At 41.6% G+C, this 57,671-nt stretch carries 54 protein-coding genes and 1 other RNA gene (2 of these 55 running past the window's edge); 30 read left to right on the forward strand and 25 right to left on the reverse strand.

The window, feature by feature from the left end; translation table 11 throughout:
* The 4 genes from NQT65_RS14160 to NQT65_RS14175 form a co-directional block, all read left to right on the forward strand.
* Positions 1–1,204: the 3' portion of a cytochrome b gene (locus NQT65_RS14160; RefSeq protein ID WP_004589106.1), read on the forward strand. Its footprint begins 62 nt before the window's first position; the window shows 1,204 of its 1,266 coding nt (coding positions 63–1,266); its start codon lies off the left edge, out of view; its stop codon occupies positions 1,202–1,204.
* On the forward strand, positions 1,201–1,950 hold the full coding sequence (locus NQT65_RS14165) for a cytochrome c1 (protein ID WP_126008208.1): 750 nt from the start codon (positions 1,201–1,203) through the stop codon (positions 1,948–1,950). The genes NQT65_RS14160 and NQT65_RS14165 overlap by 4 nt, the downstream gene beginning before the upstream one ends.
* An 80-nt stretch (positions 1,951–2,030) precedes the next feature.
* Complete coding sequence (gene sspA, locus NQT65_RS14170; protein WP_004589108.1) at positions 2,031–2,657, forward strand: stringent starvation protein SspA; 627 nt, start codon at positions 2,031–2,033, stop codon at positions 2,655–2,657.
* The gene (locus NQT65_RS14175; protein ID WP_138684909.1) at positions 2,657–3,094 is read left to right on the forward strand and encodes a ClpXP protease specificity-enhancing factor; all 438 of its coding nucleotides are present in this window, start codon (positions 2,657–2,659) and stop codon (positions 3,092–3,094) included. Before sspA ends, NQT65_RS14175 begins: the two co-directional genes overlap by 1 nt.
* Positions 3,095–3,164: 70 nt before the next feature.
* On the opposite strand, the gene dolP is transcribed toward NQT65_RS14175, so the two are convergent.
* The 4 genes from dolP to NQT65_RS14195 form a co-directional block, all read right to left on the reverse strand.
* On the reverse strand, positions 3,165–3,731 hold the full coding sequence (gene dolP / locus NQT65_RS14180) for a division/outer membrane stress-associated lipid-binding lipoprotein (protein ID WP_004589110.1): 567 nt from the start codon (positions 3,729–3,731) through the stop codon (positions 3,165–3,167).
* Complete coding sequence (locus NQT65_RS14185) at positions 3,724–4,317, reverse strand: SIS domain-containing protein (RefSeq protein WP_004589111.1); 594 nt, start codon at positions 4,315–4,317, stop codon at positions 3,724–3,726. Before NQT65_RS14185 ends, dolP begins: the two co-directional genes overlap by 8 nt.
* 68 nt (positions 4,318–4,385) lie before the next feature.
* Positions 4,386–4,757 (reverse strand): YraN family protein, encoded by a 372-nt coding sequence (locus tag NQT65_RS14190; RefSeq protein ID WP_004589112.1) that lies wholly within the window; start codon positions 4,755–4,757, stop codon positions 4,386–4,388.
* Between the two features lie 12 nt (positions 4,758–4,769).
* Positions 4,770–6,653, reverse strand: a complete 1,884-nt coding sequence (locus NQT65_RS14195) for a penicillin-binding protein activator (protein WP_256851422.1) — start codon at positions 6,651–6,653, stop codon at positions 4,770–4,772.
* Between the two features lie 61 nt (positions 6,654–6,714).
* Between NQT65_RS14195 and rsmI the strand changes: the two genes are divergently transcribed.
* Positions 6,715–7,572 carry a 16S rRNA (cytidine(1402)-2'-O)-methyltransferase gene (gene rsmI, locus NQT65_RS14200; RefSeq protein ID WP_024033320.1) on the forward strand — a complete coding sequence of 286 codons (858 nt, stop codon included), beginning with the start codon at positions 6,715–6,717 and terminating at the stop codon, positions 7,570–7,572.
* Positions 7,573–7,614: 42 nt separating this feature from the next.
* An RNA gene (rnpB, locus tag NQT65_RS14205) (RNase P RNA component class A) lies at positions 7,615–7,994 on the forward strand.
* Positions 7,995–8,069: 75 nt separating this feature from the next.
* Here the strand turns inward: rnpB and NQT65_RS14210 are convergent.
* The 5 genes from NQT65_RS14210 to NQT65_RS14230 form a co-directional block, all read right to left on the reverse strand.
* Positions 8,070–9,482 (reverse strand): sigma-54-dependent transcriptional regulator, encoded by a 1,413-nt coding sequence (locus tag NQT65_RS14210; RefSeq protein WP_004589118.1) that lies wholly within the window; start codon positions 9,480–9,482, stop codon positions 8,070–8,072.
* Entirely contained in the window at positions 9,479–11,185 is a 1,707-nt protein-coding gene (locus NQT65_RS14215; RefSeq protein WP_256851423.1) for a transporter substrate-binding domain-containing protein, read from the reverse strand. Before NQT65_RS14215 ends, NQT65_RS14210 begins: the two co-directional genes overlap by 4 nt.
* Positions 11,186–11,676: 491 nt before the next feature.
* Positions 11,677–12,738 carry a putative porin gene (locus NQT65_RS14220; protein WP_121637960.1) on the reverse strand — a complete coding sequence of 354 codons (1,062 nt, stop codon included), beginning with the start codon at positions 12,736–12,738 and terminating at the stop codon, positions 11,677–11,679.
* A 33-nt stretch (positions 12,739–12,771) separates the two neighbouring features.
* Complete coding sequence (locus NQT65_RS14225) at positions 12,772–14,043, reverse strand: dicarboxylate/amino acid:cation symporter (RefSeq protein ID WP_004589122.1); 1,272 nt, start codon at positions 14,041–14,043, stop codon at positions 12,772–12,774.
* 521 nt (positions 14,044–14,564) lie between these two features.
* Positions 14,565–15,635, reverse strand: a complete 1,071-nt coding sequence (locus NQT65_RS14230) for a mechanosensitive ion channel family protein (RefSeq protein ID WP_052026279.1) — start codon at positions 15,633–15,635, stop codon at positions 14,565–14,567.
* A 131-nt stretch (positions 15,636–15,766) separates the two neighbouring features.
* Here NQT65_RS14230 and NQT65_RS14235 point away from each other — a divergent pair, with 131 nt between their 5' ends.
* Positions 15,767–16,729: a YihY/virulence factor BrkB family protein gene (locus NQT65_RS14235; RefSeq protein WP_248530526.1), complete on the forward strand. Its 963-nt coding sequence runs from the start codon at positions 15,767–15,769 to the stop codon at positions 16,727–16,729.
* On the opposite strand, the gene NQT65_RS14240 is transcribed toward NQT65_RS14235, so the two are convergent.
* Both NQT65_RS14240 and NQT65_RS14245 read right to left on the reverse strand, forming a co-directional pair.
* Positions 16,726–17,616, reverse strand: a complete 891-nt coding sequence (locus NQT65_RS14240; RefSeq protein ID WP_004589125.1) for a LysR family transcriptional regulator — start codon at positions 17,614–17,616, stop codon at positions 16,726–16,728. The two genes, NQT65_RS14235 and NQT65_RS14240, sit on opposite strands and share 4 nt — an antisense overlap.
* A gap of 73 nt (positions 17,617–17,689) precedes the next feature.
* Positions 17,690–20,710, reverse strand: coding sequence for a bifunctional diguanylate cyclase/phosphodiesterase (locus NQT65_RS14245; protein WP_256851424.1), 3,021 nt, complete (start codon positions 20,708–20,710; stop codon positions 17,690–17,692).
* Positions 20,711–21,055: 345 nt separating this feature from the next.
* Here NQT65_RS14245 and NQT65_RS14250 point away from each other — a divergent pair, with 345 nt between their 5' ends.
* The gene (locus tag NQT65_RS14250; RefSeq protein WP_256851425.1) at positions 21,056–21,898 is read left to right on the forward strand and encodes a pirin family protein; all 843 of its coding nucleotides are present in this window, start codon (positions 21,056–21,058) and stop codon (positions 21,896–21,898) included.
* A gap of 21 nt (positions 21,899–21,919) precedes the next feature.
* Complete coding sequence (locus tag NQT65_RS14255; protein WP_256851426.1) at positions 21,920–22,900, forward strand: glutathione S-transferase family protein; 981 nt, start codon at positions 21,920–21,922, stop codon at positions 22,898–22,900.
* A gap of 60 nt (positions 22,901–22,960) precedes the next feature.
* Here NQT65_RS14255 and NQT65_RS14260 read toward each other — a convergent pair whose 3' ends face one another.
* From NQT65_RS14260 to NQT65_RS14270, 3 genes are read right to left on the reverse strand one after another with little or no spacing between them, the layout of a single operon-like run.
* Positions 22,961–23,203, reverse strand: coding sequence for a hypothetical protein (locus tag NQT65_RS14260; protein WP_004589129.1), 243 nt, complete (start codon positions 23,201–23,203; stop codon positions 22,961–22,963).
* Between the two features lie 10 nt (positions 23,204–23,213).
* The gene (locus tag NQT65_RS14265) at positions 23,214–23,660 is read right to left on the reverse strand and encodes a threonine/serine exporter family protein (protein WP_004589130.1); all 447 of its coding nucleotides are present in this window, start codon (positions 23,658–23,660) and stop codon (positions 23,214–23,216) included.
* A gap of 6 nt (positions 23,661–23,666) precedes the next feature.
* On the reverse strand, positions 23,667–24,005 hold the full coding sequence (locus tag NQT65_RS14270) for a DUF883 domain-containing protein (RefSeq protein ID WP_256851427.1): 339 nt from the start codon (positions 24,003–24,005) through the stop codon (positions 23,667–23,669).
* Positions 24,006–24,507: 502 nt separating this feature from the next.
* Here NQT65_RS14270 and mraZ point away from each other — a divergent pair.
* The 16 genes from mraZ (at position 24,508) to lpxC (ending at position 42,256) form a co-directional block, all read left to right on the forward strand.
* A complete protein-coding gene (gene mraZ, locus NQT65_RS14275; RefSeq protein WP_126008190.1) occupies positions 24,508–24,966 on the forward strand; it encodes a division/cell wall cluster transcriptional repressor MraZ in 459 nt (152 codons plus the stop codon).
* Between the two features lie 28 nt (positions 24,967–24,994).
* Positions 24,995–25,933 carry a 16S rRNA (cytosine(1402)-N(4))-methyltransferase RsmH gene (rsmH, locus tag NQT65_RS14280; RefSeq protein ID WP_004589408.1) on the forward strand — a complete coding sequence of 313 codons (939 nt, stop codon included), beginning with the start codon at positions 24,995–24,997 and terminating at the stop codon, positions 25,931–25,933.
* Positions 25,930–26,256: a cell division protein FtsL gene (ftsL, locus tag NQT65_RS14285; protein WP_024033306.1), complete on the forward strand. Its 327-nt coding sequence runs from the start codon at positions 25,930–25,932 to the stop codon at positions 26,254–26,256. Before rsmH ends, ftsL begins: the two co-directional genes overlap by 4 nt.
* On the forward strand, positions 26,253–28,070 hold the full coding sequence (locus tag NQT65_RS14290) for a penicillin-binding transpeptidase domain-containing protein (protein ID WP_256851428.1): 1,818 nt from the start codon (positions 26,253–26,255) through the stop codon (positions 28,068–28,070). The genes ftsL and NQT65_RS14290 overlap by 4 nt, the downstream gene beginning before the upstream one ends.
* Positions 28,063–29,541 carry a UDP-N-acetylmuramoyl-L-alanyl-D-glutamate--2,6-diaminopimelate ligase gene (murE, locus tag NQT65_RS14295; protein WP_138684901.1) on the forward strand — a complete coding sequence of 493 codons (1,479 nt, stop codon included), beginning with the start codon at positions 28,063–28,065 and terminating at the stop codon, positions 29,539–29,541. Before NQT65_RS14290 ends, murE begins: the two co-directional genes overlap by 8 nt.
* A complete protein-coding gene (locus NQT65_RS14300) occupies positions 29,538–30,920 on the forward strand; it encodes a UDP-N-acetylmuramoyl-tripeptide--D-alanyl-D-alanine ligase (protein WP_121637954.1) in 1,383 nt (460 codons plus the stop codon). The genes murE and NQT65_RS14300 overlap by 4 nt, the downstream gene beginning before the upstream one ends.
* Entirely contained in the window at positions 30,920–32,002 is a 1,083-nt protein-coding gene (mraY, locus tag NQT65_RS14305) for a phospho-N-acetylmuramoyl-pentapeptide-transferase (protein WP_004589413.1), read from the forward strand. Before NQT65_RS14300 ends, mraY begins: the two co-directional genes overlap by 1 nt.
* Positions 32,003–33,337, forward strand: coding sequence for a UDP-N-acetylmuramoyl-L-alanine--D-glutamate ligase (gene murD, locus NQT65_RS14310; protein WP_256851429.1), 1,335 nt, complete (start codon positions 32,003–32,005; stop codon positions 33,335–33,337).
* Entirely contained in the window at positions 33,334–34,509 is a 1,176-nt protein-coding gene (ftsW, locus tag NQT65_RS14315) for a cell division protein FtsW (RefSeq protein ID WP_004589415.1), read from the forward strand. Before murD ends, ftsW begins: the two co-directional genes overlap by 4 nt.
* On the forward strand, positions 34,506–35,582 hold the full coding sequence (murG, locus tag NQT65_RS14320) for an undecaprenyldiphospho-muramoylpentapeptide beta-N-acetylglucosaminyltransferase (RefSeq protein WP_256846087.1): 1,077 nt from the start codon (positions 34,506–34,508) through the stop codon (positions 35,580–35,582). The genes ftsW and murG overlap by 4 nt, the downstream gene beginning before the upstream one ends.
* Before the next feature lie 42 nt (positions 35,583–35,624).
* Positions 35,625–37,034: a UDP-N-acetylmuramate--L-alanine ligase gene (murC, locus tag NQT65_RS14325; RefSeq protein ID WP_051063459.1), complete on the forward strand. Its 1,410-nt coding sequence runs from the start codon at positions 35,625–35,627 to the stop codon at positions 37,032–37,034.
* Positions 37,031–37,951 (forward strand): D-alanine--D-alanine ligase, encoded by a 921-nt coding sequence (locus tag NQT65_RS14330; protein WP_126008179.1) that lies wholly within the window; start codon positions 37,031–37,033, stop codon positions 37,949–37,951. The genes murC and NQT65_RS14330 overlap by 4 nt, the downstream gene beginning before the upstream one ends.
* 1 nt (position 37,952) lies before the next feature.
* A complete protein-coding gene (locus tag NQT65_RS14335; protein WP_126008177.1) occupies positions 37,953–38,738 on the forward strand; it encodes a cell division protein FtsQ/DivIB in 786 nt (261 codons plus the stop codon).
* Complete coding sequence (gene ftsA, locus NQT65_RS14340) at positions 38,735–39,967, forward strand: cell division protein FtsA (RefSeq protein ID WP_004589420.1); 1,233 nt, start codon at positions 38,735–38,737, stop codon at positions 39,965–39,967. Before NQT65_RS14335 ends, ftsA begins: the two co-directional genes overlap by 4 nt.
* Positions 39,968–39,990: 23 nt before the next feature.
* Positions 39,991–41,238, forward strand: coding sequence for a cell division protein FtsZ (gene ftsZ, locus NQT65_RS14345; protein WP_256851430.1), 1,248 nt, complete (start codon positions 39,991–39,993; stop codon positions 41,236–41,238).
* Positions 41,239–41,344: 106 nt separating this feature from the next.
* Positions 41,345–42,256 carry a UDP-3-O-acyl-N-acetylglucosamine deacetylase gene (lpxC, locus tag NQT65_RS14350; protein ID WP_004589422.1) on the forward strand — a complete coding sequence of 304 codons (912 nt, stop codon included), beginning with the start codon at positions 41,345–41,347 and terminating at the stop codon, positions 42,254–42,256.
* Between the two features lie 129 nt (positions 42,257–42,385).
* Here the strand turns inward: lpxC and yjjG are convergent, their stop codons facing one another.
* The 3 genes from yjjG to NQT65_RS14365 all read right to left on the reverse strand — a co-directional run bounded on the left by yjjG (position 42,386) and on the right by NQT65_RS14365 (position 44,565).
* Positions 42,386–43,060, reverse strand: a complete 675-nt coding sequence (gene yjjG, locus NQT65_RS14355; protein ID WP_054982322.1) for a pyrimidine 5'-nucleotidase — start codon at positions 43,058–43,060, stop codon at positions 42,386–42,388.
* Entirely contained in the window at positions 43,060–43,602 is a 543-nt protein-coding gene (gene yjjX, locus NQT65_RS14360; RefSeq protein WP_004589424.1) for an inosine/xanthosine triphosphatase, read from the reverse strand. Before yjjX ends, yjjG begins: the two co-directional genes overlap by 1 nt.
* 63 nt (positions 43,603–43,665) lie before the next feature.
* Positions 43,666–44,565: a phosphoribulokinase gene (locus NQT65_RS14365; RefSeq protein ID WP_004589425.1), complete on the reverse strand. Its 900-nt coding sequence runs from the start codon at positions 44,563–44,565 to the stop codon at positions 43,666–43,668.
* 116 nt (positions 44,566–44,681) lie between these two features.
* Here NQT65_RS14365 and NQT65_RS14370 point away from each other — a divergent pair, with 116 nt between their 5' ends.
* A complete protein-coding gene (locus NQT65_RS14370) occupies positions 44,682–45,554 on the forward strand; it encodes a TolB-like translocation protein (RefSeq protein ID WP_126008172.1) in 873 nt (290 codons plus the stop codon).
* A 63-nt stretch (positions 45,555–45,617) separates the two neighbouring features.
* Entirely contained in the window at positions 45,618–45,983 is a 366-nt protein-coding gene (locus tag NQT65_RS14375; protein WP_004589427.1) for a hypothetical protein, read from the forward strand.
* Positions 45,984–46,048: 65 nt separating this feature from the next.
* Here NQT65_RS14375 and NQT65_RS14380 read toward each other — a convergent pair whose 3' ends face one another.
* From NQT65_RS14380 to NQT65_RS14405, 6 genes are all read right to left on the reverse strand, one after another.
* Entirely contained in the window at positions 46,049–48,622 is a 2,574-nt protein-coding gene (locus tag NQT65_RS14380) for a M1 family metallopeptidase (RefSeq protein ID WP_256851431.1), read from the reverse strand.
* A 148-nt stretch (positions 48,623–48,770) separates the two neighbouring features.
* Positions 48,771–49,451 carry a site-specific integrase gene (locus NQT65_RS14385; protein WP_256851432.1) on the reverse strand — a complete coding sequence of 227 codons (681 nt, stop codon included), beginning with the start codon at positions 49,449–49,451 and terminating at the stop codon, positions 48,771–48,773.
* A 153-nt stretch (positions 49,452–49,604) separates the two neighbouring features.
* Positions 49,605–49,955, reverse strand: coding sequence for a DUF2750 domain-containing protein (locus NQT65_RS14390; RefSeq protein WP_004589430.1), 351 nt, complete (start codon positions 49,953–49,955; stop codon positions 49,605–49,607).
* Positions 49,956–49,972: 17 nt separating this feature from the next.
* Positions 49,973–50,551, reverse strand: a complete 579-nt coding sequence (locus tag NQT65_RS14395) for a glutathione S-transferase family protein (RefSeq protein ID WP_256851433.1) — start codon at positions 50,549–50,551, stop codon at positions 49,973–49,975.
* 55 nt (positions 50,552–50,606) lie between these two features.
* On the reverse strand, positions 50,607–50,888 hold the full coding sequence (locus tag NQT65_RS14400; RefSeq protein WP_004589432.1) for a peptidylprolyl isomerase: 282 nt from the start codon (positions 50,886–50,888) through the stop codon (positions 50,607–50,609).
* A gap of 79 nt (positions 50,889–50,967) precedes the next feature.
* Positions 50,968–51,540 carry a glutathione peroxidase gene (locus NQT65_RS14405; RefSeq protein ID WP_004589433.1) on the reverse strand — a complete coding sequence of 191 codons (573 nt, stop codon included), beginning with the start codon at positions 51,538–51,540 and terminating at the stop codon, positions 50,968–50,970.
* An 82-nt stretch (positions 51,541–51,622) separates the two neighbouring features.
* Between NQT65_RS14405 and NQT65_RS14410 the strand changes: the two genes are divergently transcribed.
* The 3 genes from NQT65_RS14410 to NQT65_RS14420 all read left to right on the forward strand — a co-directional run bounded on the left by NQT65_RS14410 (position 51,623) and on the right by NQT65_RS14420 (position 55,393).
* Positions 51,623–52,114, forward strand: a complete 492-nt coding sequence (locus NQT65_RS14410; RefSeq protein ID WP_126008166.1) for a GNAT family N-acetyltransferase — start codon at positions 51,623–51,625, stop codon at positions 52,112–52,114.
* A 110-nt stretch (positions 52,115–52,224) separates the two neighbouring features.
* Positions 52,225–54,216, forward strand: coding sequence for a sensor histidine kinase (locus tag NQT65_RS14415; protein ID WP_126008164.1), 1,992 nt, complete (start codon positions 52,225–52,227; stop codon positions 54,214–54,216).
* Positions 54,217–54,265: 49 nt separating this feature from the next.
* A complete protein-coding gene (locus NQT65_RS14420) occupies positions 54,266–55,393 on the forward strand; it encodes a response regulator (RefSeq protein WP_024033288.1) in 1,128 nt (375 codons plus the stop codon).
* Between the two features lie 30 nt (positions 55,394–55,423).
* On the opposite strand, the gene queG is transcribed toward NQT65_RS14420, so the two are convergent.
* Both queG and NQT65_RS14430 read right to left on the reverse strand, forming a co-directional pair.
* On the reverse strand, positions 55,424–56,563 hold the full coding sequence (queG, locus tag NQT65_RS14425) for a tRNA epoxyqueuosine(34) reductase QueG (RefSeq protein ID WP_276537867.1): 1,140 nt from the start codon (positions 56,561–56,563) through the stop codon (positions 55,424–55,426).
* 111 nt (positions 56,564–56,674) lie between these two features.
* Positions 56,675–57,671, reverse strand: partial view of a methyl-accepting chemotaxis protein gene (locus NQT65_RS14430; RefSeq protein ID WP_256851435.1) — the 3' portion only. Its footprint extends 221 nt past the window's final position; only the last 997 of its 1,218 coding nucleotides appear in the window; the start codon falls outside the window, past its right edge; its stop codon occupies positions 56,675–56,677.

The raw sequence follows: 57,671 nt of genomic DNA on the forward strand, positions 1-57,671 counted from the left end.
GCACATTGCACAGTATCCAGCACCTAAAAACTTTAACTTCTGGTACTTTTTTGGCTCACTAGCCATGTTAGTACTAGTAAACCAAATACTTACTGGTATTTGGTTAACGATGAACTTTGTTCCCTCTTCTGAAGGCGCTTTTGCATCAGTAGAGTACATCATGCGTGATGTTGAATACGGTTGGTTATTACGTTATTTACACTCAACGGGTGCATCTGCGTTTTTCATCGTTGTTTATATGCATATGTTCCGTGGCATGATCTACGGCTCTTACCAAAAACCACGTGAATTACTGTGGTTGTTCGGTATGTTTATTTTCTTAGCATTAATGGCTGAAGCCTTCATGGGTTACTTACTACCATGGGGTCAAATGTCGTTCTGGGGTGCGCAGGTAATCATTTCGTTATTCGGGGCTATTCCGGTAATTGGTGATGACTTAACACTTTGGATCCGTGGTGACTACGTAATATCGGGTGCAACGCTTAACCGCTTCTTTGCATTACACGTTATTGCACTACCATTGGTTATTGTAATTTTAGTGTTCTTACACATTGTTGCGCTGCACGAAGTGGGCTCTAACAACCCTGACGGTGTTGAAATAAAACGCAAAAAAGGCACTGTGGCTGAAGAAGATAAGTCTAAATTTAAATTCCATGAGTATTACACCGACAAAAAAGACATTGTTGATGCGATACCGTTCCACCCGTACTACACAGTAAAAGATATTGTGGGCGTGGTTGGTTTCTTAATCTTGTTTTGTTGGGTTGTATTCTTTATGCCTGCGATGAATGGTTTCTTCCTAGAAGCGCCAAACTTTGAAGCAGCAAACCCACTTAAAACGCCAGAGCATATTTTCCCTGTTTGGTACTTTACGCCATTCTATGCAATCTTACGTGCAATCCCTGATAAGCTTATCGGTGTTGCGGCAATGGGTGCGTCAATTGTGGTACTCGCATTGCTACCGTGGATTGACCGTGGTCGTGTTAAATCGGTTCGTTACCGTTGTGGTTTCCACAAATGGAACATTGCAGGTTTCGTTGTAACTTTCGTTCTTTTAGGTTGGGTGGGTGCAACTCCACAAACTGATATGAAAACGATAATTTCTCAAATCTGTACTGTGACTTACTTTATGTTCTTCGTACTGTTATTTATATACAGTAAGAATGAAAAAACTAAGCCATTGCCTGAGAGGTTAACGAAATGATGAAAAAGCTACTTATTGGTGTATTTGCTTTATCAGTAAACTTGCTGCCTAACATGGTTATGGCTGCGGGTCCTTCGGTTCCTCTTATGGAAGCGGGTAACGATATATCTGATCAGCCTTCTTTGCAGCGCGGCGCAAAGTTGTTCATGAACTACTGTCTTGGTTGTCACCAAATGCAGTATCAACGTTATGAACGTACTTTCCGTGATATTGGTATTCCAACCGAGCTTGGCAAAGAGCAATTGATTTTTGATGGTTCAAAAGTAGGTGGCCATATTCTTAACGCTATCGCAAAAGAAGATGCTGCTAAATGGTTTGGTGCGGCTCCGCCGGATCTAACCAATGTGGCGCGTGTGCGCGGCAGTGATTGGATTTACACTTACTTAAAATCGTTTTATAAAGATGAATCTCGTCCGTTTGGCGTAAATAATACGTTATTCCCATCGGTGGGTATGCCACATGTTCTTCAAGAACTACAAGGTTTACCAACACCTATCATTGAAGAAGTTGAACAACATGGTCAAACAGTGACTAAAGTTGTTGGTACTGAAACAGATGGTAAGGGCGAATTAAGCGTTGATGAATACGATCACGCGGTTCGTGATTTAACGAATTTCTTAGAGTATGTAGGTGAACCTACACGCCTTGAGTCAGAAGCGTTAGGTATTAAGGTAATTGGATTTTTAGTTATCCTGTTTATCTTGGCATTTATGCTTAAGAAAGAATACTGGAGAGATGTTCATTAATTTGAGCATTTTACAAGGTAATTTTGCAATAGGGGCTTAAGCCCCTATTGCTGTTTTAGTTATTTAATGGAGGTATAGGCATGGCCGTAGCTGCCAATAAGCGCCCTGTAATGACCCTTTTTTCTGGTGCTAACTGTATGTATAGCCACCAAGTACGTATTGTACTTGCAGAAAAAGGTGTAAGTGTAGATATTCATTTGGCTGAAAAGGATAACTTGCCAGAGGCACTTCACGAAATTAACCCTTACGGTACAGTACCCACACTGATTGACCGTGAGCTTGGCTTATATCAGGCAAACATCATCATGGAATACCTTGATGAACGTTTCCCTCATCCTCCACTAATGCCTGTGTATCCGGTAATGCGTGGTCGTAGCCGTTTAATGATGCACCGTATTGATACTGATTGGTACAGCCTTGCTGAAAAAATCATTAACAATACAGCAGATGCTGCACAAGCTCGTAAAGAGTTAACTGAAGCGTTACTTGCAATTGCACCAATCTTTAACGAAGCTCCATACTTTATGAGTGAAGAGTTTAGCTTAGTAGATTGTTATTTAGCACCACTATTATGGCGTTTACCAGAGTTTGGTATTGAGCTTAATGGCTCTGGCGCTAAAGAGCTAAAAGAGTACATGATCCGCTTATTTGAGCGTGAGTCATTCCAAGCTTCTTTAACTGAAGCAGAGCGTGAGATCCGTTTATAATGACGCCTAATCGTCCTTATTTACTACGTGCTTTTTTTGATTGGATCGTAGATAACGACTGCACACCACATTTAGTGGTTGATGCGCAGTACCCAGCAGTACAAGTGCCTACGCAGTTTGTACAAGATGGCCAAATAGTGCTTAATATTAGCCCTTCTGCCGTTACTGGGTTTTCGTTAGATATGGAACAACTAAGCTTTAATGCGCGCTTTGGCGGACAGCCAATGCAAGTATATGTGCCTTTAGGTGCGGTACTTGCTATTTATGCGCGTGAAAATGGCGAAGGAACAGTCTTTACTGCAGATGAGTTTTTAGAGGACGAAGACGATTTTGCACCTGACCTTGAAAGTGTGGAAACATCAGATGAAACTATTGATGAAACCCCGCCAGAAAAGCCAGAAAAGAAAAAAGGCTCACATTTACGCGTTATCAAGTAACGCTTAAATACAAAAAAACCGCTAATTAAGCGGTTTTTTTATGTGCCTTTTAAAAGGCTTTTTATGTATTTTATAAATATTCAAACACTTTAATAACGCGCTCTACACCCGATACATTGCGTGCAATGTTAACCGCTTGGTTAGACTCAGATTCAGATACTAATCCCATTAAAAATACTTCAGCGTTTTCGGTCACTACTTTAATATTATTACTCGGTATGTCTTTAGCTGTTAAAAGCTGCGCTTTTACTTTAGAGGTTAGCCACGAATCGTGTGTTTGTGTGGTAATACCAATATTTGAGCCAATTCTAATTTGGTTATGTATTTTACGTATACCTGAGAGCCCCTCAATGCTCTGCTGAGCTTGGTTTTTCATTTCTTGATTGGCAACCTGACCTACCAGTAAAACAATGCCATTAACGCTTATAGCGTCTACATTAGCGAACTTTTCTAGTCGTTCAACTTCACTAAGCGCAATGCTGGCTTTAATTTCTATATTATTGTCGTCTATTTGCGATCCAATGGTGCGGCGATCATTTGCTGCTGTTACTGCACCAGCTGTTCCTGCAACCACTGCGGCTGCACAGCCTTGCAGTAAAACAACAGTACCTAAAACAATAAGAGAGCGTTTAAACATAATTTTCATCCTGCGGGAAAAGAGTTAAATCAACCAGTTCACTTAAGCAATGTAAGTTAACTAAGTGAGATTCAATAATGCGGCTAGGGCGCTTAGAAGGCGTACGAATTTCTACATCATTAGGGCCTAATAAGCCAACGAGTTCTCCACCATCGTCACCTACCATCACTATGACCTTCATATCTTTAGTAAGTGCCGCTTCTACAGCAGAAATAATATGTTTTTCATTGCCATTAATTGCTAACGCAAGCAGTAAGTCGCCTTGTTGTGCAAAGGCACGTACTTGGCGAGCAAAAGTATCATGTTCATCTACTTGGCTACTTTGCCCTAAATTGATGTTTTCTTGAGATAGCGCAATAGCAGGTAAACAGGGGCGCTCTGTTTCGTAGTGATTAACTAATACGCCGGCCATGTGTTGCGCTAGCATATGGCAGTTTGCCGTGCCACAGCAAAGGAGTTTGTTACCATTAATTAAACTTTGTGCAATGGTAAATGCCGCAGACTCTAGTGCGCTTGGCAGTACTTCGCCTGCTGCTATTTGTACTTGAATGCTTTCTGTAAAAATTTCTTTAATTGTATCTTGCATAGACTACCAATAATTTATTCGTCATTTTTGTTTGTTGCTGGGCGTTTTACTAATCTGTTTGCGTGGTGTTAAAGTACGCTTTTGATCCAATTTATATTGCCAGAGCCTTCACCTGTAATGGCAACGTAGTCGACTCTTATAGGCTGATTAGTTAAGTTTTTTGCTGCCAAGTAGTGATAAATAGTGCGTTTTAATCGTGCTTGTTTTTGTGCGCCAAGGGCATAATTTGCACCGCCCCTAGCATTGTTTTTACGAAACTTAACTTCTACAAATACAAGCGTATCGCCGTGTTTCATAATCACATCAAGCTCACCAAAGGGGCAATAATAATTACGCTCAATAGGCGTAAGCCCTTCACGGGTTAAGTATTTTTCTGCTTGGCGTTCATAGTACTGGCCTTTTTCTCGGCTATTTTGCCACAGCTCTTTAAACCACGACATAGCCGCTCCAGATTAATCAAACGTAAGCGTATTGCTTTCGTTGGCTGATTGCATAAATAAAGGCACGGGCTGCTTTGTTTCTAGCTGTACGGCTTTTATGCGTCTATTTGTGTATTGTGCCCAATCAAGCGTACGCTCTATGTGTCCGCTTGTATTTACCGAAAGCTTCCCACTTAAACCTGTAAACTTATTACCGGGCATTACACTCAATTGCCTAATGTCGCTTAGCACCGACACGGCATCGTAAGCCATGGCAAATAGGCGTTGGCTTATATCGGCATTTTCAGGCCACAGCGTGTTGTATTGATTGCGTAAGTTATGTTGTTTAACTGTCGCATTAAGCATCCACGGAAGCTCTGTAAAGTAAAGCCCTTCTAAATCGCCTTTATCGGTGCGATCTATTTGTTTACTATGGCTTTTAGAGCTGGCATAAAGCGGGATCCGCTGTGCAAAAGTACTTACATTTACATCTAAATAAGGTTTTATCAGGCGTGTTTCTATAGCGTCGCCTAAAATGTAAATCGCATCAATATCGCTACGAGAGCGGGTTTCACTTTCTACTTCTTGTTTGAATAAAGACTTAACCGTTTTAATACGCTGCTTAGATTTATCAACCTCTAACAAGCTTGTAATTGTGTTTGGCATGTCTTTGTTATCGTTATAAAACCCAATTTGCGGTTTTGTTTCGCTATAGCGCTGCCACTGAATATTAAAGTAATCAACCAAACGCTGACCATTGGCATTATTAGGCGCTAATAACATAGGCTTTTGATAACCTTTAGCTAAAAAGTGCTCCAGCGCTTGCTGCACTTCATGCTCAGGGTTTAAAGCAAAAAAGTAATGTTGCAGCGAGAGTCGCTCACCATCAAATGTATTTAAGTGTAATGTTGGGGTATCAATAAGTGTTTTAGCTTGCGCAAGTTTATCTATATTCGCTTTTAATAATGGCCCAATCACAAAGTCTGGATTAAATTGACTCAGCTGCTCGCTTAGCACTTGGGTTGAAAGGTTCTCATCTATAAAAACAGTGTCGTTAATAGTTTGCTTATCAAGCCCTGCCAAAATGCCGGCTTTTAGGGCGTCACCTAAACGCTCATTTGCGCCTGATTGCGGTAAAAGTACAGCTAATCGCTCTATATTAACTGGTGCTAGGTCGGCTAGGGCTTCATCTTGCTCGGGTAAAATAGCTACGGCAGGGTGGCCAGGGTAGCGACGGCGCCAATTATTAATGGCTTGGTCAAGCTCTACACCGCTATTTGCATATACTTGGTGGTATAAAGCTAAGTTAGTCCAACCTTGCTGAATAACAGAGCCACGATTAAAGCGCTCCAGCGCATAAGAAGACAGCTTTGTTAAGTTATCCCACAGCGCACTTTGTAGAGCAGGGATCTCAATATTATTTTTATTCGCAGTTTCTGAGGCTCTAAAAAAATAAGGAGCGGCGCGCTTAGGAAAGTTTTGCGATGCATATATGCTAGCAGTTAAATATTGATGCCAAGCAAAGTGTTCAGGCTGTTTAAGTTGGCCATCGAGCGATTGCAAAATAACGAGCGCTTGGTCGTTTTTATTTTGCTGCTTTTGTGCATAAGCAATGTATAAGCGGTTTTGAATTTTATCTACACTTGGGGTTTGCTCAAGCTCATTACAAATGTTTTCAAGTAACGGCCAGCTTTGCTCCGAAATAGCCGCATCACGCGCACTATAAAGCAATTGAATTTTGTCTGCACCGGTACGATTAAGCGCTAATTTATAAATAGCATCGGCACTGGTTGCTTGATTTTGCAGCGCATTCGCACTGGTATTAATGCTATCGCTATTTTTAGTTGGTTTTTCGGTTGTGCTACAGGCCGATAACCCTGACAATATAATTAATAGACTAACAAGTTTAAGTCGCACAATGATTTCCCAATACGTTAACGCGATTTGCTTATATTACTGACTGACGCAGGAGACCTCAATGTTAAATGAGGAGAATTCACAGAAAATTGGCACTCTTTACATTGTTGCCACCCCAATTGGCAATTTTGACGACTTAAGCCAGCGTGCCATCGCGACATTATCGCAAGTTGACTTAATCGCTGCTGAAGACACGCGCCACACCGGTAAGCTACTAAGCCACTTTGGTATAAAGGCTAAAACCTTTGCATTACATGACCATAACGAAAAACAAAAAGCGCAGCAGATTATTGATTGGCTAAACGAAGGCAAAAATATCGCGCTAGTTTCAGATGCCGGCACGCCACTGATAAGCGACCCAGGTTATGCCGTTGTAAACCTGTGCCGCGAGCAAGGCGCGCATGTAACACCCGTGCCCGGTGCGTGTGCTGCTATTACTGCAGTGTGTTGCTCAGGCCTGCCAACAGATCGCTTTCAGTTTATTGGCTTTACACCGGCTAAAAGTAAAGCCCGCCAAGATTTTTTCATAGAAGCTGTAAACTCAAGCATTACCAGCATAATGTACGAAAGCACCCACCGTATTATGGCAAGCCTAGATGATTTAGAAGCAGCCTTAGGTAGTGAGCAACAAGTGGTATTTGCAAAAGAGCTTACCAAAACCTTTGAAACCTTTTTTAATGGTAGCGTAAGTGAGTTAAAGCAGTTTTTAACTGATGACCCAACCAAGCAACGCGGCGAAATAGTGCTCATGTTGCCAGGTAAACCCAAGCAAGTAGATGATATACCGCCAGAGGCGCGTAAAATGCTGGCGCTACTTGAAAGCGAAATGCCGATGAAAAAAGCCTGTGGTATTGTTGCTGAATACTTTGGAATGAAGAAAAACGCCCTGTATAAAACAATTATTGACGAAAAAGAGTAAATCTTTACTGCGTACAAGGCACAGCTCATGTATACTGCGCCCCGAGTTAGCCAAGATAATCGCTGCCTGTGACGAAAATGATCAGGGGGAGGAAAGTCCGGGCTCCACAGGGCAGAGTGCCAGCTAACGGCTGGGGGGCGTGAGCCCACGACAAGTGCAGCAGAGAGGAGACCGCCAACCCTCGGGTTGGTAAGGGTGAAAGGGTGCGGTAAGAGCGCACCGGGCCACTGGTAACAGTTGGTTGCAAGGTAAACTCCACTCGGAGCAAGACCAAATAGGGTTCTATCATTTTAAATAATGAACGCGTGGCCCACGTGAGAACCGGGTAGGTTGCTTGAGCCATAGAGCGATTTATGGCCTAGACGAATGATTATCACTTTCTTCGGAAAGGACAGAACCCGGCTTATAGGCTAACTCACTCATTCAACAAAAAAGCCCGCAGTTAACGCTGCGGGCTTTTTTGTGCCTAAAATTTGATGAAGTACTTTGTTGTTTTTTTAAGGCTCAGGCTGTCCTTTTTTAAGTCGCTTACTGAGTGCTGGCTGGGATATACCGAGTAGTTGCGCTGCCATTGATTGATTTGAGTTGCTACGTTTCATAGCTTCTGCCACCAGTAATTCTGCGGCTTGTTTTAAAGTGGGTAGCGTTGATGTTGACTCAAATAAGGGCTTTGCAAGCTGGGCTTGCATATCTAATTTGGGCACGGCGCTGCGTACGCTTTCAAACGCTTTCATAGACAGTGCGCCACTTTGGTGGGTGCTCATTGCATCAAAGGCCATGGCGCGCAGCTCTCTTATATTGCCCGGAAAAGCGTAGTTTTCGAGTAAAATTAATAATTCTTTTGGAATACTTGCCACCGGTTTATTAAATTCTTGTGCGGCAAGCGTTAAAAAGTGCTCGAGTAATAAGGCTATATCTTGCTTGCGCTCTCTAAGCGGCGGAATATTTACATGATGAATTTTTAAACGGTAGTATAAGTCGTTTCTAAATTCGCCATTTTCTTTTTTAGTGAGTAAATTTTGGTGGGTGGCTGCAATAATGCGCGCGTTGATGCGCTTTGGGGTATCGCTGCCTACTGGATAATATTCGCCTTCTTGCAAAAGCCTTAATAACTTTACTTGCGAGGCCAGGTTTAAATCGCCAATTTCGTCAAGAAATAGTATCCCGCCTGATGCGCGTTCTATCATGCCTTTGCGGGCTTGCTCAGCGCCTGTAAAAGCGCCTTTTTTATGGCCAAATAAGGTATCCGAAAATAAGTTATCGTCAAGGCCAGCTACGTTTACACACACAAGCTCGCCACTGCAGCTACTGGTTTCGTGAATGGCTCTGGCTATAAGCTCCTTTCCTACGCCGCTTTCTCCGGTAATTAGAATAGGTTGTTGGCTATTTGATATAGACTCAATGTAATTAAACACCGAATGCATTTGATGATCCACACTAATAATTTTAGAAAACGCAGGATGCAGGCTTGTTTGGTTTTCTAGCAGATAGCCGCGCATGGCTTGGTTTTCTAGGTTTAGCTCTTGAAAACGCACCACTTGCATTATGCTATTACTTAGGCGTTCTGGATCTTCTGTTTTTACATGATAACCATAAGCACCTAATTTTATACATTTTACAGCGGCTTCTACTTGGTTAATGCCACTGATGATCACCACCGAAATATGCGGAAAAAGCTCTGTAATTTGCGCTATAAGCTCATCGCCACTGATATGTGGCATGTTTAAATCAAGCAATACAACGCGAACATTTCCTTGGTTTAGTTTGGCAATTACATCGCGGCTATCATTACATTGTACAATGTTGTTAATGCCGCAGTAGCGCTCTATTGCAAACGATATGCTTCGTAAAAAGCTGTTGTCGTCATCACAAATGAGGACCTCAAAACTAGGATATAAATTAGTATTCATAGTTCACTCTCGTGTTGTAATAAGGGTAGTGATAGCTTTACTTTTGTGCCTTTACCGAGGGTTGATTTAAAGGTGAGTTGGCCTTGGTGATCTGCCACGATCCCCGCTGATACAGAAAGCCCTAAGCCGGTGCCGCCAGATTGTCGCTTGGTGGTATAAAAGGGGTCGGTGAGCTTAATTAAGTGCTGTTGATCAATACCTACGCCTTGATCTTCAATGCTCAGCACAACCTGATTGTGTTTAGTATGGAAATAGCTGGTGATAATAATTTTTTGCGATTTGTCTTCAAGCGCTTGGCAGGCATTTAAAATTAAATTTACGATTACTTGCTCGATGCGGCTGCCGCTGCCTTTAAACGCAGGCAGTGAGTTGGCTAAGTTAACCTCTAAGTGGTTTGTCGAGTTTTTAATTTGATTTGTGACTAAGCGAATAGAGCGGTTTGTTAGTAGGTTTAAATCTAGCTGCTCAGTTTTCTCGTGCGATGCTTCACCTTTTACGGCAAAGCTTTTTAAATCCTCTACTATGCCCTTTACCTTGTTACTGGCAATGTGCATATCGTCTAAAATTTCTGGCAGCATATGTTTAAAGCGCTGATAGCTTACACCGGCAACAAGAAAATCGCCTTGGCGTGATTGATGCTCATCTAGTATGTCTGTTGCATCTTCAAAGGCTTCTTTTATAAACGGAAAATTTAACGTTAAAATGCTACATGGGTTATTTATTTCGTGAGCTACTCCCGAAACCAACACCCCCAGTGAGGCCATTTTATCTGCATGAAGTAGCTGTAACTGCTGGGCTTGTAGCTCTTTGGTGCGGCTTTCTACTTTTTTGCGCAGGGCTTTGTTCCAAATTATCACCACGGTACTAATTAGTAGCAGCACCACTACACATATACCCGCTATTACGCCGGCTTTAGACCAAGGTGATACGTTTAACGGGCCAAACCATTTGTCGTAAATTTCTTGCTGGCGGCCGGTGTTTTTTAAAATAGCTAAGCCTTGAGTAAATTGCGATAACAGCGCTTCATCTGCGGTTTTAGTGGCATAGCCATAAAGCCGGTTTCTTTCTAGGCTAGAAATAGCAGTGATGTTTGATAGCCCCAATTTTTTACTTAAATATAAACCGGGTAAGTTTGAAACCACTGCAAAGTCATAGCGGCCAGAGGCAAGCAAACGCAGGGCATCGGCATGGGTTTCAACCGGTATAAGGGTAATGTTTAAGCCTGAGTGGTTAAGCATATCAAATGCTGAGCCATTGCTTTGTACAATAACGCGGTAGTTTTCAAGCTCGCTGTAGTGCGTTATTTTAGGACTATTGTCGCGCGCAAATATAGAGTGGTTAACAAACGTGTGCGGGCTAAAGTTATACAGATCGGTGCGCTCGGGTGTGGCGGCCATGCCTTGTAAAATATCCACATTTCCACGGTCAAACTCGGCTCTTATTTCGGACCAGGGCATTAGCTTTATTTTTATATTAAGCCCCATTACAGCGGCTATTTCTTGGCTAAGTTCTACGTTGTAACCTGTAAGCTCGCCATCTTCGTTAATAAACTCATAAGGGGGGTAGTTAAAATCTCCGCCCACTATAATTTGTTTTGGCTGCGATAAGTTAGCTTGTGCAATACAGTTTAGGCTATTGAAACCCAGTAGGCTTAGTAGCGCTATTTTTAATACATAAAACCAAGCGTTTTGTTTAATAAACAAGTGAGTAAACCTCTGCATTTTTTAGTTGTGGTAGTGCGTTAGTAAATTGTCTAAACAGTACAAATAAAATGGCGTTTATGTTCCTTTTACAGCCGCAAAAAGGTTGTTTTTAGTTGGCAGCAGGGGACTATAGTCTGTATTTTAATTTTATATAAATTAGGTACTAACGAATTTATCATGGTTTTAAGTCTTATCTATTTATACTTTAAACTAAATAAGAATAAATTAATTGTTAATTAAGGTTTTTTGTAAGGAAGTTATGTCTTTTTAAGGCTGTTTAATAAAATAAAAGCGATTTAATATCGGCTATTAAATCGCTTTTATTGGTTGGGCCTATTTAGAGGATGTTGACCTGTGTAGATTAACGTTTTCAAGCTAGGGCAGTCTAAGCAAGGCGCTTGGCTTTTAAGCGAGTAGGCTAATAATCGCTTTTGCTAAATACTAAACTCACTACTGTAATTTTAATCACGATTGGTCAACATGCCTTAGTACTAAAACTTCATGTTTAGGTTTACTTGAATGCGATCGCGGCCATTGTTGTTAGTGGGTATATCGTTATTAATATTATCCACGCTAAACCACCTTAAATCGGCATTTAGGTTCTCTGCAATTTTGTAATCTAGCTGTACACGTGTGCCTTTAATATTGGTATAAGAACCCGGAGTATTAGTTTGCGTAAACGCGCCGTTCATAGGTAATGCATAGGCTTCGGTACGTAGCACGTAAAAACGCAGGCCAAACTGTTTATTAATTTGATAACGAGCATGTACAGTAAACGCTGTATTTTCGCTGTCGGCTTCACTTGTGTAGTAATCGGCTGCAAAGCGCACTGCGCCATAACGTACATCAAGGTTATAGGTCATTACGTTGCCTGCTTGGTCATCATCAAGACCCGACTCAGCACTGGCATAGGCCGTATCTGAGGCGCTAACAAAAATTCCACCAATACCGGCTTTAACGTTAATGTTATTAAAACTTGTAGCATATACACCTTGTAGCTGTTGCCAGCTGGCATCGCGCTTGCCTTCGCCATTATCGACGTTTTCTTCAAGAATAATATGCCCCGCATTAACGCTAAACGTATTGTTACTCCAGTTAGCTTGTACACCTTCTAGCGCTATATCGTCACGAAAAAGCAGCTCTGATGAATGCATATAAACGGGTGCCGCTTTACCAATATATACTTGGGTGTTACTAAGCCCTGTGTACTTCATAAAGGCGCGGTCTAAACCAAAGTCATCGTTATCGCTGGTATCGGTGATACCAAAAGTTTGATGGGTTGAATCGTGTTGGCTTGAGGTTGTTCTAAAGCGCATTTGCGCTGACCAGTTATCGGTAGCCGCGTATTTAATACCAAATCGGGCACGTAAACGGGCGCGGCTTGTTGAGTCAATTGTATCGCCTTCGGTGCGCTCAAAGCGCATACGCATATCGCCAAATAGCTTAACGGCTTCAAGGCCATTTAAACCTTCAATTGTAATATCTGCGTGGGCTGGCTTAGCTAAGGCAATAACACCTAATGCAACGGGTAAATAGATAAGTTTACTAGTCATGGTTTGTTCTCTATAAAATTACTAAATCGAGGGTTATTGCTTAGCGGGTTGAGCCGCTGTGTTGTCTTGGTTGTAAAGGGTTTCGTCAAGCTCGCCTTCGCTTTTGCCAATTAATAAAGTAACCATTAAATCGCCAGTTACATTTATGGTAGTGCGCGCCATATCTAAAATTCGGTCAATACCGGCAACTATTGCAATGCCTTCAAGTGGTAGGCCAACGGTGGTCAGTACTAGCGAAAGCATAATAAGGCCTGCACCGGGTACACCAGCGGTGCCTACAGAGGCTAAAGTAGCTGTAGCTATAATGGTTAAGTAATCTGTTGTGGTGAGGTCAATACCAAAGGCTTGGGCAATAAACAGTGCTAATACGCCTTGGTATAAAGCGGTGCCATCCATGTTAATAGTGGCGCCTACTGGCAGTACAAAGCTTGATACAGTACGCGATACACCTAAGTTTTGGGTGGCGCATTTAATGCTGGCAGGTAAAGTACCTGAGCTACTTGTGGTGGTAAAAGCAATAATTTGCGCTTCAATAATACCTTTATAAAAACGTTGTGGATTAAGCTTGCCTAGTAAGCCTACAAAGCCGCCACCCAACACTAAAACGTGAATAATGCAGCCTAGGTACACTAAGCCAATTACTTTTATAAGTGGCAGTAATACATCCAGTCCGTACTTGCCAGATACCCAAGCCATTAATGCAAATACACCATATGGCGCCAGCTTCATTACAAGCTCCGTTAATTTGTACATTGCATCGGCTAGGCTTTCAAACATTTTGCTAGCGGGTTCGCCTTTTTCACCAATTAGGTTTAAAGCAATACCTAAGCTCAACGCAAACACAATAATTTGTAAAATATTACCTGAGGCTAATGAGCCCACTGGGTTTTTTGGTACTAAACCTACAATGGTGTCTACTAAGGTAGGGCTTGGTTTAGCATCGGCTACTGTGGTTGCAACCATATTTAAGCCTGCGCCAGGTTCAAACAACAACCCAAGGCCCAAACCAATCGAAATGGCTACTGCGGTGGTGGCTAAATAAAATACGATTGACTTAACACCAATACGCCCCATTTTAGTGGTGTCTTTCATTGAGGTAACACCAACAATTAATGAGCAAAATATAAGCGGTACAATTAACATTTTTATGGCGCTAATAAATAGCTGGCCAATTGGTTTTATATATTCAGCATTATTGCCTAACAGCATGCCGGCAATAATACCCGCTATCATACCTATGAGTATTTTTAGCCAGAGCGCCATTTTTTTAGGCTCGTTGTTATTAATACTTGTTGTACTGGTCATAGTGTTATTCCAATTATTTATAATATTTAGTGGGAGCTATTTAACTTTTGCTTAGGGCGTTAACGCGCATATTGCACCGGCACGTGCACAGGCCACACAAGGGGCTTGCAATTTTATGGACAAGCTTTCGTTAGCCTTTTTAGATAGGGGTTGTTTGTACACGTGCATAATTAAGCTCTAAAGTTGTTAGATTATTGTTATTGCATTAATAATGCCAAGCACGGTTTTGTTAATAACGTATTGAATGTTATTGATTTTATTGTTTTTGGTTGGCGGTTTGTTAATATAACTTTTTGAATAATTATTAATAATGAAAGGCGGGTTAAAGGCGGCTTAAATGATGGTTTATAAATAACTCATTTAAAATCAATGAGTTGACAGGTGTATAACTTTTATTATTGATATAACAAAAGTTATATTTAATGCATTAATTAATCATATTTTTTGATTTTTTAGGATTTAAAACATTATTAAGTTGTAAATTGCCTGTATGTGGTTTTATTTTTTCTTATACGTTTAGCTTAGATAATATTTTTACCCTGTTCAGGATCCCGTGATTTTTCGGCTTGATCACGAATTTCGTCGGTATCACTACTTACGTCATCAACCGTTTCATTTTGCTGCTGCAGCTGCTTAGAGCTTTGCTGAGCAGTTAAAGGTTGCTCAGCTTTGTTGGTGGGCTTTTGTGTATCACTCTCATCAGGTGCACTGAGTAAAATACGCTCGCGGGCATCATCTGGCATACTGATGTTTTGCGCTGTAAATTCGGTTACTAGCTCACGCATTAACTGCGAGGCCACTTTTAACGGACTATGTTGTTCGCTGTTAACCCAAAAAAACAGATTAAAGTTAATTGTTGAGCTGCCTAAATTATTGATCAGCACTTGTGCTGGTGGCTCAGTAATCACACCCGTTTGCTTGTTTGCAATTTCAAGGGCGAGTGTTTGGCAGTAACGAATATCGTTATCGTAACCTATGCCAATCACCACCTTGGCACGCATTTTTGGATTTGCAGTTAGGTTTTTAATGGTATTTTTATAAACCGTGGCGTTAGGTATTTGTATATGGTTGCCATCGTAATCAACTAAGGTGGTTGCGCGAGCGGTGACCTTTTTAACCACACCTAAGCGGCCATCGACTTCTATTACATCGTCTATTTTAAATGGCCGTTGGACACTCAACAGCAAACTAGCAATAAAGTTCTCTGCTATGTCTCTAAAGGCAAAGCCCAATATTAAGCCTATTAATCCGGTACCGCTCATAATGGCAATAGCAAATTCGGTAAGTCCTGCTAAACGTAAAAATAAATACACGCCCAGCAATAAAATTAAAATGCTAATCCCGCGTTTAGCCACTAAGTGCACAAGTTTACTGTCGGTCATATAAATGAGCGGTTTTACTAACAGCTTAGACAAAGGACTGGCGACAAAGTAGCTAATAGTTAAAAGTATAAAACCTAATAAAAGAGTGGGTAATATTTGCGCTGTTGCGTGAAGTAATTGCAAACTTTGGGCGTATAAATACTGCCAACTGAGCACGCTTTCTGGGGTGTTTAAGGCATTCACAGCCGTGGTGTTCACTGCAATTAGCATAGTTATAAGGCTGTTCATGGCGTATTACCTTGGTATTTTAAATAATCTAGCAAGCAGCAAGTTTAATACCAATGCCAAAAGCACAGCTTGGCAAACTTTTTGCTCGATAATAGGCTAAAAAGGAGCAAACAATGAGCAAACCTAAACGGGGACAACATGCCGAGCAGCCAGTGCACATTCCGGTTATTGGTTGGTGGGACATAGCCAAACGTATTTTTAAGCAAATGAGCCAAGACAACTTATCGCTGGTTGCAGCGGGCGTTGCGTTTTATGCCTTACTTGCTATTTTTCCTGCTATTGCTGCAATGGTTTCTGTGTATGCGTACTTTTCATCGCCCACCGATATTAGTGAACACCTGAGTAAAATAGTTACCTTATTACCGCAAAGCACGAGCGATTTAATTTTATCTCAGGTCTCGAGCTTGGCTCAAACCTCTAACGCCAGTTTAAGCTTAAGTGCAATTGGTACACTTATTCTTACTATTTGGAGTAGCTCTAAAGGCAGCCAAGCGCTTATTACTGCCTGTAACATTAGTTATCATGAATACGAAAAACGCTCTTTTCTTCATGCTCAGTTAGTACGTTTTTTATTTTCGGTAGGGGCTATTTTAGTGGCTATTTTTGCTTTGCTAATTATAGGTATTTTACCCATAGTACTTAATTTAGTGGGCTTAAAAGAAAGTATAGACTTACTAATAAAGTTAATATCGTGGCCATTACTCGCCTTTATGTTTAATTTTGCGTTGGTGCTTTTGTATCGCTATGCACCACACCGAAAACCAGCTAAATGGCGCTGGATCACACTTGGCTCGTGTATTGCGACTGTATTATGGATTTTAGCCTCAATTGGTTTTTCGTTTTATGTGTCTCACTTTGCAAGCTACAACGAAACGTATGGTTCGTTAGGCGGGGTAGTGATTATGCTAATGTGGCTCTATATAAGTGCCTATATTATTACGCTTGGGGCGGTAATAAATGCGGCAACCGAACAACAAACAGCGAAAGATAGTACCAAAGGCCCCGCTAAAGAACGCGGTAAACGCGGAGCCTATGTTGCTGATCACCTTGATGTAGATGAGCCGACAAACTCTTAGCCGGGCTCATTATTGCACAAGCTTATGAGATGCTGAGTAAATGCTTGGCCAACGGGGCCTAAACGGTCATTGTCGGTGCACATTAAATAAAGCTTTAAGGAGCGGGTTGTACCTTGCTCTAAATTAAGGGGCTTAAGTGTGTTGTTTTTAAGATAAGGTTTAATTTGTGCACTAGGCAGCCATGCATAACCAAAGTTTTGGCTAACCATATCAATAGAGTTACGTAAGTGACTTACTGTCCAGCGCATATCAGCCCCAAGCCAGCCGTCGTCGTGGCTGGTGTGGGTGGCCGAATCGCGAACAACTATTTGCCTGTGTAATTTAAGCTCTCTGTAGGTCAGTGGTTCAGTGCGCTGGTGTAAGGGGTGATCAGGGTGCGCAACGGCAATAAATTCTATATCGCACAAGCTATGGCAATTAATGCCATAAAGCGCAATAGAGGTAATTGCTAAGTCGACCACTGCATTGGTAAGTAATTCGTTTGCGCCATTAAGTACGCTTTCTATCAGTTCTATTTTTACCAATGGGTATTGCTCATTAATATGGCTTAGCGCTTGGTACAATAAATGCTGCGGAAACACTTCATCTACCGCTATTTTTAATGTGCTTTCAATACCTTCGCTTAATGTATTAGCAACCGATTCTATTTTGCTGGCTTCATCTATTAAAAATTCGGCGCGGCGCAATATAAGCTTACCGTTTTCGGTTAAATACGCTTTACGGCCTTTTACTTCAAGCAATTTTACTTGCAGTGCCGACTCTAACTTTTGCACTGCATGGTGCACGGTTGATTGGCTTTTAAATACCGCGCTGCTAGCACCGGCAAACCCACCATGCTCTACAACAGCTTTAAACATTCTCCATTGCTCGAGTGTTGCCTTTGCCATTTTAAACCTTGTTACTACTTACTATTGATTAAACTACCTGACCGTGTAGGCACTCTATTTATTGCGTAACTACTTATTTATTATTGGCAATAACCATTTTTTTGCTGCTCAGCAACGTCATAAACTCTTTTTTAGGCACTGGCTTTGAAAACAAATAACCTTGCCCGTAGTCGCATCCTGCTTTTAGTAGTAGCTGCATTTGTTGCTGCGTTTCAATTCCTTCAGCAATAACTTTTAGGCCAAGCTGGTGGGCCATTACAATAATGGCTTCACATAAAGCAAGCTCTTGGCTCCCTGCTTTAATATTATCAATAAAGCGTTTATCTATTTTTAGGTAATCGGTATCCATTTCTTGCAGGTACGCGAGCGATGAATAGCCGGTGCCAAAGTCATCTAGCGCTAATTGCACACCTGACTGGACTAATGTTTTTAAGCGACTTTGAGTTAGTGGCTCTGGGTTGACCATAAGGCCTTCTGTGATCTCGGCCACAATAGAGGAGGCGGGTAGTTTGGCTGCTTTTAAAATCTCACACCAATCGTCAATTCCGCTATCGATTGTTGATAACTGCACAGGAGAGACATTTATACTAATTTGAAATTGCTCCCCCATGGTGGTGTTTATTTCTTTTAGGGTGTGTATTGCTTGTGTAAATACAAATTGGCCCAGCGCATTTATTTGCCTAGTTTCCTCTGCAAGCGGTATAAACGTCGCCGGCGAGACTAACCCCTTTTTAGGGTGGTGCCAGCGAATAAGCCCTTCGGCTTTATGAATGTGCAAATCGTTTAATGCCACAATAGGCTGATAAAATAGCTCAAATTGTTCAAGCTCTATGGCGGAGCGTAAATCTTTTAATAGCTGCATACGCGCTTGTGCATGAATACGCATATCTTTTGAAAAAAACTCAAACCCATTACGGCCGTTATTTTTAGCTTTATACATGGCTTGGTCGGCAGCTTTTAATAGCAGCTCTGTACTTTGGCCATCGCTAGGTGCGCATGCAATGCCTATACTAGCGCTAATAAATAGCTCCTCGTCTTCAAGCTGTATACTTGATGAAAGGCTTTGCAGTATATTGCTGGCAATTTGGTTTATATGGCGACTGCTTTTAACATGGTCGTATACAATCACAAACTCATCACCGCCAATACGTGCGACAAAACTGGCGTTTATTGCAGCTTGAATTATCCGTTGAGAAACTAACTTAAGTAGATTATCGCCATAATGATGGCCTAACGTGTCATTAATATCTTTAAAGTGATCAATATCGAGCAGCATCACAACAAGTTCGCATTTGTCGCCTGTTACTTCATTAAAACGCTTATTTAAACGCTCTTTAAGCTCTAGCCTATTCGGTAAATCAGTTAAGTGATCGAAGTGAGTTTTTCGCCATATGGTTTCATCGGCTTGTTTTTTTTCTGTTAGGTCGGTAAAAATGGCCACCCGGCGAGTAGGCATGTTTTTATCATCGTAAACGGTATCTATGATCAGAAATTCGGTATAGGTGTCGCCATTTTTTTTACGATTAATTATCTCACCCTGCCAACGGCCAGTTTCTCTGAGCTCTGCCCACATTTTTTCATAAAATGCTTTTGAATGTTTGCCAGATGCTAAAATACGGCTGGTTTTACCTATCGCTTCTTCTTTGCTGTATTGGGTTGTTTCGCAAAACGCAGGGTTTACGTCATAAATAATGCCGTCGGGGTCTGTAATCATCATCCCTTCACTACTATTACTGTAAACAAGCGACGCTAAATGAAGTGCTTTTTCGTTGACCTTTTTTTGGCTTATATCTCTAAGAACAATAATGTATTCATTATTAGTGAGTGCATTGATTCTTGCCTCAAAAAAGTGCTCTTTAGATTTTTTAAACAATGTAAACTCAATGGTTTGTGAACCCTCTAAAGTACCTAAATGAGAAAGCAGTAACTCTGCGTTGGCCTCAGAGAGTACATCAACTAATTTTAAAGCTTTGCCTGTCTCAACATTTAGCACAGGGCTAATATAGCCGCCAATATAAAGGATTTTGCCTTGGGCATTTATACGTATGTAGGTATCGGGTAAAGCATTTAATAAGCTCATTAACTCGTTGTGCTTATTTTTTAATTTAGCCTCTGCAGATAGCCGGGTTTGTGCCATAACAGCAAAACGGTCATAAAGCGCGCGCAGCTCTGGGCTATTGGGCTTTTTAATATGTTTGGGCATAGTGCCATTTGCCAGTTCATCTGTGGCTTTGGTTAAATTAGCGATAGGCTTAAATATACTTTGTTTAATTAAGCGCCTAGCTAGCAGCACCAACAGGGCAATAGCCGATAAAAACGCAAAAATGGTTTTAGCAAAGCTTTCATTCACTTTATTAATAAAGTCTTCAACCGAAACGGCTATATAAATATCTAAATTATTATCATGGCCGTCTTTGTATATTACTGAGCGATGAAAAACCTGGTTTTCGCCTTCTGCATTTTTAAACACGGTTAACGAGCTTTTATCGTGAAGTAAATCTATGTCGGTAATTTTTTGGCCTAAATTACGTGGTTGATTAGGGTAGTTGGCCAGTATTAAGCCATTAGAGTCGGCAATAACGGCCTTGGCATTGTTAGGTAATTTTGCTTCGCTTAAGGCGATATTCCACCAATTCAATGCTATAACGGTAACCAGTGTGCCTTTTAATTGGTTATTACTATCTATAATTGGGTAGGCAAAATTGACACTTTGCGCTTGAATACTTCGGTCGTATTGAAAATACCCCACCGAAAAACTTTTATTACTAATGGCATTTTGAAAATAAGTACGATCGCTAATATTAATATTTTTACTACGACCATTTGTCACGCACTGTAGGTCGCCATTTTTATCAACAATACCTATATTTGCAATATTCTTATAAAGGGCTTTTATTTCGTAAAAGTAATTAGGGCAGGTTGTGGGGAGTGTTTCATTTTTTGCTGTTTTATCGGCTAAATAAATAGTAATACGTCTAACATCATCAACCATTGTTTTTTGATGTTGTGTCAATTGCTTAGCTATATTTACTATTCTTTCTTCACTTTTTTCAATGGCAGCATCACGCTCATACCATAGCGTAAATACCGTCACAGCGGCACCGGGAATGCTAAGTAGGATGAGTAACCTGTAAAGCTGGCTTTTAAGCGATGAAGTAAAAATAAGTTTTCCTTAAACTCTGCGTCCCTAAAAAGTGATTGTAGACATAAAAGCCAAAAATAACCATACAAAATATAGGGTTGCACTAAAAAGTTATTAGAAATTAGCTTAAGTCTGTGTTTTTAATCATGAAGCTTATTATGCTAAATAAACGAATTATCAAAATAAACACTAAATTTTCTAAAAAATAGAACGTTTTGCTCGATTTAAAGACATAGTCGTATTGTTTTATGAATGCTTTAATAAGCTCATTAATTAATCTACTACAGTATTTTAAATATGAACATAGCAAAAGTGTTAACTGCTTACGCCACCCAAGATGGTGATGGTGTAAACATAAGTCGGATACCTGGTTTTGATGGCAAATATCTCGACCCTTTTTTAATGATTGATGAGCTAAAGTCTAACAATGAAAGTGACTATATTGGCGGCTTTCCACCACACCCTCATCGCGGCATTGAAACCTTTACGTACATTATTAAAGGTGGCTTTGAACACCAAGATCAAATGGGCAACAAAAAAGCGATCCGATCTGGCGATGTACAATGGATGAGTACAGGTAGAGGCGTAATGCACAGTGAAATGCCACTAACAGATGCAAAAGAGGGGCTGCATGGCTTTCAAATTTGGATCAATATGCCCAGTGGCGAAAAAATGCGCGCGCCACGTTATCAAGATACTACACAAAATCCAGCGCCTGAAGTAACTAATAAGCATGGCGTGAGCTTTAAAGCTCTTGCGGGTAATTGGCAGTTTGAAGATTCTACGTTAACGTCGAGTTTGCAAAGCTTAGCGGCCAATGCTGCACTGGCCAATGTTACTCTCCCCGTCAATACACGCATGCAGTTAGCAGGGCTTAAACAACGTAAAGTGATGATTTATGTTCATACAGGTGAGCTTATTACAGGTGACGAGCAAACATTTAATGCTGGCAAGTTGCTTATATTAAGTGAAAACAGTGACATTGATATATCTTCACAAAAGGGGGCGGGGATACTTATTTTAGCGGGTAACCCACTTGAGCAACCTATTGCACATATGGGCCCATTTGTAATGACCACGCAAGAGGAAATTAAACAAGCGGTGCGTGATTATCAAAACGGCGAATTTGGCAACATTTAATAATTAATTGAGGAGGTTATTATGGGTTTATTAGTTGATGGTCAATGGCAAGACAAATGGTACGACACCGACTCGAATAATGGTAAATTTAAACGCGAAACAGCACAGCTTCGTAATTGGATCACAAAAGATGGCAGCCCTGGACCTACAGGGAGCGGCGGATTTAAAGCGCAAGCAAATCGCTACCACTTATATGTTGCCTTAGCGTGCCCGTGGGCGCATCGCACTCTTATATTCAGACAGCTAAAAGGCCTAAGCGATATTATTAGCGTATCGGTAGTCAGCCCAGATATGTTAGATAAGGGGTGGAGCTTTGATAAAGATAACCTTAGTAGCGGCGATGATTTATCTAATAGTGAATACTTACATCAAATTTATACTAAGCACGATGAAAATTACAGTGGGCGAGTAACTGTGCCTGTGCTTTGGGATAAGCAGCAAAATAAAATTGTTAGTAATGAATCTGCAGATATTATTCGTATGTTCAATACCGCATTTAATGAAATTACGAATAATACGGATGACTATTACCCACAATCACTACAAGCTGATATTGACGAAATTAACGACCTTGTTTATACCAATATTAATAATGGGGTATATAAAGCGGGTTTTGCAACCACACAAACAGCATACGAAGATGCATTTACTGCGTTATTTAAAGCACTTGATAAAGTAGAGGGCATACTAAGTAAAAATCGTTACCTGATGGGGGGCACATTAACTGAAGCGGATTGGCGTTTATTTACCACACTCATTCGGTTCGATAGCGTGTATGTAGGGCATTTTAAGTGTAATTTACGCACCATTGAAAGCTACCCAGCGCTGAGTAACTATGTACGTGAGTTATACCAAATAGAGGGAGTAGCCAGTACGGTTAACCTTGAGCATATTAAGCGACATTACTATTTTAGCCACACAATGATCAACCCAACGCAAATTATTCCAAAAGGGCCGGCGTTAAACTTTAGCCAAAACCATAATAGAGACGAGTTGAACTAAGAGGTATTAAAGTAAGCGGCAATTGCACTTTTAAAAAAGCTTTTATAAATGCAATTGCTGCTATGCAAATAACTTTACCAGCCAGCCGTATTTTCGCACAAAGCTGGTTTCGCTTTTGCCAGCTTGGACCGTTGCTCCGGCTAAAAAGGCTGATGCCAATCCTACCTTGGTGGCTGCAAAGCGCTTAAAGCGGTACTTTATTGCTGCATGGTGCTGGCGCTTTAATGCATGCTGTAAATCCATTTGCTTATTTAACGTGTCAACGTTCTCATTGGGTTCTTTAATTAGAAAATTAACGAGCATGGTTATTTCCTTATAGATTTAAAAGTTGCTTTAAACTTTTAATCGTTTTACTAAAGCCAATTTTATTGCTTAGGTATACGGTATTTCGCCAAAGCCAAATTAAACAAATTATTTGCGCGAGGGCAGCAGTAGCAAAGCTAAGCCAAACCGAGCCAAATAAATCATATACACCGTAGCCAATTGCACCTAGTAAGCCGGCCCACAACAAAATCAAACCACTGGCAAAACATCCTAAAAATATAGTGATCAACGCCATTGATCGTAACGACAGCTTCCACTCAGCCTTTGCAAGTTGGTGGGTAAGCTTTCCTTGCGTTTTATAATCCTCCTTGAGCTGGTCAGAGTATTCAATGATCTTTGCTATATGATCCTGCCAATCATCCTTTTGGCTAGGGTCATCAGTTGTTTGATTTTGAGCATTACCGTCCGTGGTTGCTGTTGTTTGTGAGCTACTCATTATTTATTACTTACGACGAAATAGTGACGTTACAAGCATACCCGCCGCAAAAGCAATACCCGCTGTTGCTAGCGGATTTTCTGAGGCAAAAGCACGCGTTTTTGCGCTGCACTCAGTTAGTTTTTCACGAGCAATAAGTTGTTTTTCGCTTAGTGCTTCTGCAGAGCTTGAAGCGCCTTTACGTACGCTCGACTCAGCAACTGATGCCTTGCTTGAAAGTGCATCTACTGCATCGTGTGCAACAGACGTTGCTTTTTCAGTCAACGGTGCCTCACTCTCTTTTTGTTTAAAATCAGGTTTCATGTTTGTTTCAGTATTCGGTTTTGTATTTGTTGCAGTAGCCATAATCAATCCTTAATAAATAAAATAAAAAAATTTAACTGGTGCTATAGCAGATGCAACGATTAAACCAACCATTAAAAATAATTTAACCACTTGATTTTATTGTTTTTATATATTTAAGGTAGGGTGCGGTAGATTAAATAAAAAGCAGCATGAAGTAAGTATTGCTGCTGTGCTAAGTAAATTTTACATGCCTATAAACTAGATTCATTTTTTTGTAATTATTCATTGATTATTCAGTAAGCAAATTATGTAAACCAAACGTTATTAGCAATGCTTTAAAAAAATTTTATCTACTACCTCCACTTTTTCCCACGTAATTCAATCGCTTTGCGTAAAGCCTTATTTTTTCTAGCTTAGCGAGACGTTAAAGCTGGTCAGCTTACTTGACAAAAAGGCTTGTCAAGCCCTAAACTGGAGCACTGTGGTAAAAAGTGGTTTTTAGTGGATCTAACTGGATCAAATTAATCGAAACTCGATTACACAATTTAAAAGTAGGCTTTTTATGTTTCGTGGCGCTAGTTCACTGAGCTTGGATGATAAAGGACGTTTTGCGGTACCGACTAAGTACCGAGACGCTTTGCTGTCTGAAGATCAAGGAACGGTAATATGTACCATTGCGCTAAACGAGCCGTGTTTATGGTTGTATCCTCTTGCACAGTGGCAAGAAATAGAAAGCCGCTTATCTAAAATCTCTAATATGAATCCACGCGCTCGCCGAATGCAACGTATGTTGTTAGGTAATGCCACAGAGTATCAACTTGATAAAAATGGTCGAATTTTGCTGGCGCCTTCATTGCGTAGCCACGCAGAACTTGGCAAAAAGATCATGCTAGTTGGTTTAATGAATAAATTTGAAATTTGGGATGAAGCGCGTTGGCACGAACAAATGCGCCAAGACACTGAGTTGGAAAGGCTCGGGGATTTTGAAGCAAACCAAGATTTAGATAGTTTCACACTCTAACGGCACTAAAAAAGGCAAACACAAGCTAATGACTGCGCAATTTGAACACGTATCCGTATTAATGGACGAAACCATCGATGCTCTTGCAATTAAGCCAGACGGCATATACATGGATGGTACTTTTGGACGTGGCGGACACTCAGGTCAAATACTTGCTCGACTTGGTGAGCAAGGGCGTTTACAGGCCATTGATCAAGACCCACAAGCAATAAAGTCGGCTGAAAAATTTGCCGATGACGCACGATTTGCTATAGCTCACACCCGCTTTTCTAACTTATACGATGTTGCAGAGCAAAACGATCTTTTAGGTAAAGTTGATGGCATTTTATTAGATATTGGCGTGTCCTCACCCCAGCTTGATGACGCAGAGCGTGGCTTTAGCTTTATGAAGGACGGCCCTCTTGATATGCGCATGGACCCAACAAGTGGGCGCAGTGCAGCGCAGTGGCTAGCCGAAGCTGAGCTTGAAGACATTACCCATGTAATTAAAACCTACGGTGAAGAAAAATTTGGTAAGCGTATTGCCCACAAAGTACTTGAGGTAAGAGAGCACACGCCAATTACCACAACCAAGCAACTTGCCGATTTAGTCGATGAAGCGGTGCCTGTTAAAGATAAATTTAAACACCCAGCCACACGTACATTTCAGGCAATCAGAATTTACATAAACAGTGAACTGGAAGAAATTCAAACCGCACTGCAAGCTGCTGTAAAAGTATTAAAGCCAGGTGGACGTTTAGTGGTTATTTCGTTTCATTCACTTGAAGACAGAATTGTGAAGCAATTTATTAGAAAACAGAGTAAGGGAGAAGCGATACCCAGAGGTCTGCCTTTAACCGACGCACAAATAAATAAAAACCTGACGTTAAAAGCAGTGGGTAAAGCTATTAAACCAAGTGCTGAAGAAATTGAGCGTAATCCACGCTCTCGCAGCTCAGTACTTAGGATTGCACAGAGGCTTGGATGAACACTAAAGCGAATCATCGCCAACCCAATTTATTTTTAGAAATATTAAAAGGCCTAGGAGCTAACAAGCTAACCTCGGCCTTGTTGGTTGTGATATTCGCTTCAAGCTTTGCAGTAGTGCAGGTTACGCACTCGGCTCGCGCGCAGCTAATTAAGCAAGATACGCTGCTACAAGAGCGAGATGAGCTCGACCTTGAATGGCGTTATTTACTTGTAGAAGAAGAGTTTTATTCGCAGCATGCGCGCATTGAGGAGGTTGCTACCACACAGCTTCAAATGAAGCGCCCTACCAGTCAGGATGAACAGGTAATAATAATACAATGAGAAATCGCGGCAAAAAACAGGTCAATAACTTAATCACATGGCGCTTTATGTTGGTGTGCACTGTGGTGTTTTTAGTGTTTGTAACACTGGTGTCGCGTGCTGCCTATTTACAAGTTATTGAGCCAGATAAAGCCCGTTCAGAAAGCGATAAACGCACCGTTCGTGTAGAAAAACTACATGTACAACGCGGTATGATCTTCGATCGTCAAGGCAAAGAGCTTGCTGTAAGTGTGCCTGTAGTCAGTGTGTATGCCGATCCTAAAGCATTGCATAAGTCACTTGTTGCTAAAGTTATAAAACAAGCCCGTAAAAACGGTGAAGATCATAAAACACTTGCAGAAAATGCCGCTGAGCTTGATAAGCGTACCTCTGTTTATTATGAAAATGATCTGCGTTGGCGTGAGCTGGCAGATGTATTACGTATCGATCCTAAAAAAATAAATTCGCGTTTATTAAATGATCCCACCCGTCGTTTTGTGTATTTAAAGCGCCAAGTTACACCGGCGGTTGCCAACTACATTAGCCAATTACGCTTACCTGGTATTCATTTGTTAGATGAGTCTAAACGTTATTACCCCGCGGGAGAGGTAACGGCTCACATTATTGGTTTTACAAATATTGATGGGAAAGGCATAGAAGGCATTGAAAAACTCTACGAAAATGCCTTAACAGGCGAAGAAGGCCGTCGCACTATTCGTAAAGATGCCCAAGGCCGCGAAGTTGAAGTATTAGATGAGCGTGAGCGTGTAGAGCCTGAAAATATTCAGCTGAGTATTGATCAACGCATTCAAGCAATTGCTTATAAAGCAGTAAAATCTGCTGTACTCACGTATAAAGCGACATCGGGGTCGGCCATGGTAGTTGATGTTAAAACCGGTGAAGTTTTGGCCATGGTAAATAGCCCATCATTTAATCCAAATAATTTGAACGATGCACAACCACATAAACGCCGTAACCGCGCAATTACCGATTTGTTTGAACCAGGCTCAACCGTTAAGCCACTAGCCATTTTAGCTGGGCTAGACTACGGCGTAATTAAAGCCGACGACACCATTGATACCTACCCAGGTTGGATGCGTTTAGGCGGCAGTTTAGTAAAAGATACCCGTAACCACGGTGAAATGACGCTTCGCGAAATTTTAAAGTATTCATCAAACATGGGCGTGGCGAAGGTAACGCAGCAAGTACCTAAAGATTACTTAGTTGGCTTATATCAAAAAGTGGGCTTTGGTAGCGATACCGGCACAGGCATGGTTGGCGAAAGTAGTGGTTTATTTTATCCAAACCGCCGCTGGTCTGATTTTGAAATTGCCACGTTATCGTTTGGTTATGCTATTTCGGTAAGTACGGCGCAAATGGCCCGTTTTTACACCATGTTAGGCGCCGGTGGGATTAATCGTCCGTTAACGATTTTAAAGCAAGACGGTGTGCCAGAAGGCGAGCGTATTTTTAAACAAAAAGACGTAGAAGCCGTTGTTCACATGATGGAAAGCGTGTTTGAAAAAGACGGTACAGCCCGAAACATAAAAGTAGATGGCTATCGCGCGGCAGGCAAAACCGGTACTTCTAAAAAGGCGGTTGCTGGTGGTTACGGTGATGAATACGTAGGTTATTTTGCAGGTGTAGCACCGGCAAGTAATCCACGCTTGGCTGTGGTAGTGATGATAAATGAGCCCGGTGGCGATGTGTACTATGGAGGTGCCACCGCAGGCCCTGCATTTGCAGAAATCGTCTCTAACGCATTAAGAATATTAAACGTAGCCCCTGATAAGGAAGAAGTGGCTTACGTAAAAGGTAAAGATAACGATGCGTGATTTAAAGGCTATTTTAAAATACATCGAGATAGATGCACCTTCGCAGCTAGTTAAAGATTTACGCCTTGATAGCCGGGATGTAACGCCAGGCGATGTATTTGTGGCTATAAAAGGCCATGCGCTTGATGGCGGACAGTTTATTGCCAAAGCAATTGAAAACGGCGCTACAGCCATTATTGCCGATAGACTGTGCGAATTCGATGTCACTTTTGAGCCACTGTATTTAGTAACCGAGCTTGATAAAAAACTCCCAGAACTAGCGAGTCAATTTTATGAAAACCCAAGCCAATCTCTCGATTTAATTGGTGTAACGGGCACTAATGGTAAATCTACAACAACGGCTATGATGGCGCATTTAGCGCAGTTTTGTAGTACCCCTTCGGCCATTATAGGCACATTAGGCTATGGCCACCCCGATACACTTACGCCACTTATTAATACCACGCCTTCGGCTGTTGACTTGCAGCACATATTGCATGACTTAAAACAGCAGCATAAAAAGCTTGTGGCGATGGAGGTTTCATCGCACGGGTTAGTGCAACAGCGTGTGGCACAATGCCAATTTAAAGCGGCGGTATTTACTAATTTATCGCGCGATCACCTTGATTACCATGGCGATATGGCAAGTTATGGCGACGCCAAACTTATGCTGTTTCGCGATTTTGACCCACAGTTAGTGGTGCTAAATCAAGACGATGGGCAAGCAGAGCAATGGCTTGAAAAATACAGTTTTAATAACCTTATTTGTTATGGTCGTAAAAATTTAGCACCTAAAAATGCACAGTATGTGTATTTTTCTGATGTTGAGTATTCTAAAAATGGTATTTCGGCGCAATTGAGCACAAGTTGGGGTGATATTAGCGTAACATCGCCTCTATTTGGTGAGTTTAACTTATATAATTTAACTGCGGCACTGGCAACATTGTTGGGGCTAGGTTATCCGCTTGAGCAGTTAGCCGCCGGATGCGCGCATTTGCACCCCGTTGCTGGGCGTATGCAAGCGTTTAGCGAAGTTAATTTACCCACGTGCGTTGTTGATTACGCCCATACGCCTGATGCACTTGCTCTGGCTTTACAAGCATTGCAAAAGCATGTGCCTGGTGGGGTTAGTTGTGTTTTTGGTTGTGGCGGCGACAGAGATAAAGGTAAGCGTGCCTTAATGGCGCAAGCGGCAGAGCAAAATGCAGATAAGGTTATTGTTACCAGCGACAATCCGCGTTCAGAAAACCCAGATGCTATTTTGGCAGATGTGGCAGCGGGTTTATCGCAGCCTGAAAAAGCCCATTTAGAGGCTGACAGAGCAAAAGCCATTCGCTATGCAATAGAAAATGCAAATGCGGATGACGTTATTTTAATTGCCGGCAAAGGCCACGAGGATTACCAAATTATTGGTGATCAACGTATCGACTTTTGCGATCGCAGTTATGTAAAAGAACAACTAAAAAAAGCAGTAAGAGGGATAACTCAATGATCCCAATGGACTTTGATTGGCTGGCAAATGTGCTAGCAACCGATTATCTAGGTGATAATCTCAATGTAGTAAATATTAATACCGATACCCGCAGCATTTGCGACGGTGAGGTGTTTTTAGCTTTAAAAGGGCCTAATTTTGATGGCCATAAATTTATTGCTGATGCTAAACAAAAAGGCGCTATTGGCGTTATTGTTCAGCATAAAGTAGATGTAGATATTGTGCAGTTTGTTGTTAGCGATACCCGTATTGCATTAGGTAATATAGGTGCGGCAGTTATGGCACAGGTTAACCCTAAAACCATTGCCATTACGGGCAGCGTGGGTAAAACAACGGTAAAAGAAATGTGCGCCGCTATTTTATCGGTGCACGGAGATGTGCTTGCTACAAAAGGTAATTTTAATAACGATATTGGCGTACCACTTACGCTATTACGTTTAGAGCCGCAGCACCGTTTTGCTGTTATAGAGCTTGGCGCTAATCATTTAGGCGAAATTGCTTACACTACCGCTATGGCAAAACCCGATGTAGCTGTGGTGTGTAATGTGGCCGCTGCGCATTTAGAAGGCTTTGGTAGTCTAATGGGAGTTGCTAAGGCAAAAGGTGAGATTTTTGATGGCCTAAAAGACGATGGCGTTGCCATTGTTAACTGCGATAGCGAATTTAGCCAATACTGGCTTGATAAATTAAAAGGGCGCACTGTTAAGTGTTTTTCAAGTACTGAAAAACTTGATATTTGGGCTGAAAATATCAGCCTAGATGAAAACGCTCGCGCAAGCTTTTTATTGTGTACACAAGATCAAAAAGTACCTGTAACGCTTGCTCTTCCTGGTAAGCACAATGTGAGTAACGCGCTTATTGCCGCGGCTTTAACCAGCGAGTTTGATGTATCACTTGAAGAGATAGCCACCGCACTTGCCACCATGGGCGATGTTAAGGGGCGTGTAAACTTAATAAAAGTAAGTGATTCACTGACCGTTATTGATGATACCTACAATGCAAATGTTAAGTCGGTAAAAGCAGCAATTGATTTATTGAGTGATATTCAAGGGCACCGTATTTTAGCACTGGGCGATATGGGAGAGCTTGGTGAACAAGCCAGAACTTATCATCAAGAAGTAGGCGAATACGCAAAACAACAAGGCATTGATGAGCTGTATACGCTGGGTGTGTTAAGTAAATACGCAAGCGATGTATTTGATAAGCCAAACCGTCATTTTTCTAACCGCGAAGAAATGCTCAAGCAAATTCAAACCAGTCTTAATAACACAAACAATAAAACCACGCTTGTGGTGAAAGGATCGCGCAGTTCTCGCATGGAATTATTAGTAACCGATTTAGTAAATGGCCAGCAACAAGCCATCAATGGAGTATCATAATGTTAGTTTGGCTGGCAGAGTATTTAACCCAATATTACAGTGGCTTTAATGTTTTTTCGTATTTAACCCTACGTGCCATTTTAGGCATATTAACAGCGTTAATGATGTCGCTTTATTTTGGCCCTAAGCTCATTCGTTCGTTACAAAAAATGCAAATTGGCCAAGTAGTGCGTGATGATGGGCCAGAATCTCACTTATCTAAAAAAGGCACTCCTACTATGGGAGGCTTACTTATTTTAGGCGCCATATTTACCAGCACCTTATTATGGGCTGACTTATCAAACAAATACGTATGGGCAACCTTATTTGTAATTGGCTCATTAGGTTTAGTGGGCTTTATAGATGACTACCGCAAAGTAATACGTAAAGACCCTAAAGGGCTAATTGCTAAATGGAAGTATTTTTGGCAATCGGTTATTGCTCTAGTGGTGGCAACTGCACTGTATGCAACGAGTACACAAGCGTCAGAAACCTCACTCGTGGTGCCATTTTTTAAAGATGTATTGCCACAACTAGGCTTGTTTTACATTGTAATTACTTACTTTGCATTAGTGGGTACTTCAAACGCGGTAAACCTGACTGATGGCTTAGATGGCCTGGCGATTGTGCCGACTATTTTAGTGGCTGCTGCACTGGCGATAATTGCTTATTTAACCGGGAACATTAACTTTTCGGCTTACTTACATATCCCGCATTTACCGCTTGCTAGTGAGCTGGTGGTTGTGTGTACCGCTATTGTTGGCGCTGGGTTAGGCTTTTTATGGTTTAACACATACCCAGCACAGGTGTTTATGGGAGATGTAGGGTCGCTGGCACTTGGCGGCGCGCTGGGCATTATTGCTATTTTAGTACGCCAAGAGCTACTGCTTATTATTATGGGCGGCGTGTTTGTAATGGAAGCTTTATCGGTAATTTTACAAGTGGGCTCATACAAATTACGCGGACAGCGCATTTTTAGAATGGCGCCGATTCATCATCATTACGAGCTAAAAGGTTGGCCAGAGCCACGTGTTATTGTGCGCTTTTGGATAATTTCAATTGTGCTAGTACTTGCTGGCCTTGCGACATTAAAGATTCGATAAATGCAGTATTTAAACGAGATAAAAAACAAACATATAACAGTGCTCGGACTCGGTGTAACCGGTCTGGGCATTGTGCGTTTTTTATTATCTCATGGTTTTGCACCAAAAGTCGTTGATAGCCGTGTTGCGCCACCAGGTATGGATTGGCTAAGCGAGCATGCTCCTGAGCTTAATACGCATTTTGGTGATTTAGCTAGCGCCGCGCTTTGTAAAACCGACATGATCATCATAAGCCCCGGGCTTAGCTTAAAAATTCCCGCAATTGCTCAAGCAATAGAGTCAGGCATTGAAGTAATTGGTGATGTAGAGCTGTTTGCTCGTATAAATACAAAACCGGTTGTTGCTGTTACAGGCTCTAATGGTAAATCAACCGTTGTTACCTTAGCCTACGAGGTATTAAAAGCAGCAGGTTATAAGGTGGCATTAGGTGGCAATATTGGCACTGCGGTATTGGATTTACTAAGTGATGATTTTGATGTGTATGTGCTGGAGCTTTCGAGTTTTCAGCTGGATACCTGCTCAAGCTTAAAACCAATAAGCGCAGCGGTATTAAATATATCTGAAGATCATTTAGATCGTTACGACAGCTACCAAGCCTATATCGACTCTAAACTAAGTATTTATAACAATGCTGAGCTTTTAGTAACCAACGCAGATGATATTCAAACTAAGCCTATTAGTCGCGCTTTAGCGCCGCAAATGAGCTTTGGCAGCGACCAAGGTGATTACCACTTAGCTGAGCGCAATAATGAGCTGCACTTTATAGTAAAAGGCGAGGCTTACTTACCTGTTAGCACGCTTGCGGTCGTTGGTAAGCACAATCACTTAAATACACTTGCGGTTATGGCGTTATTAAGCCCGTTTGATATTAGTAAAGAACAGTACGCAGCGGCGCTTTCTCAATTCAATGGTTTAGCGCACCGTTGCCAGTTTGTTGATGAGCAACATGGTGTTCAATACTTTAACGACTCTAAAGCCACCAATGTTGGCGCCACTATAGCGGCAATAGATAGTTTGGCCTCGGAGCACGAAAACCTGATTGTAATAGCCGGTGGTGATGCTAAAGGCGCTGATTTAAGTGCGTTAAAGCCATATATAAAAAGTCATGTAAAAGCGCTTGTATGCTTTGGTAAAGATGCAGCAGAGCTTGCTGCTTTAACGAGTAAATCGCACTTAGTAAAAACAATGCAAGAGGCGGTATCGCTCGCTAAAGTACTTAGCAAGCGCGGTGACATTGTATTACTTGCCCCTGCCTGTGCCAGCATTGATATGTATAACAACTACATGCAACGCGGTGATGACTTTGTGCAATGTGTAATGGAAGGGCAACTATGATTGCCTTTGCCGATTTAAAAGAAACACTCACCCCAAAACCCTCAGCACAGCTTTACGATGTGCCACTGCTTTATTGCATGTTAATGCTTATAGGGGTGGGTTTTATAATGGTGACCAGCGCCTCAATGCCCACAGCCGAAAGGCTGTTTGATAACTCATACCATATTACCATTCGCCACAGCATGTTTTTAGCGATGGCATTTGTTTTATTTTGGATTGCAGCCAGCGTGCCTATGGATTGGTGGAAACGCTCAAACCCGTATTTGTTGCTGCTTGGTATGGTGCTACTTATTGCCGTGTTAATAATAGGCCGCGAAGTCAACGGCGCTAAGCGTTGGATACCCATTGGGCCGGTTGGTTTTCAGGTGGCCGAAGCCGCTAAATTATACTTTTTCAGTTATATAGCAGGCTACTTAGTAAGAAAACGAGAAGAAGTACAAGAAAATATTAAAGGCTTTGCTAAGCCTATCGCTGTATTTGCGGTATATGCCTTACTTATTTTACTACAGCCCGATTTAGGAACCGTGGTGGTTATGTTTGTAACAACTGTGGGGCTGTTATTTTTGGCCGGCGCAAAGTTATGGCAGTTTTTTGTACTTATTTTAACGGGCGTAGGGCTTGTTGTATTACTGATTATTGTAGAGCCATACAGAATGGCGCGAGTGGTGGGCTTTTTAGACCCTTGGGAAGACCCATTTGGTAAAGGGTATCAGTTAGTGCAGTCGCTTATGGCCTACAGCCAAGGTGGCTGGTTTGGCCAAGGGTTAGGTAACAGCGTGCAAAAGTTACAGTATTTACCCGAGGCACATAACGATTTTATTTTTGCCGTTATAGGTGAAGAGCTAGGCCTAGTAGGTGTAGCAAGTATTTTATGTGTGTTGGCTGTGTTTGTATTTAGGGCGCTTTTAATAGGCCAACAAGCTTTAAAATGTGGCAAAGAATACGAAGGCTATTTTGCGTTTGCTATTGGCATTTGGTTTGCGTTTCAAACCATGGTTAATGTAGGCGCCAGCGCAGGGTTATTACCGACTAAAGGGTTAACCTTGCCGTTTATTTCGTATGGTGGTTCAAGTTTATTAATAATGACGATTGCCACCGGTATTTTATTGCGTGTTGATTTTGAAACTAAAATGGCAACCAAACAAGCCACCTCACGCGGAGGTAAGCGATGAGTAAAAAATTAGTAGTTGTGGCCGGTGGTACAGGCGGGCATATATTCCCAGGTATTGCTGTAGCCGATTATTTAAAAGAGCAAGGCTGGCAAGTAAGCTGGATAGGCACGCCAGACAGAATGGAAGCGGATGTTGTACCAAAGCATAACATTGAGATTGATTTTATTAATGTAAAGGGCGTACGCGGTAATGGCTTAAAGCGTCTTATTAAAGCCCCATTCATGGTACTTAATGCAATATTGCAGGCGCGTAAGGTATTGAAATCTCAGCAACCTGATGTAGTGCTTGCTATGGGCGGCTATGTAACCGGGCCAACCGGCATTGCCGCTAAAAGTTTAGGCATTCCACTGGTGATTCATGAGCAAAATGCAGTAGCAGGAATGAGCAACAAGTGGTTGGCAAAATTTGCTAACAGAGTACTTGCTGCGTTTCCAAGCGCCTTTGCACCAGGGCAAGCCGAATTAGTCGGTAACCCAGTACGTGCAAGCGTTGCTAATGTAGCTAAACGTGATGTTTCAAGCCCTATTAATATTTTAGTGGTGGGTGGCTCGCTAGGCGCACAAGTGCTTAACCAAACACTGCCAGAGGCGTTTAACTTACTTGCTAAAACAGCGCCAATTAAAGTGTGGCACCAAACAGGTAAAGGCCATATTGAGGGTGTGAAAAGCGCGTATGCGAAAAACAACATTGCAGATGAAGACCTAAAAGTTGCTGAATTTATAGATGATATGGACGCCGCCTACGCGTGGGCCGATATTGTTATTTGCCGTGCTGGTGCACTGACTGTTAGTGAAATTGCCGCCGCGGGTAAAATGGCTGTGTTTGTGCCATTTCCACATGCGGTAGACGATCATCAAACCGCCAACGCAAAATATTTAGTAACCGCAAATGGCGCGCTTTTAATGCCTCAGCCGCAGTTTAATAAAGATTCAATAGTTGAGCTATTAAACCCGTATTTGGCAAAGCCTATATTAATTAAACAAATGGCCAGCAATGCTAAGCAGCAAGCCATTTTAGATGCCACAGCAAGCGTTGCCTCGCACTGTGAGCAAGTAACAAATAAGAGAAAATAAGTGAAAGATAAGTCAATACAAGAACAACAAACTCGACCTGCTATGCGTCGAATAGAAACCATCCATTTTATTGGTATTGGTGGTGCGGGTATGGGCGGCATTGCTGAAGTACTGGCTTTTGAAGGCTACCGCATTACAGGCTCAGATATAGCGCACAGCGCAATGACCGAACGCTTAATTAAAGCCGGTGCAGAAGTATTTATAGGCCATCACGAAAACAACGTAAAAGATGCCAACGTAGTTGTTGTTTCAAGTGCTATTGATGAAACAAACCCTGAGATTATTGCTGCAAAAGCAGCGCGTATACCGGTAGTTCGCCGTGCAGAAATGCTTGCCGAATTAATGCGTTTTCGCCATGGCATTGCCATTGCGGGCACACATGGTAAAACCACAACAACCAGTTTAATTGCCAGCATTTATGCTCAGGCAGGGCTTGATCCTACTTTTATCATTGGCGGCTTATTAAATAGCGCGGGCAGTAACGCAAAAGTGGGCAAGAGCGACTTTTTAATTGCTGAGGCAGATGAAAGCGATGCATCGTTTTTGCATTTACAGCCTATGGTATCGGTGATTACCAATATTGAAGAAGATCACATGGAAACCTATGGCGGCAGTCTTGAGAAAATGAAAGACACTTATGTGGACTTTATTCATAACCTGCCATTTTATGGCTTAGCCGTAGTGTGCATAGACTCGCAAGTAGCAAGTGAGCTGATCCCGCGTTTTGGTCGCCCTGTGATCACGTATGGCGAGTCAAAAGATGCTGACTACCGCATGAGCGATTTTAGCCAATCAGCAAGTACTTGTACTTTTACAGTGACACATAAAAGCGGTGAAAGCTTAAGTGCAACGCTTAATATGCCAGGTAAGCACAACGCACTTAATGCCACGGCGGCAATTGCAGTGGCTAAAGATCAAAACATTGCTAACCACGCAATTTTAGAGGCGCTGCAAAAATTTGAAGGCATAGGACGACGCTTCCAGCATTATGGCAATTTTGAAAATGAGCGCGGCAATGTCATGCTGGTGGATGATTACGGACATCACCCATCAGAAGTTGCTGCCACCATTGCAGCGGTACGCGAAGGCTGGCCAGAAAAGCGTTTAGTTATGGTCTATCAACCGCACAGGTTTACCCGTACACGCGATTTATACGAAGACTTTGTAAAAGTATTAGCAGATGTAGATCAACTTTTATTACTTGATGTGTACAGTGCCGGCGAAGAGCCTATTGTTGGCGCAGACAGTAAAAGCCTGTGCCGCAGCTTACGTCAGCGCGGAAAAGAGCCTCTACATGTAGCAACGAGCGCAGAGCTTGCTGGTGTGCTGGCAGATAACTTACAAAATAACGACTTAGTTTTAACGCAAGGCGCTGGTAATATAGGACAATTGGTTAAAACATTAGCGGCAACAGGTATGTCGGTGGAAAAATTAAAGCAAGGTGAAGTATGACGCAAGAAAACGCGCAATTTGGTAAAGTAGCAGTACTGCTTGGGGGTAACTCAGCAGAGCGCGAAGTGTCACTACGTTCAGGGCAAGCGGTGCTTAATGCACTACAAAATGCCGGCGTTGATGCCATTGCTTTTGACCCGCAAAATCGCTCTTTGTGGGAGCTAAAAGAATTAAAGGTCGATCGTGTTTTTATTGCTTTGCATGGCCGTGGTGGCGAAGACGGTACAGTGCAAGGCGCACTTGAATTTATGAACTTGCCATACACGGGCAGCACTGTATTAGGCTCAGCCTTGGCAATGGATAAAGTACGTTGTAAGCATTTATTTAAATCTGCAGGACTAAGCACAGCGCCTTATGCAGTTGTTGATGCTAAAAAAGGCTTTGATGCAAAAGCTATTATGGATGAGTTTAAAAAAGTAATGGTTAAGCCATCGCACGAAGGCTCAAGCATAGGTATGGCGCAAGCAAGTACCGCTCAAGAGCTTGAAGATGCCCTTACACACGCTTTTAAGTTTGATAGCCAAGTGTTAGTAGAGCAGTGGATAACCGGACGCGAATTTACCGTGACTGTATTAGGCGATGAAGTACAGCCTGTGATTGAAATGACGACTCCAAATGGTTTTTACGATTACCAAGCTAAGTATCAATCAAATACAACACAGTATCATTGCCCAGCAGATTTATCGGCGCAAGATACACAGCACTTACAGGCTATCTCGTTAGAGGCGTTTGATTTAGTGGGGGCAAGCGGCTGGGGCCGTGTAGATGCCATGCAAGATGAGCAGGGGAATTTTTATTTATTAGAAGTAAATACAGTCCCTGGCATGACCGAAAAATCGCTGGTGCCCATGGCGGCAAAAGCAAACGGGGCAACATTTGAGCAATTAGTTGTTCGCATTTTGGGGCAAACGCTTTAATATGCATCCCCTTTTAGAAAAAGCTCAACAGTTAAAACAGCAACTTAACTTTAATTGGTCGCTAATTTTTGGTGTGAGCTTTTTTCTGGTGGTAGTGATTGGGCTCGTGCAAATAACTACCGGTGTATCTGATTGGCTAGTAGAGAACAAAGATGCACAAATAAAGCACTTAACAGTGCTAGGAAAGCCCAAATACACTGACGAAAAGGCCATAATAAAAGCAATAAAACAGGCCGATTTAAGCAGTTTTTTTGAGCTAGATGTAAAACGCGTACAGCAACTGGTAAAAGATTTACCTTGGGTTGCAACCGTATCGGTACGCAAGCAATGGCCCGATACAATACAAGTGTACGTAGTTGAACACGAAGCCGTAGCCCATTGGAATAGCGATTTACTGCTAAACCAAAGTGGCGATGCCTTTGAAGCAAGTAGCGATAAACTCGCCAATGATTTACCGCAACTTTACGGCCCAGAAGGCAGCGAAAAAGAAGCGTGGATTGCCTTTAAGCAATTTGACGAAATGCTAAAGGTAAATGCATTAACGTTAAAAAGCTTAGCCCTTTCGGAGCGTTTTTCGTGGCAGTTATGGTTAGATAATGGTGTGCGCTTAAATTTAGGGCGCAAAGACAAAGCAAAGCGAGTACAGCGGTTTATAGATGTGTACCCGCGCATGGAAAAGCGTGCAGATGCACAAATAGATGCAATAGATTTACGCTATGATACCGGCCTTGCAGTTAGCTATAAGCCTGTGCAAGAACAGCAATTACAAAATAAGAGTAAGGCATGACTAAGTCAGCAGAAAGAAACCTAGTGATTGGATTAGACGTTGGTACCTCAAAAGTGGTGGCCACGGTAGGTGAAATCACCGCAGATAACAAGCTCAGCATTGTTGGTGTGGGCAGCCAAGTATCTCATGGTATGGATAAAGGCGGCGTTAACGATTTAAACTTAGTGTCTGAGTCGATTCGCCGAGCAATAGATGAAGCCGAGTTAATGGCTGATTGTCGTATTAGCTCAGTGTACTTAGGGATTTCTGGCAAGCACATACAGTGTCAAAACGAAAGCGGCGTGGTTGCTATCAATAATACAGAAGTAACCGATGAAGACATTGAAAATGTAATTCATATAGCGCGCTCTGTGCCTATTTCGGCCGAGCGTAAAATGCTGCATGCATTACCGCAAGAATACAGCATTGATATGCAAGAGGGCATTAAAAACCCCCTTGGTATGAGCGGTGTACGTATGGAAGCACGTGCACACATTATTACCTGCTCAAACGACATGGCTAAAAACATTGAAAAATGTGTTGAGCGCTGTGGTTTAGAGGTTGATCAGCTTATATTTACCGCACTCGCATCGTGTTACTCGGTTTTAACCGATGACGAAAAAGAGCTTGGCGTAGCGGTACTTGATATTGGTGGTGGTACAATGGATATCACTATTTATATTAACGGGGCATTACGCCATTCTTCGGTTATCCCAGTGGCGGGTAATCAAGTAACCGGTGATATTGCAAAAATATTTCGTACACCTATATCACATGCTGAGTCACTCAAAGTACAATATGCATGTGCAAGTAGCCAAATGGCCAGCAACGAAGACACCATAGAAGTACCAAGTGTAGGCGGGCGACCAGCACGATTAATGTCGCGCCATACTTTATCTGAAGTGGTAGAGCCTCGTTTTAGAGAATTATTTGAATTAGCGATGGAAGAAATTCGTCGCTCAGGTTTAGAAGACCAAATTGCGGCAGGCCTCGTTATTACAGGCGGGACTGCTAAAATGACTGGCGCAATGGAAGTGGCTGAAGACATTTTCCAAATGCCAGTGAGAATAGGCAAACCAATCGGGATAGTTGGTTTGACAGACTACGTAGACGATCCTTCGTACGCAACCGCTGTAGGTTTGTTACAATACGGGCGCACTATGCAATCGATGAATGCACAAAAGTCGAAAGCAGAGGATAATAATAATTGGTGGAACCGCATTACTAAATGGTTCCAAGGCGAGTTTTAAAGTACTCAAGTCGGAGAGTAAACATGTTTGATATGATGGAACAACACAGCGAAGAAGCTGTAATTAAGGTAATTGGCGTGGGCGGTGGCGGCGGTAACGCTGTTGAGCACATGGTAAAACAACAAATAGAAGGCGTGCGCTTTATAGCCGCAAATACGGATGCGCAAGCATTACGTAATTCCGCTGCCGATATTACCGTACAACTAGGCACGCAAATAACCTCAGGGTTAGGTGCAGGTGCAAACCCAGAAGTAGGCCGCGAATCGGCTGAAGAAGATGCAGAAACAATTCGTGCCAGCCTTGAAGGCGCAGATATGGTATTTATTGCTGCCGGCATGGGTGGTGGTACAGGTACTGGTGCTGCACCAGTGGTTGCTAAAATTGCCAAAGAATTAGGTATTTTAACGGTTGCTGTAGTAACGCGCCCTTTTGACTTTGAAGGCAAAAAGCGCGCAGCAGCTGCTGAACAAGGCATTAATGAATTGTCAGAAATTGTAGACTCACTTATTACAATTCCGAACAATAAATTGCTTAAAGTTTTAGGTAAAGGGACTACACTGTTAGATGCCTTCGCTAAAGCAAACGATGTACTTTTTGGTGCGGTTCAAGGTATTGCGGAGCTAATTACACGTTCTGGTTTAATTAACGTGGATTTCGCCGACGTACGTACCGTAATGTCAGCAATGGGTACTGCCATGATGGGCACAGCCTCTGCATCAGGCCCAGATCGTGCTCAAGAAGCTGCAGAAGCGGCTATCTCAAGCCCATTACTAGAAGACGTTGATTTAACCGGCGCTAAAGGTATTTTGGTTAATATTACCGCGGGTATGGACATTGCGATTGAAGAATTTGAAATTGTGGGTAACCACGTTAAAGCGTTAGCGTCTGAAAATGCAACCGTAGTTGTAGGTGCAGTTATTGACCCAGAAATGAGCGACGAGTTACGTGTAACCGTTGTTGCTACGGGTTTAGGCGGCGATCGTCGTCCGCAGTTTGGTATTGTTGATAACGGCTTTAAAAAGGCATCAGGTTCTGATGTAGCAAGTTCATCAAACCAATCTAGCAGCATGTACGTACCAAGCTTTGCAAGCCAAGGTACAAGCACTGAAGAAACGACGCCAAGCACGCAAGTAGAAAGCAAAGAACAAGCGCCATCTACAAGCTCAAGCAACACGGCAAGTTCATCAACGCAAAACAGTAAAAAAGCGGATAAATCAGAAGGCGGAGATTATTTTGATATTCCGGCTTTTTTACGTAAGCAGGCTGATTAACATCTACTAATGCTTTTGTTTGAAATATATACAAATATTGAAAGGCAAAAGGATTTATGTTAAACTCCGCCGTCTAACTGTAACTGATTTAAAAGTGAGCGAACCTATGATTAAACAGCGTACGATTGCACAAGTAGTCAAAGCCATAGGAATTGGACTTCATAAAGGTGAGAAGGTCACAATAACTCTCCGACCTGCGAGCGCAAATACCGGGATTGTATTTCGTCGTGTCGACCTTGATCCGGTTGTTGATTTTGAAACAACACCTGAAGCCGTTGGTGATACGCAGCTGTGTACCTGTTTAATTAACAAAGATGGCGTTCGCTTATCAACGACTGAGCACCTAATTGCAGCGGTTGCTGCGATGGGTATCGATAATTTAATTGTTGAATTAGACAGCTCAGAAGTGCCGATTATGGATGGTAGTGCATTACCGTTCATTTATTTGTTACAAAAAGGCGGCATTGAAGAGCAAAATGTCGCGAAACGCTTCATTCGTATAAAAGAAAAAGTACGTATTGAAGAAGGCGATAAATGGGCCGAAGTAGAACCATATGATGGTTTTCATATCGACTTTGAAATTGCCTTTGATCACCCGGCCATTAATGAAAGCCGCCAGCGCATTGGTTTAGATATTACTGCGCAAAGCTTTACTGAAGAAATTAGCCGTGCACGTACCTTTGGTTTTATGAAAGACATAGAATACATGCATGCTAATAACCTAGCACTTGGTGGCAGCATGGACAGCGCAGTAGTACTTGATGACTTTAAAGTACTAAACCCAAATGGTTTGCGCTACAGCGATGAATTTGTAAAACACAAAATATTAGACTGTGTGGGCGACATGTTTATGACAGGTCATAACCTACTAGGTAAAGTAACGGCTTATAAATCGGGTCACGATTTAAATAATAAGTTACTTCGCAAAATTATGGCAACAGAATCAGCATGGGAGTGGGCAACATTTGAAACGCCTGTTACGATGCCTGCACCCGGCCTTGAATTAGCGACGGCCTAATTTAGTATTTTTTAAAAATACACGCTCACAAACAGTTATAAAAAATGACGCTTAATAGCGTCATTTTTTTTGCCTTAAATTAGCGAGTTGCAACTAATTACTATTAATTTTTAATAATTAACGCGCAGCTTAAAGCGCTAAAATTGTTGGTAACTGTGCCAGTTCAGTTATGGTGTAGGTTGGGCTTATGCCTGCTGGTAACTGCTCGCCTGGGTGCTGTAGCCAACAGGTATCAATACCGGCATTATTGCCTCCTAAAATATCGCTAGAGGCAGTGTCGCCCACCATTAATATTTTGCTTTTGTCTGGGTTACCCATAAGCTCAAATGTGTGCTCAAAAATAGCCTTGTTAGGCTTAGCAATGCCTACCAGTTCCGAAATAACCAGCCAATCAAACATATTTTCAAGGCCGGTATGCGCTAGGCGCAGGGCTTGCAAACGGGCAAAGCCATTAGTAATAATACCCAATTGTGCATGCGGTTTTAGTGCATTTAGTAAATCGATTGCGCCGGGGAGTGGTTCACAAATTTGTGCCATAGCATCTAAAAATGCATCGTTTAGCTCTTTAGCGGGTACCCCTAATTTTACAGCCCACTCGTTAAAGCGGGTTACTTGTAAGTAATCGGCACTAATTTTTCCATCTTGATAATCTATCCACAGCTGCTTATTAGTTTTTTGGTAATGGATGTAATCAGCTTGAGTAAACTCAATGTTGTACGCTTTAAACATGCGGGTCATCCCCGCTAAAATATCAAACCTGAATAGTGTTTCGTCTGCATCAAACAGTACATAACTGTATTTCATTAATTTTCCTGATAAAGGCTAGGGTGTAAAAAAGGAGCCATAGCTAAGGTAAGCGCTTGGGTGTAGGTGCTTTGGCGAGTGGCATGATTGTTTGTGAGAAGCCCTATCGCGCCGCCTTTTTGCTTAACATTATGAGTGTTAAATGCTTTATCCATTACATCGCCAAGCTCTTCTCCGCTTAGCAGCGCGTTATATAACACTTGCGGTAACGGCAGGTTACTGCTGCGTCCTATCGCTTGCTCAGAGCCATTATTAATAACAACATAGGCAAAGGTTGCAGCACCATAGCTAAATTGCTCTGCACCGCCTTCCATTGCACAGTAGTAATCTGCTTGGTACATGTTTTTACAGTAAGTGACTCGGTTTTGTGCGCCTATACGGGTTTGTTCCTCGCCAATTGGTTGATCGGGAACATTTGAGGGAGCATCAACGCCTTGGCAATCAATTTCGTAACTAGGAAAGTACATTGCAAAAATATGTTTTGCAGCGTTAATTTTTACTGGGTTTTTAGAGCCCACAATAATTTTTAATGAGTGCGACACGTTTTCCCTCACTGTTAGCAAAAGCAGCAGTGTACGTCAGAAGTGTAAATCATAAAAGAGGGGCTAAATGGGTATATCTAAAGGGGCTAGGTTTTCAAGAGCACGCTTTTTAACAATAATGTCTTTAATAAGCGGGGTAAGCACCAGCTCCATTGCTAAACCCATTTTACCGCCTGGCACCACAAGGGTATTTATACGCGACATAAAGCTGCCTTCAATCATCTGTAAATAATACGGAAAATCAACGTCATCAATTCCTCTAAAGCGAATAACCACAAAGCTTTCATCTAGCGAAGGAATATCTTTTGCGCTAAATGGGTTTGACGTATCAACCGTTGGCACACGTTGAAAGTTAATATGGGTGCGCGAAAACTGCGGTGTGATGTGGTTAATGTAGTCATCCATACTGCGTACAATTGAGTCCATTACTTTTTCGCGAGAGTGGCCGCGGTCTTGCGTATCGCGGATCAATTTTTGGATCCATTCAAGGTTAATAATAGGCACCATGCCTATAAGTAGATCCACGTGCTTAGCTACATCATGATCCTGATCAACCACGCCACCGTGCAAGCCTTCGTAAAACATTAAATCAGTGTTTGTTTCAAGATCTTGCCAAGGGGTAAAGGTCCCCGGTAATTGATTGTATGGCACTGCTTCGTCAAAGGTATGCAAGTATCGGCGTAACTTGCCTTGGCCTGTTTCGCCGTAGGTACCAAATAAGGTTTCTAATGCGCCAAAGTCATTAGCTTCACGGCCAAAGTAACTTATATGTTTACCTTCTTGTTGTGCTTCGCGTACTTTTTTATCCATTTCTGGTCGCGTGTAACGATGAAAGCTATCTCCTTCGATAAAAGCCGCATCAATGTTGAGGCTACGAAAAATATGTTTAATTGCATTGGTGGTAGTGGTAGTTCCCGCACCCGACGAACCTGTAATAGCAATGATAGGATGTTTAGCTGACATGTATTTTCTCTTTTTTAGGACCAAGTTAGTTATAAAGAGTTGACTGACTTAGGTCAAGTGACGCCATCGGCAAATAACGTTATCATGAGGTGCTTAAAAATAAAACGAGAGAAAGCATGAAACTTATTAAACCATGGCTTGGGCTAGTCTCTTTAGCGGCGCTAAGCCTTGCTACAGCGCAGGCTAGCATGCCTAAAAGCCAAATATTACTTGCTGATTTAAATACACCCTACGGTATGCAAGTGAGTATAGTGAGCGACAAAAACAGCTATAACAACCAACCTTATTTAACAAACCAGGGTATTTATTTCACCCATGAAGTTATTTCAAGCGAGCAAAGTCAAACCGATATTGCCTATTATGACCTAGCAACCAAGCAAGTAAGCAACATAACAAATACGCCAGTGAGCGAATATTCGCCCACTGTTATGCCCTCAAAACAAAGTTTATCGGCCATTGTGGTAGAGCAAGATAGCAAACAAAAGCTATGGCAATACCCACTCGATACTGAGCAAGCACCAAGCCGTATTTTTGATTGGATTGAACCTGTTGGCTACCACGCCTGGGGCGCTCAAAGCGACTTAGTGATGTTTATTTTAGGTGAGCCACATACATTGCAATATACTTCGGTTGCTGCGGCAAAAGGCGAGGTGGTAGCAAGTAACATAGGGCGCACGCTTATTTATAACAGTAAAACCGCAACATTTTTATTTAGCTACACAAAAAATGATCAGCATATTTTAGCAAGCTTTAACCCGCAATCTAAACAGGTAGAAGATTTACTTAGATTGCCAGAGCAAGTACAAGACTTTATTTTAAAAGATGCTAATACAGTGGCTTATGCGGTTAAAAACCGTGTATATATGCGTAATTTAAGTGGCAGCGATGAGGTTTCTCAATGGCTTAACTTAAGCCCATATTGCGAGACAAACATAACGCGAATGAGTTATAAAAACGACAAACTTGCCTTTGTATGCGATGTAAAATAATTCGGACTTTGCAGCGCGTATAGGCTAATGTAATGCACAATTAAACATTAAAGGGATCACCACGTGGCTTATAGTGCAGATGAGTTAACAGAGCAGCTCATTCAGTTAAAGTGCAGAAGTAACTTTAAAATTAAAAACATTGCTGAGTACATGTTAGCAAATTCTAAAGAAGCAATTTATACCCACAGCGAAGCGGGTAAAGGCAAAATAATTATTCGCCCAGCCTTTGAGGTGTTTAGCGATGATTTTGCAACAATTGATGAGGTAACACGAGTACAAGGTTATTTTCATAGTAGCGAGATGACACGCTTTCCTACACGTATTCACAAAAGTGCGCAGCCGATTCACTATGGTGTGGCCTTTAAAATTAACTCAGAGCAAGCAGCAAAAGACTTTATTGCCAAGCTAACACAGATTATTAACGGGTAAATAAAAGCCGCTGAGTGAATAACTCAACGGCTTTTTTAATTATGCATATTTACTTTTAATTAAGCTTACTTGCTTTTTAAAAAGTCATTAACTGATGCCAGTTCACGCTTTTTAAGCGCAATACAGTCATGGGTACTTTCTTCAAGCTTGCTTAGTGTACGCGCGTAGCCCGGTGTTTCTTCAATTTTATCTTTAAAGAATGCTTGCGTGGTTGCTAAACTTTGTTCATCACAACGCGCGGTTGTAAAGTACGGTAAGTTAGGCACAAAAAACGGCGGTAAGCTTTGTGTTACCTTGTCGTAATTGTTGTATATCCACTCAATAAATAGTGCTTGGCGTGGCTCGCTATAACTTTGACCCGCTAAAATAGTGCGCATATCAGACGCGGTGACTTCGTCGGTTAAGGTGTAAGCTAATACCTGATTTTGTAACTGCGCTTTACCCATAAAGCCCATTGCTGCCAGCATGTTAGTGCGTACTTGTGGATCTTTAGTGGTTTTAAAGGTTGCCTTAAGTTGATCAAGCAAGGCTTTATCCCCATTATAGGCGGCAAGTTTTAAGTAGGTAGCTGCTAAATACGGATCCACTTTTTGCGGATCGTTTAAGTATACTTGCGTTTGCTCTTTTGCTTTGCTGATCACACGTTGATCTTCACCATCAAAACCAAGCAAGGACACAACACCCGCACGTAGTTGCGATACTGCACCGTCTTCGCCAGCTTGTGCTTCAAGTGAGTATTTTTTAGCTGCAGGCATTACTGCACTGCGAATAAACTCAGGCCATAACGCTTCGTTGCTTTCATCTTTAAAGGTATTTTTTTGCGATACCAAGTAGCCCAGCGCTGTATTTGCAACACGAGGGTGATCATCGCTCACAAATACTTCTAAGGTTTGCATTAACTTAGCCGCCGATATTACACCCGCATCAAGTAGTGCATCAGTGGCAGAGAGCAGCGCTAAGCGCTCACGATCATTAAGTGCTTGCGGAGCATGTTTTATTAGTGAATCAAATTGCGCATCGTCCATTACCCAGCGGTAATAACCTAGCGCCCCTTCATCGGGATAAATCCACTGTGGCTCAAAATCAAGTGTTAGGGTTTGGCTTTGCTTATTGAGTAAAATACTCGCAGTTTTTACTTTATCACCAGCGCCATATTTTATTCCAACAGGGACATTCCAAAGCTGTGCGGGTGCATCTACACCAGCATTAGCAAAGCGACTTTGCGATATAGTAATTTTTTTACCGTCTTGTTTTACATCTACAAGCGGAAAAGAAGACTGTTCAATAAATGATTTTAAAACACTCGCAACATCTTTATTAGAAGCATTACCTAGCGCTTCCCATAAATCGGCTGCTTCGGCGTTTTTATACGAGAATTTTTTTAAGTAACTTTGAATCCCTTTTTGGAATGCGTCTTCACCAATCCAGTTTTCAACCATAGCCAGTACTGCGCTGCCTTTACTGTAGGCAAGCCCTAAACCATCCATAATATCGGCTTCGGTTTTAATCGGTTTACGAATAGGCTTAGTGCTTAAGCGAGCATCTAATGCCATTACGTTGTTTTGTGGTAAATCGAGGTGAGATTCAAATTCTGGATTAAGCTGCTTAGTAATCTTTGCCGCCATCCAGCTGGCAAATGCTTCGTTTAACCATAAGTCGTTCCACCACTTCATGGTAACTAAGTTACCGTACCATTGATGGGCAAGCTCGTGAGCAATAATCGACACATTGCGCTGTTTTTTACTGCGTGTAGCGGCTGCTAAATCAACCAGTAATATATCTTCGCGGTAGGTTACTAGGCCTGAGTTTTCCATTGCGCCAAAAGGAAACTCGGGTACTGCTACCGAATCGAGCTTTTTATAAATATAAGGAATACCAAAATACGCCTCAAGTGCAGCAAGTACTTTTGGCATGTTCTCTTTTGCGTAATCAGCTAAATGTATTTTACCCTGCGGGGTAATAACACGCCCTGGAATTGGCATGTCTTTTATTTCAAGCTCTTCAAAAGGGCCCACGGCCATAGCCACTAAATAAGAAGGAATAGGTGGCGTTTTATCAAAGTAATGCGTTGTCAACTCGCCGTTAACTGTGGTTTTAAGCTGTGGCGTATTGGCATAAACCTTTTGAGACGTTGGCGCTGTAATCGTTAACTGAAACGGTATCTTATAACTTGGTTCATCAAATACCGGAAATGCACGGCGTGCATCACTCATTTCAAACTGAGTAAATAAATAAGGTGTGCCCTGATCAATTGTTTTGTATAAGCCTACACTTTGGCGGTTATACGGCGCAGAAAAATCTATTTTTAGGGTGTACTTACCCGGTTGAATTTGCTCATCACAGCTAAATTTTACTTTTTCTGTTTTTAGCATTTCGTTATTTAAGTCGCAGTTTTCATCGCCTAGTAACTGCGCCATTTTAACAGCGTAAGCCACGCCGTTAAGTTCAATGTAATGAGTGGGTTTTAACACTTCTAGGGCTATTTCTGTCATCCCTGTAAAGGTGTCTTGGCTTGGGTCGAGTGTTAACGACACCTTTTGTGAACTTGGTTTAGCAAGCTTTTCGATAACGAACTCGTTAGCGTTGGCAGTAGTCATTGCTAAAGCAACACTTACTGTTAATAGGCTTTTTAAAAACATAGTGATCCCTAGATTGTTGTTGTTAGAAACTGACTCAAACAGGCATTTCTATGCCCTTAAAAATTGAGATTTAGATATCCTAGCAGTTTTTTTTATGAGAGTAATTTAATAAAGTGGCTGCTTGGATTTAAAATAGTAACAAATAGTGTCAGTGGCTCTGGCGCTGCTTAAAGCGCTGCCAATGCAGCTGTGGGTTAATGGTGCGAATTTGCTGTATAACGTTGTTTAGTAAGGCGGTATCGTCAAATTTATCATTGGGGTATTCGTTAAACCCCATTAAATAATTAAAGGCGTCTTTTGAATAAGCCTGTAATGCGTAAATACGTACTTGTTGCTCAAAATTAAGTCGTAGGCTACTTATGGCGGTTTTCATACCGAGTTGATCTACAGTGGGAATGGCACATTTTTGCAAATAACCCGCACGCTCACCTTCACCAGTAAACCAAATGCGTACTTTTTCGCTGTAACGGCCAGACTTAGCCGGTAAATCAAACATCAAACGTGTGTGTTTATGTGCTTTAACAAAGGCAATAAAGTCGTTAAGCCCCGCATCAATTAAGGCTTGATGCACCGGAACCAAGCGCGCTTTTATTTTTCCATTAGTATGAAAATTAAAACATAAAATGCCATTTTTAAGCTCAAGATCGTCAAGCGTTAAGCAGCCAATTTCATCGCTATATGCGCCACTGTAATAGGCAATTAAAGGCAACCAAAAATGCCAATGCTTTGCTTGCTCTCTTGCTACTTTAAAGTCGCCATAAATATAGCCGTTATAAAGCGTATGCAGTTCCATTGCTGAAAAAGGGCGGCGGCCAAGATGGGTTTTCAACGTAATCCCTTGAAATTAATGACATGTTATATTTTATACTTAAAACAGATAAACATGCGAGTATCGATTTTAGTATTTATGTTTTTAGCTACAAAACAAAAACACCCACTTAAAAAGCAGGTGTTGTATTCACTATTTAATTTATAGTGGCAGTTATTCGCTAAGTGCGCGTGCTAAGCCAACAGGCTCTATTTCTACACACACTTGGTCGTCATTCCAATTTAAACCAACTAATGCGCTGTCTTCGTTTAAATCTTCTACCCACTCATCTAAAAATTCATCTAAATTAATTTCTACAGGCGTAAATTCTTGCCACTCTTCTTTACATTGGGCTTTTGCTGCGTCTTCGCTTTCCCATAAAAGCAGTACATCCGTTTCGGCAAACTGGTTAGATTCGCACACTACAAAGCCGCCGTCGTCGCCACCTAACGCCCACACTTGCTCGCTTAAACGTACTTTTTCTACAAAGCTAACTAGTTGTGATTCAATTTCAATATCGCTCATGTGTTTACCTTATTTGTTTAGAGTCTGGGATCGGTGCTTACTGCAGCTTGACGCGTGCCATAGTCGTTATAAAAACTGACTAAAGCAGCGTGTTGGCTAAAGTCTGTTAATTCACGAAAGCAAATCCAATCAAGTAGGCAGTATAAACTGATGTTAAGGCATTCACAGCCTTTAAATTCATCATCGTTTAAATGACTATTTAAATAGCTTAATGTTTCAGCAATTCGTTCGTTTTGCAGATTAAAAAATAATTTATCGTCGTTAGTATCAAACCCTGAGCGTCTGCTAAGTGCTAATTCTACTAACGAGTCGTTACAGGCGTTAATAATATTAAGTAGGTGCTCTTGCGACCAGCTTAGTGGTGTTTTACCAGCCTTGGCGATAAGGTAACGTAAAATAATGGTTGAATCGCTTAGCGTTAAATCACCATCAATTAAAACCGGTATTTTTCTTCCTGGGTTGTTACTGGCTAAGGTAGGGCGGTCTTGATCAGAAAAAATATCTAGGTTTACTAGCGCTAAGTCAACATTGTTTTGGGCTGCCCACATTCTTACTCTGCGCGCAAATGGAGAAGGGTTAGATCCTATAAGTTTCATAATTGCTCCTAAAAAAAGCCGCATAAGCGGCTTTTTGTGTTGCGATAAGTCAACGTTATTCTGAGCGGCTTGTCACTTCTAGTAAGTGATAGCCAAACTGTGTTTGTACAGGGCCTTGAACTTGATTAATTGGCGCTGAAAATACAACTTTATCAAACTCAGGTACCATCATACCTGGGCCAAACTCGCCAAGTGCTCCGCCATCTTGACCAGAAGGACAGTTTGAATATGTTTTTGCAAGCTCTGCAAAGTCTTCGCCTTGTTCAATCTTAGCTTTTAAATCTAAGCACTCTGCTTCGCTGTCTACTAAAATGTGCCTTGCACTTGCCACTGCCATAAAATCTCCTGTTTAAAGTTGGTGTATTTAACCATTAAAGCCAGTCTAGTTAGTTTTAACTCGCAGTACCAGTATAAACTTAATTGATGAGTAGCGTATTTTCAATTGCATCAATTAATTCTTTTGAATTGGGAGCTACTTTACTGTTAAAGCGTTTAATTGTTTTGCGATCAGCTGAAACTAAATATTTATAAAAGTTCCAGTTAGGTGAGCTGGTTTGCGCGTTTAAGTGTTTAAATATTGGATTTGCATCACTGCCGCGAACTTCGCTGGTAGTAAACATAGTAAAAGTAACGCCGTAATTAATAAAACACACTTTTGCTATGTCTTTTTCATCGTTTTCCTCTTGAAAAAAATCATCAGATGGAAAACCTAATACCACTAAACCTTTGTCTTTGTATTGTTGGTGTACTTTTTCAAGGCCCTCAAATTGAGATGTAAAACCACAATTGCTAGCCGTATTTACAATGAGCAACGGGCGGTTTTTAAATTGGCATAAGTTTAAGGATTCTTTTGAGCGCAGCTTACGTATCTCTACATTTGTAAAGTCTTCACATTGTTGCTGCTGTTGTTTGCTGGGTAACGTGTCATTTGCTTGGGCAGCTAAGCTCGTAATAAAAATACTGAGCCCTAGTATCGTTTTTTTTAACATACTCAACGCCTAAATTTATAATTGTTTGACTAGTCTATCTTACGCTAATATGCACAAAAGTGATCAACAATATTAAGCTGTTATGACTACACGTTTAGCCACTATAGAAGATTTACCTGCCATTGTCGCAATATACAACGAAACGATCGCCTCTCGTATGGTGACCGCCGATACCGAAGAAGTATCGGTACAGAGCAAACGTGAGTGGTTTAATAGCCACACCGATAAGCGGCCTATTTATGTTTATTGCGAAAATGACCAAGTACTTGCTTGGCTAAGTTATAAATCGTTTTATGGGCGCCCCGCATACGATGGCACCGTCGAAATGAGCATTTATATTACCAAAGCGGCGCAAGGCAAAGGGCTTGGCAAAAAGCTGATGCAGTTTGCCCAAATAGAGGCTAAACAGCTAGGAATTGATGTATTGCTTGGTTTTATATTTAGCCACAACTTACCAAGTATTAAGTTATTCAAGCACTTTGGTTTTAGCGTATGGGGTGAGTTGCCTCATATCGCGGTAATGGATAACACACGCTACAGTTTAACAATATTCGGTAAGCATCTACCAAAATAGTTGTGGAGCTTATCGGTAAAAAAATCAAAATTAAGTCTAACAACCTATACCAACTAAGAAATTATAGGCTACGCTATTAACATATAAAGTGTTTACGATAGTGTGGCTTAATGAGTCGAAAAATTTTAATTGTAGATAGCAGCAGTGTTATCGCAATGAGAGTGAAAGTTTTACTAGAATTAATAGGTTGTGAGGCTGAGCTCGTTCATTACTCTATGATTGATTTATACTCTAACACCAGCCAGTATGACTTGGTAATTGGTGCTTACGGAGTGCCGTGTGAAGTAATAAAGTCGTTAGCTCAAAAAATCTCACAAGACCGCTGTGTATTACTTGCCCCTAAAGCCGAAAGCGGTGAGCAACTTAGCGCCTTTAGCGAGCTTAATAAGTTAGTCCCAGATGCAACGGTTATTTATCCGTTTTTTTCAAATAAAGAAATTACCTCATTACTCGAAAACCTCTTAGAGCTTGGCTCTAGCCACGTTTTAAAACTCCCCACTATTTTACTTGTTGATCATATGCCTGAGCGCCTTGAAAAAATGAAAAGTAATTTAGTCGGGGCGCATATCAAAACGCTAACCGCAACCAGCGCAACCGAAGCGGTGGCAGTGGCTAATGAAAACAGTATAGATATTTTAATTAGCGATTTTAGCTTTGAAGATGGCACCGGTTTAAATATTTTTTCTGCTATTAAAATGTCTCAGCCAGATTGCCGATGCTTATTGTTTACAGCACGCCCTGAGCAAGTTTCAATGATTGAGGCAATTCGTAAAGGGGTTGAAGATGTTTTAATAAAGCCTCTAACCGATAGCGTACTGCTGCAATCGGTACATAAATTGTGGCAAACAGAGCTTTTAAAACGCCGTAACGCTGAGTTAGTTGAGCGTTTACAAGATACCGTTGATGCATTAATCGAAAAAGACAGCCTACTACAAGTTATTTATAAAAATACGCCTGACGCCATTATGTTATTTGAGCGCAGCGGCAAAGTAATAGAAGCAAACGATGCCTGCTTAAGGCTGTTTAAGCTACCCTTTGACAAACTCGCGGGCTTTTCTGTATTTGAATTTTTAGATGAGGAATCAAGTGCTGAAATAAAAAATAAAATCAGCACACTCAATCGTAACCGCCAATTTAGTAGTGACCTACGTTTGCAAAAAACAGACGGCGGGTATATTCCGCTGGTTGGCTCGTTTAACGAAATAGACCACCATGGCGAAATTGCGTTGGCGGTTATATTTAAAAATGTAACTCACTTAAAACAAAAAGAAGAATTACTCCTTGAAGCCAAAGACCTACTTGAGGAGCAAGTGCGAGCTCGTACTTCGCAGCTAGAGCACGCTAAAAATGTGGCCGAAGCTGCCAATTTAAGTAAATCGGAATTTTTGGCTAACATGTCGCACGAGTTACGCACCCCTATGCACTCTATATTAAGCTTTTCTCGATTTGGTTTGAGTAAGTTAGAAGCGGGCGATTTTGCTAAAGATAAACTTTTAAAGTACTTGTCGCGTATTGAAAGCAGCGGCGAGCGTTTACTGTCGTTATTAAACAACTTACTTGATTTATCAAAATTGGATGTGGGGAAATTTCCATTTAATCCACGCCCATACAATATAGAAAGTATTATAAAAACCAGTATTGATGATGTCTCTGGTACGGCTATGGAAAAAGAAATTGAAATTGTTTTTTCAAAACCCGGGCCAGTGGTTGTGCAGTGTGATGAAGAGCAAATTAATCAGCTATTGCGCAATGTGTTAGGTAACGCACTTAAATTTAGCGAACCTAAAAGTCGTATTGAAGTGAACTTAATGGCTGATCAAGATAGCGCCATTATTGATGTAATAGACAATGGAATAGGTATACCTGAGGATGAATTAGAGCACGTGTTTACTAAATTTGTACAAAGCAGCAAAACGAACAGTGGCGCTGGTGGTACTGGTTTAGGGCTTGCGCTTTGTAGAGAGTTTGTAGCACTTCATCAAGGCGAAATTACGGCAAGTAATAATAGCGATGGTGGTGCAACAATTAGGATTCAGGTACCCCTAGAAATAGATTTAGATGAGCATTTAGCCGATGATAAGCTAGCAGTGCAAGATAGCTAATTATATGTGTAAGTAATGTTTAAATGATATTTAATTGGATGATGAAAATATGGCCTTAACTAAAATTCTTGCTGTAGATGATGAACCTTTCAACCTTGAAATTATTGAAGAAATTTTAGAAGATCTTGATTTCGAATTACAAGTTGCCACAAGCGGCCCTGAGTGTTTAGCCATGGTTGAAGGCTACATGCCCCAAGTTATTTTACTTGATGTAAGTATGCCGCAAATGAATGGCTACGAAGTGTGTAAAGCATTAAAGGCGAATCCGAATACCGCGCATATAATTGTTATGTTTGTTTCCGCTAGAGGAACGGTTGAAGAGCGTATGGAAGGTTACTCAGTCGGTGCTGAGGATTACATTGTAAAACCGTTTGGGCATGATGAGCTTAAATCAAAACTTAAAAACTTAAACCAAGTATTAATAGAAAAACAAAGCCTTGAAAAACAAGTAGAAGATGCAACATCTACGGCATTTAATGCTATGGCAAACAGTAGCGAAATGGGGCAAATAGTTAATTACATTGAAAACATTGGTTTTATTAATAATCCGCAAGATTTAGGTAAAGCCTTAATAGACTGCTTACAAACGTTTGACCTACAGAGTAATGTTGAATTTAGACATGGCGATACAATAGAGCACTTTGCCCTTAATGGAGTGTGTTCGCCGATTGTAATTGAGCTGTTTGATATGCTTAAAAACAAAGGTCGCTTACATGAGTTTTCTCACCGAATATTAGTTAACTACGAGATGATTAGCTTGTTAATTCTGAATATGCCAGATCACGACCCAGATAAACACGGGCGTATTCGTGACCATGTTTGCTTTATTGTCAGTGTGACTGAGCAGCAGTTGCGTGCAATTATGACCAAGCAAATGCTTGAGTCGCAGCAGCAAAAGCTAAATGATGTAGCCAGCACAGTGCATAGTAAGTTTCATGGCTTAATTGGGTTACTAAACGAAAACCGAGAAAGTAACGAAAAAGTATTCAAGCAATTACAAGAAGACTTAGAAGTGCGCATACCCACAATGGGATTAGATGAAGACCAAGAGGTGTTTATTTATAAAAAAGTGGACGAAACTATTCAAAATTCAATTGCCAGAGAAGAGTCGGTTAAACAAGTTAAAGCCGCCTTTGCTGAAATTGAACAAGATTTATCTTTGTTACTTAAAAAATAAACCTCTCATAATAAGGCTTACCAGAGTGATTTACGCATCACGAGGTAAGCCTTTTTCGACAATTCTAATTAGGCGCTGTGTTTTACGAAGTTGTTCTCGTTGTTTATTATTTTGTTGCTCAAGCGCCCACTCTATATGCTCTTTTACTAGCTGCGAGCTAGACTCTTGTTTGCTTTCTAAAGCGTTAATAATGCTAGGGCTAAAATCGGCATTGCCTAAACCCACCGCTAAATTACGCAGCCAACGTTCGTGACCAATACGGCGAATAGGGCTGCCTTCGGTATTTTTTAAAAATGTAGGTTCGTCCCAGGCAAATAGCTCAAGTAAGTCTTTGTTTTTTAATTGCGTACGGGGATGAAAGTCTTGCTCATCGGTAATTTGACCATAACGGTTCCATGGGCAAACCAATTGGCAATCGTCGCAGCCATAAACTCGGTTCCCCAATAATGCACGGTATTGCTCAGGTATAGGCCCTTGGTGCTCAATGGTTAAGTACGAAATACATTTGCGTGCATCTACCACATACGGCTCTACAATTGCGCCTGTTGGGCAAAGGGTAATGCAAGCTACACATTTTCCGCAGCCTTCAAACGTGTTTTCATTATCTATTGGCAGCGGTAAATCAACAAAAAGCTCACCTAAAAAAAACCACGACCCAGCTTCTTGGTTTATTAATAAAGAGTGTTTACCTCGCCAGCCCAATCCCGCCTTTTCAGCAAGCTGGCGCTCAAGCACAGGCGCAGAGTCTACAAATGGCCTAAAACCGTAATCGCCAATTTCTTGCTCTATTTTTTGGCCCAGCTTTTTTAGTCGGTTGCGCATTAATTTGTGATAGTCACGCCCTAATGCGTAGCGGCTAATGTAGGCTTTTTCAGTGTTTTTTAGTGTTTTGGCAAAACTAGCATCAGGAGGCAGGTAGTTCATTTTTACCGAAATAACCCGCTGGGTACCAGGGACTAGTTCAGCAGGGCGTGCGCGTTTCATGCCGTGGGCTGCCATATAATCCATGGAGCCATGGTAGCCCGCATCTAACCAGCGCTGTAATTGTGCTTCGTGTTTAGATAGGTCAATATCGGTAATACCCACCTCACTAAAGCCGAGTTCTTGGCCCCAGGCTTTAATATTTTTGGCTAGCTGTTGGTATTTGGGGGTTGAGTTACTCACACACATTACACACTTAAATAATTAGCTGCGTAATTTACCATATTTATAAAGCGCTGTTGAATGTTGCCAGTTAAAATATTAAGGCAATACAGCGCTCAGCTTTTGTTTTGTAATTGCTTATTGCACAAAGCGCTTTAATTGCTGTTGTGTTTGCTGGCTAAGTGCATGTGATTGCTGGCTATTACTTAGCGCATGATCAATAGCGCTTTTAGCTTGCTCGCCTAAGGTAACAATTTGCTCTACCGATTGGTGAGTGTGCTGCTGCGCTTGCTCTAGCGTATGCACCGCATCTGCTATTTGCTGTAACTGCTGTTGGTTTTGTTCAAACTCGCTTAGCATTGTTTTAAACCCTTCAGAGGTATTACTAATGGCGCTTTGTGCGGTACTTGAGTGGCTAATTAACTGCTCACTTTCTTGGTTGGTTTCGTTAACCAGCTCATTCATTTGGTTAATAAAGTCGCTTATTTGTCGGGTTGCGCCACTTACTTTTACCGATAATGTACGTACTTCATCAGCAACAACCGCAAACCCTCTGCCAGCTTCGCCAGCGCGTGCCGCTTCAATGGCAGCGTTTAGTGCCAGTAAATTAGTTTGATCCGAAAACTCCTCAACCATTTTTAAAATGCTGCGAATGTTTTCGCTGTTTTCTTTAAGGCCAGACACCGTTTTAGAAAATCTTTGCAGCAAGGTACCAATAAGCGACACTTTATCGACTAAGCTTGCAAGCTCTTGCGACGAATGCTTAACAAAGTCTAAGTGCTCGCTGTTAACGCTATGCACGCTGTCGGTATTGCTCACTATGCCCTCTAGGCTTTGCACTATTTGGTTACTCGCATTAATAATATTGTGGCTTAGCTGAGTTTGCTGCTCACTTAACTGCTGCGTATTTTGCATAGCGGTATTTACATCAACATTACTTTGCTCGCTGGCTTTAGCGCTGGCGTGAGTTGTACTTAGTAAATCACTTAAGTGGTTAGTAAATAAGTTATATTGCGTACTTAGTTCTTTAAATTCGTCAAAAGAAAATTGCGGTAAGTTGGCGGCTAAATTAGCCTCTTGCTGGTTTATGTTTACTAAAGTGTCGCACATAGCTTTTACAGGGCGCACTATTAAA

Origin of the sequence: Pseudoalteromonas agarivorans (genome assembly GCF_024518735.1) — a bacterium.
GTDB lineage: Bacteria > Pseudomonadota > Gammaproteobacteria > Enterobacterales > Alteromonadaceae > Pseudoalteromonas > Pseudoalteromonas atlantica.

What these genes read in the sequence shown, in the direction of transcription:
- murE (WP_138684901.1), top strand. Translation starts at nt 28,063, where the DNA reads ATGCGTGATTTAAAGGCTATTTTAAAATACATCGAGATAGATGCACCT.
- dolP (WP_004589110.1), bottom strand. Translation starts at nt 3,731, where the DNA reads ATGTTTAAACGCTCTCTTATTGTTTTAGGTACTGTTGTTTTACTGCAA.
- ftsL (WP_024033306.1), top strand. Translation starts at nt 25,930, where the DNA reads ATGAACACTAAAGCGAATCATCGCCAACCCAATTTATTTTTAGAAATA.
- NQT65_RS14220 (WP_121637960.1), bottom strand. Translation starts at nt 12,738, where the DNA reads ATGACTAGTAAACTTATCTATTTACCCGTTGCATTAGGTGTTATTGCC.
- NQT65_RS14400 (WP_004589432.1), bottom strand. Translation starts at nt 50,888, where the DNA reads ATGGCAGTGGCAAGTGCAAGGCACATTTTAGTAGACAGCGAAGCAGAG.
- NQT65_RS14240 (WP_004589125.1), bottom strand. Translation starts at nt 17,616, where the DNA reads ATGGCAAAGGCAACACTCGAGCAATGGAGAATGTTTAAAGCTGTTGTA.
- murG (WP_256846087.1), top strand. Translation starts at nt 34,506, where the DNA reads ATGAGTAAAAAATTAGTAGTTGTGGCCGGTGGTACAGGCGGGCATATA.
- mraZ (WP_126008190.1), top strand. Translation starts at nt 24,508, where the DNA reads ATGTTTCGTGGCGCTAGTTCACTGAGCTTGGATGATAAAGGACGTTTT.
- yjjG (WP_054982322.1), bottom strand. Translation starts at nt 43,060, where the DNA reads ATGAAATACAGTTATGTACTGTTTGATGCAGACGAAACACTATTCAGG.
- NQT65_RS14225 (WP_004589122.1), bottom strand. Translation starts at nt 14,043, where the DNA reads ATGACCAGTACAACAAGTATTAATAACAACGAGCCTAAAAAAATGGCG.
- NQT65_RS14190 (WP_004589112.1), bottom strand. Translation starts at nt 4,757, where the DNA reads ATGTCGTGGTTTAAAGAGCTGTGGCAAAATAGCCGAGAAAAAGGCCAG.
- queG (WP_276537867.1), bottom strand. Translation starts at nt 56,563, where the DNA reads ATGTGTGTGAGTAACTCAACCCCCAAATACCAACAGCTAGCCAAAAAT.
- NQT65_RS14255 (WP_256851426.1), top strand. Translation starts at nt 21,920, where the DNA reads ATGGGTTTATTAGTTGATGGTCAATGGCAAGACAAATGGTACGACACC.
- NQT65_RS14415 (WP_126008164.1), top strand. Translation starts at nt 52,225, where the DNA reads ATGAGTCGAAAAATTTTAATTGTAGATAGCAGCAGTGTTATCGCAATG.
- NQT65_RS14250 (WP_256851425.1), top strand. Translation starts at nt 21,056, where the DNA reads ATGAACATAGCAAAAGTGTTAACTGCTTACGCCACCCAAGATGGTGAT.
- NQT65_RS14420 (WP_024033288.1), top strand. Translation starts at nt 54,266, where the DNA reads ATGGCCTTAACTAAAATTCTTGCTGTAGATGATGAACCTTTCAACCTT.
- NQT65_RS14235 (WP_248530526.1), top strand. Translation starts at nt 15,767, where the DNA reads ATGAGCAAACCTAAACGGGGACAACATGCCGAGCAGCCAGTGCACATT.
- NQT65_RS14390 (WP_004589430.1), bottom strand. Translation starts at nt 49,955, where the DNA reads ATGAGCGATATTGAAATTGAATCACAACTAGTTAGCTTTGTAGAAAAA.
- NQT65_RS14260 (WP_004589129.1), bottom strand. Translation starts at nt 23,203, where the DNA reads ATGCTCGTTAATTTTCTAATTAAAGAACCCAATGAGAACGTTGACACG.
- NQT65_RS14410 (WP_126008166.1), top strand. Translation starts at nt 51,623, where the DNA reads ATGACTACACGTTTAGCCACTATAGAAGATTTACCTGCCATTGTCGCA.
- ftsA (WP_004589420.1), top strand. Translation starts at nt 38,735, where the DNA reads ATGACTAAGTCAGCAGAAAGAAACCTAGTGATTGGATTAGACGTTGGT.
- NQT65_RS14335 (WP_126008177.1), top strand. Translation starts at nt 37,953, where the DNA reads ATGCATCCCCTTTTAGAAAAAGCTCAACAGTTAAAACAGCAACTTAAC.
- NQT65_RS14405 (WP_004589433.1), bottom strand. Translation starts at nt 51,540, where the DNA reads ATGTTAAAAAAAACGATACTAGGGCTCAGTATTTTTATTACGAGCTTA.
- NQT65_RS14185 (WP_004589111.1), bottom strand. Translation starts at nt 4,317, where the DNA reads ATGCAAGATACAATTAAAGAAATTTTTACAGAAAGCATTCAAGTACAA.
- NQT65_RS14210 (WP_004589118.1), bottom strand. Translation starts at nt 9,482, where the DNA reads ATGAATACTAATTTATATCCTAGTTTTGAGGTCCTCATTTGTGATGAC.
- NQT65_RS14270 (WP_256851427.1), bottom strand. Translation starts at nt 24,005, where the DNA reads ATGGCTACTGCAACAAATACAAAACCGAATACTGAAACAAACATGAAA.
- murC (WP_051063459.1), top strand. Translation starts at nt 35,625, where the DNA reads ATGCGTCGAATAGAAACCATCCATTTTATTGGTATTGGTGGTGCGGGT.
- rsmI (WP_024033320.1), top strand. Translation starts at nt 6,715, where the DNA reads ATGTTAAATGAGGAGAATTCACAGAAAATTGGCACTCTTTACATTGTT.
- NQT65_RS14300 (WP_121637954.1), top strand. Translation starts at nt 29,538, where the DNA reads ATGATCCCAATGGACTTTGATTGGCTGGCAAATGTGCTAGCAACCGAT.
- NQT65_RS14230 (WP_052026279.1), bottom strand. Translation starts at nt 15,635, where the DNA reads ATGCTAATTGCAGTGAACACCACGGCTGTGAATGCCTTAAACACCCCA.
- murD (WP_256851429.1), top strand. Translation starts at nt 32,003, where the DNA reads ATGCAGTATTTAAACGAGATAAAAAACAAACATATAACAGTGCTCGGA.
- lpxC (WP_004589422.1), top strand. Translation starts at nt 41,345, where the DNA reads ATGATTAAACAGCGTACGATTGCACAAGTAGTCAAAGCCATAGGAATT.
- ftsW (WP_004589415.1), top strand. Translation starts at nt 33,334, where the DNA reads ATGATTGCCTTTGCCGATTTAAAAGAAACACTCACCCCAAAACCCTCA.
- NQT65_RS14395 (WP_256851433.1), bottom strand. Translation starts at nt 50,551, where the DNA reads ATGAAACTTATAGGATCTAACCCTTCTCCATTTGCGCGCAGAGTAAGA.
- NQT65_RS14290 (WP_256851428.1), top strand. Translation starts at nt 26,253, where the DNA reads ATGAGAAATCGCGGCAAAAAACAGGTCAATAACTTAATCACATGGCGC.
- NQT65_RS14330 (WP_126008179.1), top strand. Translation starts at nt 37,031, where the DNA reads ATGACGCAAGAAAACGCGCAATTTGGTAAAGTAGCAGTACTGCTTGGG.
- NQT65_RS14365 (WP_004589425.1), bottom strand. Translation starts at nt 44,565, where the DNA reads ATGTCAGCTAAACATCCTATCATTGCTATTACAGGTTCGTCGGGTGCG.
- NQT65_RS14380 (WP_256851431.1), bottom strand. Translation starts at nt 48,622, where the DNA reads ATGTTTTTAAAAAGCCTATTAACAGTAAGTGTTGCTTTAGCAATGACT.
- sspA (WP_004589108.1), top strand. Translation starts at nt 2,031, where the DNA reads ATGGCCGTAGCTGCCAATAAGCGCCCTGTAATGACCCTTTTTTCTGGT.
- NQT65_RS14265 (WP_004589130.1), bottom strand. Translation starts at nt 23,660, where the DNA reads ATGAGTAGCTCACAAACAACAGCAACCACGGACGGTAATGCTCAAAAT.
- NQT65_RS14175 (WP_138684909.1), top strand. Translation starts at nt 2,657, where the DNA reads ATGACGCCTAATCGTCCTTATTTACTACGTGCTTTTTTTGATTGGATC.
- rsmH (WP_004589408.1), top strand. Translation starts at nt 24,995, where the DNA reads ATGACTGCGCAATTTGAACACGTATCCGTATTAATGGACGAAACCATC.
- NQT65_RS14165 (WP_126008208.1), top strand. Translation starts at nt 1,201, where the DNA reads ATGATGAAAAAGCTACTTATTGGTGTATTTGCTTTATCAGTAAACTTG.
- NQT65_RS14370 (WP_126008172.1), top strand. Translation starts at nt 44,682, where the DNA reads ATGAAACTTATTAAACCATGGCTTGGGCTAGTCTCTTTAGCGGCGCTA.
- mraY (WP_004589413.1), top strand. Translation starts at nt 30,920, where the DNA reads ATGTTAGTTTGGCTGGCAGAGTATTTAACCCAATATTACAGTGGCTTT.
- ftsZ (WP_256851430.1), top strand. Translation starts at nt 39,991, where the DNA reads ATGTTTGATATGATGGAACAACACAGCGAAGAAGCTGTAATTAAGGTA.